General features: G+C 63.3%; 55 protein-coding genes (1 of these 55 running past the window's edge). 24 read left to right on the forward strand and 31 right to left on the reverse strand.

Going from position 1 to position 55,397, the window contains the following annotated elements; translation table 11 throughout:
• Together NKI67_RS00005 and NKI67_RS00010 are read left to right on the forward strand one after the other, a co-directional pair.
• Positions 1-368: TOBE domain-containing protein (locus NKI67_RS00005; RefSeq protein ID WP_352644063.1), on the forward strand; the 368-nt coding region annotated here is incomplete at its 5' end.
• 246 nt (positions 369-614) lie between these two features.
• Positions 615-896, forward strand: a complete 282-nt coding sequence (locus NKI67_RS00010; protein WP_352448400.1) for a hypothetical protein — start codon at positions 615-617, stop codon at positions 894-896.
• A 12-nt stretch (positions 897-908) separates the two neighbouring features.
• Here NKI67_RS00010 and NKI67_RS00015 read toward each other — a convergent pair whose 3' ends face one another.
• The gene (locus NKI67_RS00015) at positions 909-1,889 is read right to left on the reverse strand and encodes an AraC family transcriptional regulator (protein ID WP_023675183.1); all 981 of its coding nucleotides are present in this window, start codon (positions 1,887-1,889) and stop codon (positions 909-911) included.
• Positions 1,890-1,983: 94 nt separating this feature from the next.
• On the opposite strand from NKI67_RS00015, the gene NKI67_RS00020 reads away from it, so the two are divergent.
• On the forward strand, positions 1,984-3,207 hold the full coding sequence (locus NKI67_RS00020) for an MFS transporter (RefSeq protein ID WP_352568287.1): 1,224 nt from the start codon (positions 1,984-1,986) through the stop codon (positions 3,205-3,207).
• Here NKI67_RS00020 and NKI67_RS00025 read toward each other — a convergent pair.
• Entirely contained in the window at positions 3,204-3,551 is a 348-nt protein-coding gene (locus NKI67_RS00025) for a GFA family protein (protein ID WP_352568286.1), read from the reverse strand. The genes NKI67_RS00020 and NKI67_RS00025 overlap by 4 nt on opposite strands.
• 120 nt (positions 3,552-3,671) lie before the next feature.
• Between NKI67_RS00025 and NKI67_RS00030 the strand changes: the two genes are divergently transcribed.
• Positions 3,672-4,967, forward strand: coding sequence for an amidase (locus tag NKI67_RS00030; RefSeq protein ID WP_352448397.1), 1,296 nt, complete (start codon positions 3,672-3,674; stop codon positions 4,965-4,967).
• Positions 4,968-4,981: 14 nt separating this feature from the next.
• Here NKI67_RS00030 and NKI67_RS00035 read toward each other — a convergent pair whose 3' ends face one another.
• Genes NKI67_RS00035 through NKI67_RS00055 form a run of 5 tightly spaced genes read right to left on the reverse strand, consistent with a single transcriptional unit; the run spans position 4,982 to position 9,219 of the window.
• The gene (locus NKI67_RS00035; RefSeq protein WP_023675186.1) at positions 4,982-5,365 is read right to left on the reverse strand and encodes a DUF6748 domain-containing protein; all 384 of its coding nucleotides are present in this window, start codon (positions 5,363-5,365) and stop codon (positions 4,982-4,984) included.
• Positions 5,366-5,407: 42 nt separating this feature from the next.
• Positions 5,408-6,388 (reverse strand): hydroxyacid dehydrogenase, encoded by a 981-nt coding sequence (locus NKI67_RS00040; protein ID WP_352644064.1) that lies wholly within the window; start codon positions 6,386-6,388, stop codon positions 5,408-5,410.
• Between the two features lies 1 nt (position 6,389).
• A complete protein-coding gene (locus tag NKI67_RS00045) occupies positions 6,390-7,106 on the reverse strand; it encodes a FadR/GntR family transcriptional regulator (RefSeq protein WP_023675188.1) in 717 nt (238 codons plus the stop codon).
• Position 7,107: 1 nt separating this feature from the next.
• Entirely contained in the window at positions 7,108-8,277 is a 1,170-nt protein-coding gene (locus NKI67_RS00050; protein WP_352644065.1) for a mandelate racemase/muconate lactonizing enzyme family protein, read from the reverse strand.
• A 54-nt stretch (positions 8,278-8,331) separates the two neighbouring features.
• A complete protein-coding gene (locus NKI67_RS00055) occupies positions 8,332-9,219 on the reverse strand; it encodes a sugar phosphate isomerase/epimerase family protein (protein WP_023675190.1) in 888 nt (295 codons plus the stop codon).
• A 392-nt stretch (positions 9,220-9,611) separates the two neighbouring features.
• Between NKI67_RS00055 and NKI67_RS00060 the strand changes: the two genes are divergently transcribed.
• From NKI67_RS00060 to NKI67_RS00070, 3 genes are all read left to right on the forward strand, one after another.
• Entirely contained in the window at positions 9,612-10,667 is a 1,056-nt protein-coding gene (locus NKI67_RS00060) for a sugar phosphate isomerase/epimerase family protein (RefSeq protein ID WP_352644066.1), read from the forward strand.
• Between the two features lie 154 nt (positions 10,668-10,821).
• Complete coding sequence (locus tag NKI67_RS00065) at positions 10,822-12,009, forward strand: Gfo/Idh/MocA family protein (protein WP_023675192.1); 1,188 nt, start codon at positions 10,822-10,824, stop codon at positions 12,007-12,009.
• A 175-nt stretch (positions 12,010-12,184) separates the two neighbouring features.
• Positions 12,185-13,036 carry a sugar phosphate isomerase/epimerase family protein gene (locus tag NKI67_RS00070; protein WP_352644067.1) on the forward strand — a complete coding sequence of 284 codons (852 nt, stop codon included), beginning with the start codon at positions 12,185-12,187 and terminating at the stop codon, positions 13,034-13,036.
• A 24-nt stretch (positions 13,037-13,060) separates the two neighbouring features.
• Here the strand turns inward: NKI67_RS00070 and phnE (NKI67_RS00075) are convergent, their stop codons facing one another.
• The 11 genes from phnE (NKI67_RS00075) to phnG form a co-directional block, all read right to left on the reverse strand.
• Positions 13,061-14,428, reverse strand: a complete 1,368-nt coding sequence (gene phnE / locus NKI67_RS00075) for a phosphonate ABC transporter, permease protein PhnE (RefSeq protein WP_352644068.1) — start codon at positions 14,426-14,428, stop codon at positions 13,061-13,063.
• Positions 14,429-14,495: 67 nt separating this feature from the next.
• Entirely contained in the window at positions 14,496-15,452 is a 957-nt protein-coding gene (gene phnE, locus NKI67_RS00080; RefSeq protein ID WP_352620196.1) for a phosphonate ABC transporter, permease protein PhnE, read from the reverse strand.
• Positions 15,453-15,518: 66 nt separating this feature from the next.
• Positions 15,519-16,427 carry a phosphonate ABC transporter substrate-binding protein gene (phnD, locus tag NKI67_RS00085; RefSeq protein WP_352644069.1) on the reverse strand — a complete coding sequence of 303 codons (909 nt, stop codon included), beginning with the start codon at positions 16,425-16,427 and terminating at the stop codon, positions 15,519-15,521.
• A 90-nt stretch (positions 16,428-16,517) separates the two neighbouring features.
• Entirely contained in the window at positions 16,518-17,366 is an 849-nt protein-coding gene (phnC, locus tag NKI67_RS00090) for a phosphonate ABC transporter ATP-binding protein (protein WP_352644070.1), read from the reverse strand.
• A gap of 235 nt (positions 17,367-17,601) precedes the next feature.
• A complete protein-coding gene (locus NKI67_RS00095) occupies positions 17,602-18,219 on the reverse strand; it encodes a DapH/DapD/GlmU-related protein (protein ID WP_352644071.1) in 618 nt (205 codons plus the stop codon).
• Complete coding sequence (gene phnL, locus NKI67_RS00100) at positions 18,216-18,923, reverse strand: phosphonate C-P lyase system protein PhnL (RefSeq protein WP_352633814.1); 708 nt, start codon at positions 18,921-18,923, stop codon at positions 18,216-18,218. Before phnL ends, NKI67_RS00095 begins: the two co-directional genes overlap by 4 nt.
• A gap of 226 nt (positions 18,924-19,149) precedes the next feature.
• A complete protein-coding gene (gene phnK / locus NKI67_RS00105) occupies positions 19,150-19,926 on the reverse strand; it encodes a phosphonate C-P lyase system protein PhnK (RefSeq protein WP_140536281.1) in 777 nt (258 codons plus the stop codon).
• Positions 19,923-20,822: an alpha-D-ribose 1-methylphosphonate 5-phosphate C-P-lyase PhnJ gene (locus NKI67_RS00110; RefSeq protein ID WP_352644072.1), complete on the reverse strand. Its 900-nt coding sequence runs from the start codon at positions 20,820-20,822 to the stop codon at positions 19,923-19,925. Before NKI67_RS00110 ends, phnK begins: the two co-directional genes overlap by 4 nt.
• 265 nt (positions 20,823-21,087) lie before the next feature.
• Entirely contained in the window at positions 21,088-22,200 is a 1,113-nt protein-coding gene (locus NKI67_RS00115) for a carbon-phosphorus lyase complex subunit (protein ID WP_352644073.1), read from the reverse strand.
• A gap of 1 nt (position 22,201) precedes the next feature.
• Complete coding sequence (phnH, locus tag NKI67_RS00120) at positions 22,202-22,810, reverse strand: phosphonate C-P lyase system protein PhnH (protein WP_352644074.1); 609 nt, start codon at positions 22,808-22,810, stop codon at positions 22,202-22,204.
• On the reverse strand, positions 22,810-23,271 hold the full coding sequence (phnG, locus tag NKI67_RS00125; protein ID WP_023675204.1) for a phosphonate C-P lyase system protein PhnG: 462 nt from the start codon (positions 23,269-23,271) through the stop codon (positions 22,810-22,812). The genes phnH and phnG overlap by 1 nt, the downstream gene beginning before the upstream one ends.
• A gap of 135 nt (positions 23,272-23,406) precedes the next feature.
• Between phnG and phnF the strand changes: the two genes are divergently transcribed.
• Complete coding sequence (phnF, locus tag NKI67_RS00130; protein WP_023675205.1) at positions 23,407-24,150, forward strand: phosphonate metabolism transcriptional regulator PhnF; 744 nt, start codon at positions 23,407-23,409, stop codon at positions 24,148-24,150.
• A gap of 18 nt (positions 24,151-24,168) precedes the next feature.
• Here the strand turns inward: phnF and NKI67_RS00135 are convergent, their stop codons facing one another.
• From NKI67_RS00135 to NKI67_RS00155, 5 genes are all read right to left on the reverse strand, one after another.
• A complete protein-coding gene (locus tag NKI67_RS00135; protein WP_352568274.1) occupies positions 24,169-25,185 on the reverse strand; it encodes a zinc-binding alcohol dehydrogenase family protein in 1,017 nt (338 codons plus the stop codon).
• A gap of 70 nt (positions 25,186-25,255) precedes the next feature.
• Positions 25,256-26,221: an ABC transporter permease gene (locus NKI67_RS00140; RefSeq protein ID WP_352448376.1), complete on the reverse strand. Its 966-nt coding sequence runs from the start codon at positions 26,219-26,221 to the stop codon at positions 25,256-25,258.
• Positions 26,218-27,771 (reverse strand): sugar ABC transporter ATP-binding protein, encoded by a 1,554-nt coding sequence (locus NKI67_RS00145; protein ID WP_023675207.1) that lies wholly within the window; start codon positions 27,769-27,771, stop codon positions 26,218-26,220. The genes NKI67_RS00140 and NKI67_RS00145 overlap by 4 nt, the downstream gene beginning before the upstream one ends.
• A gap of 103 nt (positions 27,772-27,874) precedes the next feature.
• Positions 27,875-28,870 (reverse strand): ABC transporter substrate-binding protein, encoded by a 996-nt coding sequence (locus NKI67_RS00150; protein ID WP_023675208.1) that lies wholly within the window; start codon positions 28,868-28,870, stop codon positions 27,875-27,877.
• 329 nt (positions 28,871-29,199) lie between these two features.
• On the reverse strand, positions 29,200-30,705 hold the full coding sequence (locus NKI67_RS00155; RefSeq protein WP_352568273.1) for a UxaA family hydrolase: 1,506 nt from the start codon (positions 30,703-30,705) through the stop codon (positions 29,200-29,202).
• A gap of 256 nt (positions 30,706-30,961) precedes the next feature.
• Between NKI67_RS00155 and NKI67_RS00160 the strand changes: the two genes are divergently transcribed.
• The 6 genes from NKI67_RS00160 to gnd all read left to right on the forward strand — a co-directional run bounded on the left by NKI67_RS00160 (position 30,962) and on the right by gnd (position 36,765).
• Entirely contained in the window at positions 30,962-31,864 is a 903-nt protein-coding gene (locus NKI67_RS00160) for a GntR family transcriptional regulator (RefSeq protein WP_352448373.1), read from the forward strand.
• Between the two features lie 118 nt (positions 31,865-31,982).
• Positions 31,983-32,339 carry a DUF2946 family protein gene (locus NKI67_RS00165; protein ID WP_352644075.1) on the forward strand — a complete coding sequence of 119 codons (357 nt, stop codon included), beginning with the start codon at positions 31,983-31,985 and terminating at the stop codon, positions 32,337-32,339.
• A gap of 98 nt (positions 32,340-32,437) precedes the next feature.
• Positions 32,438-32,974 carry a copper chaperone PCu(A)C gene (locus NKI67_RS00170; protein ID WP_352644076.1) on the forward strand — a complete coding sequence of 179 codons (537 nt, stop codon included), beginning with the start codon at positions 32,438-32,440 and terminating at the stop codon, positions 32,972-32,974.
• 25 nt (positions 32,975-32,999) lie between these two features.
• On the forward strand, positions 33,000-33,518 hold the full coding sequence (locus tag NKI67_RS00175; protein WP_352644077.1) for a YcnI family copper-binding membrane protein: 519 nt from the start codon (positions 33,000-33,002) through the stop codon (positions 33,516-33,518).
• A 56-nt stretch (positions 33,519-33,574) separates the two neighbouring features.
• Complete coding sequence (locus tag NKI67_RS00180) at positions 33,575-35,200, forward strand: copper resistance CopC/CopD family protein (protein WP_352644078.1); 1,626 nt, start codon at positions 33,575-33,577, stop codon at positions 35,198-35,200.
• A 140-nt stretch (positions 35,201-35,340) separates the two neighbouring features.
• The gene (gene gnd, locus NKI67_RS00185) at positions 35,341-36,765 is read left to right on the forward strand and encodes an NADP-dependent phosphogluconate dehydrogenase (protein WP_352644079.1); all 1,425 of its coding nucleotides are present in this window, start codon (positions 35,341-35,343) and stop codon (positions 36,763-36,765) included.
• Positions 36,766-36,994: 229 nt separating this feature from the next.
• On the opposite strand, the gene NKI67_RS00190 is transcribed toward gnd, so the two are convergent.
• The 3 genes from NKI67_RS00190 to NKI67_RS00200 form a co-directional block, all read right to left on the reverse strand.
• On the reverse strand, positions 36,995-38,458 hold the full coding sequence (locus tag NKI67_RS00190; protein ID WP_352644080.1) for a Shedu immune nuclease family protein: 1,464 nt from the start codon (positions 38,456-38,458) through the stop codon (positions 36,995-36,997).
• Positions 38,455-39,360 (reverse strand): abortive infection family protein, encoded by a 906-nt coding sequence (locus NKI67_RS00195; protein ID WP_352644081.1) that lies wholly within the window; start codon positions 39,358-39,360, stop codon positions 38,455-38,457. The genes NKI67_RS00190 and NKI67_RS00195 overlap by 4 nt, the downstream gene beginning before the upstream one ends.
• 245 nt (positions 39,361-39,605) lie before the next feature.
• Entirely contained in the window at positions 39,606-40,655 is a 1,050-nt protein-coding gene (locus NKI67_RS00200) for a LacI family transcriptional regulator (RefSeq protein ID WP_352644082.1), read from the reverse strand.
• 393 nt (positions 40,656-41,048) lie between these two features.
• Between NKI67_RS00200 and NKI67_RS00205 the strand changes: the two genes are divergently transcribed.
• From NKI67_RS00205 to NKI67_RS00240, 8 genes are all read left to right on the forward strand, one after another.
• The gene (locus NKI67_RS00205) at positions 41,049-42,287 is read left to right on the forward strand and encodes an ABC transporter substrate-binding protein (protein WP_352506635.1); all 1,239 of its coding nucleotides are present in this window, start codon (positions 41,049-41,051) and stop codon (positions 42,285-42,287) included.
• 107 nt (positions 42,288-42,394) lie between these two features.
• Complete coding sequence (locus tag NKI67_RS00210) at positions 42,395-43,288, forward strand: carbohydrate ABC transporter permease (RefSeq protein ID WP_352644083.1); 894 nt, start codon at positions 42,395-42,397, stop codon at positions 43,286-43,288.
• Complete coding sequence (locus NKI67_RS00215) at positions 43,281-44,216, forward strand: carbohydrate ABC transporter permease (protein WP_352644084.1); 936 nt, start codon at positions 43,281-43,283, stop codon at positions 44,214-44,216. The genes NKI67_RS00210 and NKI67_RS00215 overlap by 8 nt, the downstream gene beginning before the upstream one ends.
• Positions 44,217-44,221: 5 nt before the next feature.
• On the forward strand, positions 44,222-45,334 hold the full coding sequence (locus NKI67_RS00220; protein WP_352448362.1) for an ABC transporter ATP-binding protein: 1,113 nt from the start codon (positions 44,222-44,224) through the stop codon (positions 45,332-45,334).
• 104 nt (positions 45,335-45,438) lie between these two features.
• Positions 45,439-46,185: a sugar phosphate isomerase/epimerase family protein gene (locus tag NKI67_RS00225; protein WP_352644085.1), complete on the forward strand. Its 747-nt coding sequence runs from the start codon at positions 45,439-45,441 to the stop codon at positions 46,183-46,185.
• Positions 46,186-46,197: 12 nt separating this feature from the next.
• On the forward strand, positions 46,198-47,346 hold the full coding sequence (locus tag NKI67_RS00230) for a Gfo/Idh/MocA family protein (protein WP_352633787.1): 1,149 nt from the start codon (positions 46,198-46,200) through the stop codon (positions 47,344-47,346).
• A 138-nt stretch (positions 47,347-47,484) separates the two neighbouring features.
• Positions 47,485-48,531, forward strand: a complete 1,047-nt coding sequence (mgrA, locus tag NKI67_RS00235; protein ID WP_352644086.1) for an L-glyceraldehyde 3-phosphate reductase — start codon at positions 47,485-47,487, stop codon at positions 48,529-48,531.
• Positions 48,532-48,613: 82 nt separating this feature from the next.
• A complete protein-coding gene (locus NKI67_RS00240; protein ID WP_352568257.1) occupies positions 48,614-49,306 on the forward strand; it encodes a molybdate ABC transporter substrate-binding protein in 693 nt (230 codons plus the stop codon).
• A 47-nt stretch (positions 49,307-49,353) separates the two neighbouring features.
• Here the strand turns inward: NKI67_RS00240 and NKI67_RS00245 are convergent, their stop codons facing one another.
• Positions 49,354-49,683 carry a DUF2934 domain-containing protein gene (locus NKI67_RS00245; protein WP_352577436.1) on the reverse strand — a complete coding sequence of 110 codons (330 nt, stop codon included), beginning with the start codon at positions 49,681-49,683 and terminating at the stop codon, positions 49,354-49,356.
• A 190-nt stretch (positions 49,684-49,873) separates the two neighbouring features.
• Here NKI67_RS00245 and NKI67_RS00250 point away from each other — a divergent pair, with 190 nt between their 5' ends.
• Positions 49,874-50,224, forward strand: coding sequence for a hypothetical protein (locus tag NKI67_RS00250; protein ID WP_023675228.1), 351 nt, complete (start codon positions 49,874-49,876; stop codon positions 50,222-50,224).
• A gap of 67 nt (positions 50,225-50,291) precedes the next feature.
• Here the strand turns inward: NKI67_RS00250 and NKI67_RS00255 are convergent, their stop codons facing one another.
• Positions 50,292-51,380 carry a S1 family serine peptidase gene (locus NKI67_RS00255; protein WP_352568255.1) on the reverse strand — a complete coding sequence of 363 codons (1,089 nt, stop codon included), beginning with the start codon at positions 51,378-51,380 and terminating at the stop codon, positions 50,292-50,294.
• Positions 51,381-51,771: 391 nt separating this feature from the next.
• On the opposite strand from NKI67_RS00255, the gene NKI67_RS00260 reads away from it, so the two are divergent.
• Positions 51,772-52,854, forward strand: a complete 1,083-nt coding sequence (locus NKI67_RS00260; protein WP_352568254.1) for a trypsin-like serine peptidase — start codon at positions 51,772-51,774, stop codon at positions 52,852-52,854.
• Positions 52,855-52,938: 84 nt separating this feature from the next.
• Here NKI67_RS00260 and NKI67_RS00265 read toward each other — a convergent pair whose 3' ends face one another.
• The 3 genes from NKI67_RS00265 to NKI67_RS00275 form a co-directional block, all read right to left on the reverse strand.
• Positions 52,939-53,643: a DUF4760 domain-containing protein gene (locus NKI67_RS00265; RefSeq protein WP_352644087.1), complete on the reverse strand. Its 705-nt coding sequence runs from the start codon at positions 53,641-53,643 to the stop codon at positions 52,939-52,941.
• Entirely contained in the window at positions 53,640-54,020 is a 381-nt protein-coding gene (locus NKI67_RS00270) for a hypothetical protein (RefSeq protein ID WP_352644088.1), read from the reverse strand. Before NKI67_RS00270 ends, NKI67_RS00265 begins: the two co-directional genes overlap by 4 nt.
• 102 nt (positions 54,021-54,122) lie before the next feature.
• Positions 54,123-55,397: the 3' portion of a caspase family protein gene (locus NKI67_RS00275; RefSeq protein WP_352644089.1), read on the reverse strand. Its footprint extends 927 nt past the window's final position; only the last 1,275 of its 2,202 coding nucleotides appear in the window; the start codon falls outside the window, past its right edge — the gene reads right to left on this strand; it ends in the stop codon at positions 54,123-54,125.

Genomic DNA, 55,397 nt, shown 5'->3' on the forward strand with positions numbered 1-55,397 from the left:
CCCCCCCCCCCCCCCCCCCCCCCCCCCCCCCCCCCCCCCCCCCCCCCCCCCCCCCCCCCCCCCCCCCCCCGACTTCCGGGCCGCTAAAGACGGGCGCGGCGACCGACGGTCGCCCGCTCGTCTTCGGTATTCGTCCCGAGGACGTCTATCTCGAGACCGGCGCGCCGGTCGAGGCGCGGGTCCATGACGTCGAGAACCATGGCGTCGAGAAGATCCTGACGCTGCGGGTCGGCGACGCCATGCTGCGCGCCACCGTGCCTGCCAGGACCGACGTCCAGATAGAGCAGCCGGTGCGCTTTGCCTGGAACCCGGACAAGGTGGTGCTGTTCGACAAGGGCAGCGGAATAAGCCTGCGTCACGCCGGCTAAGTACAAGCGTCTTTACTGCGCTAGAGCGGGATGCGTTCAAAGTGAACCGTGCATCCCGCTCTATCCATGTGTTTTAGCCGCATTTGTGCGACGCCACTTGATTCCACTTGGCTGCGAAATGCTCGAGTCTTCCCGTCATCCCCCGTACGGGGGATGCGGATGCTCCGATTTGTCGAATAGGCTGATCCTTTGGTCCCAAACGGGCTTTGCAAGCCCAATTTGGAGGCCCAAAACGGAGGGTTGGCTATGGGAAATCTGTTCCGCAGTTTTGCGACGATCCTGCTCGTCGCCGGTATGGGATTGTCGGCGGCGCATCTGGGCGAGGCGCAGGCAGCCAAGAAAGTTGTCGCCGGCGCGAAGGTCGACGCCAAGAAGATCAAGGACCTCAACGGCACGGTCAATCTGTCCACCAGCGACTGCAAGCTGTTGTTGAGCGGCACCGTCGTGGAAGTCTCGGATGGCAGGTGCGGGGCCTCCGGCAAATATTGCAAGAGCAGCGCCGGCTCGGCCTGCATCACCGAGCAATAAGCCGGCCAACGTTTAGCCGGCCTGGCGGATCTCCGCCTGTTCCTCGGCCCGGAAATGGCTGGGCGGCGATCCGATGACCCGTTTGAAGGCGCGGCTGAAGGAGGCGTCGGATTCGTAGCCGAGGCGCGCCGCGACGACGGAAATCTTGAGCCGGTCGCGGACCAGCCATTGCCTCGCCTGGTGCATCCGCACCTGCGTGACGTACTTTGCCGGTGTTTCGCCGACAATGGTTGCGAAGCGCTCGGCGAAACCTGATCGCGAGGCACCCATCATCTTCGCCAGAGCCTCCACCGTCCAGTCGCGGTTCGGTTCCAGATGGATCGCGGCCAGCACCCGGCCGATCTCGCGGTCCCTGACCGCCGCAATCCAACCGGAAGAGTCGCCGCAGCCGCGCTCGACCCATGAGCGGATGACGGTCGCGGCGAGCACATCGGCCAGCCGCGCCAGGATGCCGCCGGAGCCGACGCGCTCCATCGTCACCTCGCGGGCCATCGCTTCCAGCAAATGCGGGATACCTGGCTCATAGGCCTCCAACTCATGTGCGCGCATCACGTCCGGCATCATGCCGAGCAAGGGGTGCAAGCCATCGAGATTGAAATACATGCTGCCGAAAAACAGCAAGGTCCCCGGACGGCAGCCGGGCATGCCGTCATTCGACATGCAATAGACACCCTTGCAGATTTCCTCGACCTCATAGCCGTGGATCGGCGCCGCCTCGATACCCGGCTCGCTCGCCAGCGTGTGGGCTGAGCCGCGCGGCAACAATACCGCGTCGCCCGCCTTGAGCTCGACCCATTCACCGGACGGCTGCAGCAACCAGCAGCCTTTGCGGCCGATGAAATGAAACCGTGCCGCCGCCTGAGCCGGAAAATGGATGCCCCAGGGTTCCTTCATCTCGCAACGGCCGTAATCGACGCCTTCGAGACGCAATCCGCGCAATATGTCTGTCAGCGGATCGCCGGTGATTGGAATTTTGGACGAACGGTCAAACATAATGGTGTTTCTAGCATGGAAACTCCAGCTAGTCACTCCCTATGTTGCTTGCATTGCCGCCAAATGCTGCGCTGCAACAGACCGGAGATCCCTCATGACCGAACCCGCGACAGGCGTCATGGACGCCGTTCTCGACCCATCGGAAACCGGCGAACGATCCGAGCCCGCATGGGGGGCGGTGGTCTCCCTGGCGCTCGGAGTCTTTGGCCTGGTGACCGCGGAATTTCTGCCTGCCAGCCTGCTGACGCCGCTTGCGCAGGATCTCGGCATCACCGAAGGCGCCGCCGGGCAGGCGGTAACGGCCACCGCCGTCATTGGCGCGATTGCGGCGCCGACCATGGCTATTGTCACCAAGCGGCTGGACCGCAGGCTGGTCATGTGGGCGCTGACGGTGCTGCTTGTGCTGTCAAACCTGGTGGCCGCGTTTGCGTCCTCGCTTCCCGTTCTTCTGATTGCCCGCATCATGCTCGGGATCAGTCTTGGCGGCTTCTGGTCGATGTCGGCAGCCATGGCGATGCGGCTCGTTCCGATGCGGTTGATGTCGCGCGCCATGTCGATCATTCTCACCGGCGTTTCGGTGGCGACGGTCTGCGCGGCTCCGGTCGGCGCCTATGTCGGCGACATCTGGGGCTGGCGGACGGCGTTCATGATCGCCGCCGTGGTCGGTGCGCTGGCGCTGCTGGTGCAGGTGGCTACCATTCCGAAGCTGCCGCCTGCAGGTACGGCAGGTTTTCGCACGCTGCTGGAGGTGATGAAGCGGCCGATGATCAGGGTGGCACTGCTGGTGGTGCTGCTGGTCGCCTCGGGACATTTTGCCGGCTTCACCTATGTCCGCCCGTTTCTCGAGAAGGTGCCCGCGCTGGACATCGAGACGATCTCGCTTGTGCTGCTCGCCTACGGCATTGGTGGCTTCTTCGGCAATTTTGCCGGCGGCTTCATTGCCGAACGCAGCCTCAAGGCAGCCGTCAGCCTGGCGCCCCTGCTGATCGCGTTTTCGGCGCTCCTGCTGCTGGTGGTCGGAGGTTCACCCGTCGTGGCTGCAATAGCAGTGGCCAGCTGGGGCTTTGCCTTCGGCGCCGTCCCAGTCGGGCTGCAGACCTGGCTGGTGCGGGCCGCCCCCGATCAGGCGGAAAGCGCCGGTGGGCTCATGGTTATGACGTTCCAGGTCGCCATCGCGTTGGGCGCCGTCTTCGGCGGCCTGCTGGTCGACAATACCGGCGTTGCCACCGCCTTCGCCTATTGCGCGGCGGCGACGTTGCTTGCGGCACTGGCGGCGTTCTTCCTTGGCCCCAAGCCGATCGACGACCCCAAGGCCTAAACGGAACGGCCGTCGAAGTCGAAGACCGGCACGGCGGCGACGTCCAACGCCTCGATGCAATTGATATTGATATAGGCACTTCGCCCGCTCCCTTCGCCGACATCCTCGGCGAAGGGGTGAATGCCGCAGCTGCGGCAGAAGCGGTGGGCGATGACATGGTTGCCGAAGCTGTAGCGGCCGAGATCATCGCCCCAGGCAAGCACCCGTATGCTCTCATGCGGAACTGCCCATAACAGTGCACCCTTGCGCGAGCAGATCGAGCAATTGCACCGAACGGCTCCGGTCAGCTCGCCTTCGACCTCGAACGCGACCTTGCCGCAGTGGCAGCTGCCTTGGTAGAGCATCGGGCCTTCCTCCTTCGGTTCGACAGGTGCAAATCCGACCGTGCCGGGCTATGTCTCCTGCGGCCAGTTTCTGGCTGCTACCTTAAGACGTTGCAAGCGCGCGGAGTCCGACACCGAAAAATGCAATCAGCCCGCGATCACCTCGAAGCAATTCTTTCGCCTCTTGCCGCTCGCGTCGACGATGAGAGGGTTTTCGTAAAGCTCTACCCGGAAGCCGCACGGGCGGCGGCGGACGCCACCGATGCGCGGCGAAAAGCCGGCGTCACGCTCGGGCCGCTCGATGGGGCGATCGTCTCGATCAAGGATCTGTTCGATGTCGCCGGCGAGCCGACCACGGCTGGCTCTCTGCTGCTCGCCAACGCAGCGCCGGCGCTGCGGGATGCCATTGTCGTGCAACAGTTGCGCCAGGCCGGTGCAATCATCCTCGGCAAGACCAACATGACCGAGTTCGCCTTTACTGCGATCGGCGTCAATCCACATTATGGCACGCCCGGCAATGCTAGCGATGCCAGCCGTATTCCGGGCGGCTCCTCCTCAGGCGCCGGCGTTTCGGTGGGCGAAGGCACCAGCGAAATCTCCATCGGTTCCGATACCGGTGGTTCGGTGCGCATTCCGGCATCGCTGAATGGCGTCGTCGGTTTCAAGCCGACTGCGCGGCGCGTGCCGCTTGCGGGTGCGTTTCCGCTATCAGCCACGCTGGACTCGATCGGTCCGCTGGCCCGCACCGTCGCCGAATGTGCGGCGGCCGATGCAGTGATGTCGGGCGAAAACCTGGCGGCACTGTTGCCGCTGCCGCTGGACGGCCTGCGCATCGGTATTGCGCGCGGCGTGCTGTTCGATGATACGCAGGAAGAGGTCGCGACGACGTTCGACCGGTGTCTGCGCAAGATAGAGCTTAGCGGCGCACGGCTTGTGGAGCTGTCGATCGACGACCTGCTTGCCGATCTGCGCGTGGCAACCCAACGCGCGTCGATCGCGGCGATGGAAGGGGCGGAGATCCATGCCGACTGGCTGGCGACGGGAGCGACGAGGCCGGTCGACCCGCGGGTAAGCGGGCCATTGTCGCGCGCCGCCGCCATTCCGGCCACGGTCTATATCAGGGCAATGCGCCGCCGCACGGCGCTGGCCGCCGCGATGGATGACCGGCTGGCGTCGGTCGACGTGCTGGCCCTGCCGACCACACCGGTGACGGCGCCGACGATCGTGTCGATGACCAGCGACGAGGCTCTGTGCAACAGGACGGAAGGCCTTCTGCTGCGCAACACGCAGGTCGCCAACCAGTTCGATCTATCAGCCATCTCGCTGCCGATGCCGGGAATGACGCGTCCGGCCGGGCTGATGCTGGTGGCGCGCAATGGCCATGACCACCACCTGCTGCGCATCGCAGCGGGCGTGGAGGGGCTGCTTGCAAATTGATCGGATAGCGCGTGTCAGCGCGACGAGCAGTGGCCGCGTTCGCTGTCCTTGGCGGCGCGTTCGATGCTGGTGGCGACCAGCCAAGGCAGGGTGTACCGCTTGCCGTTGAAGGTCCGGGTGCGGTTCTCGATCGAGCCGACAACAACGACCTTGCCGGCATAGAGCTTGTCTGAAAGATCGAGCGCCTTGTCTTGCTGCGGCAGGCGATCGATGTCGATTGAAACGCCTTTGATGAGCTTCCCAGCAGCGAGGTCGAGTGCGCTGTTCGATGGACAGGGTGCCGCCACGCAGCGTATGCCGTTGTCGCAGAACACGTAGCTACCCTGTCCGTTGGCGAAGGCTTGCGCCGTCGCCACACAGAAGCCGGCGGTCAGCAGGAATTTTGTGACGCTTGCCATGCCGGCACCATCGCCGGCGAATTCGGGAAAATTAGGGCGCTTTCAGAAATCGGCAGGGAACCGCCGCCGGTAGTGCTCGACCACTTCGGGGTTGCGCAGATTGACCGGCAATCTGTTGGCCAGCACCAGCAAGGCTTCGCCAGCCGCGCCGACGCCCATGCGCATCATCGACTGCTCGGTAATCCCAGCCATGTGCGGGGTGACGATGACGTTGTCGAAGCCGAAATAAGGATGGTTGGGCGGTAGCGGTTGTGTAGCAAAAACATCGAGCGCAGCGCCGCCGATGCGGCCCTTCTGCAAGGCCTCGATCAGCGCGTTGTCATCGATCACCGGCCCGCGCGAAACATTGATCAGCAGCGCATCCGGCTTCATCCGCTCAATGCGCTCGCGGCTGATCAGCCCCCGTGTTTCGGGCGTCAGCGGGCAGCACAGAACGATGATGTCGCTCTGCTCGATGAGTGCATCGATCGACAGGAAGCCGACCCTGTCCGGCGCCGGCCGCATGCTGCGCGTCGTCGCCACCACATTCAGATCGAACCCATGGGCGGCGATGTGGCCAACCGCCTGACCGATCGCGCCGAGGCCGACAATGCCGATCGTCTTGCCCGCTAGCTCGCTGGCCACCACCGTGTGTTCGCGGCCCGCCAGCCAGCCCTTCGCACGCAAGTCGCGGTCCAACACACGGAAGCGCCTAAGCAGCGCCAGCGCCGCGAACATCACATATTCGGCGACAGATCGCGCGTTCACCCCCGGCACGTTCGCCACCAGCACGCCGGCCGCATTGGCCGCTTCCATCGGTACCATGTCCAGCCCGGCGCCGTGGCGGATCGCGGCCCTGAGCTTCTTCGCGCCTTCGAAAAGCGCCGCAGGCAAGGGAGCGCGAACGATGATGACATCGGCGTTCCTCGCCTCGGCGGCCAGCGTGGCCGCATCGAGGGCGGAAGCAACGACGAGTTCGCCGGCCCCGGTCAGCATGGAAGCGGCACGAGGGTGCAGTCTGTGTGTTGACAGGATCTTGGGCATTTCAGGCCTTTTCGAGCGCAGGGCTTTCCGGTTCCGTCCCACGCCCCTCGATCAGCCCCTTCCAGTAGCTTTCCGCGCCTTGCAGGTGGGCGCTCATCAGCGCCTGGGCGAGATTGCCATCGCGGCGCAGCAGCGCCTCGTAGATCTGGATATGCTCGGCATGGGAGCGCACGCTGCGTTCGGGATCGTTGAAATAGATCGGCAGGCGCAGTTCACCCATCATGTAGTAGACGCTGCAGATATTGTGGAAGACGCTGTTCTTGGTCGCCCGCACGATCTCGAGGTGGAACTCGCGGTCTTCCCGGGCAAGCCCTTCACCGGCGGCGATGCGATCCTCGGAGGCCTTCAGGATCTCGCGCAGCCGCTCGAAATTCTCCTCGGTGGCGCGTGAACAGGCAAGTTCGGCGGCCTTGATCTCGTGGATCTTGCGCAACTCGACCGTCTCGTAGATCTGGACGGGATCGAGCGGCAGGCCGGCGCGGGCGAACAGCGCCATCGCCTCGACGCTCGCCTGCTTCGTATCGATGTAGATGCCGGATTTCGCCCGTCGCTCGACGATGCGCATGGCCTCGAGAATGGCCAGCGCCTCGCGGATCTGGCCGCGGCTGACGCTGAAATGCTCTGCCAGTTCGCGCTCCGACGGCGTGCGGCCCGTCTCCTTGTCCGAATGGGAGAACAGATAGGCGGCGAGTTCCGCGAGAAGGTTCTTTTCTTTCATGTCAGCCGTGTTGCGCGTGCGCCTCCAGGAACCGCTCCGAAATGGTGAATCCCAGCCCGGGTCTATCAGGGATCGCTACCATACCGTCCTTTGCTTCGACAGTCTCTTCGATCAGATCGTGGATCATCGGGTTGGCGCCGAGCGAATATTCGACGGTGAAGCTCGCCGGCGAAGCAGCGCAGACATGCAGCCCGGCAAAGAAGCAGGGTGCGCCGGCCCAAAGATGCGGCGCAAAGCGCAGATTGAAGGCGCTGGCGATGGTGCCGATCTTCATCGCCTCGCTGATGCCACCGCAAAAGGCCGGATCCGGCTGGAAGATATCGGCGGATTTGAGCACGGCGAGGTCGCGGAAGGCATAGCGCGTCGCCTCGCTTTCGCCGGTGGCGATCGGGATCGAACCGCAGGCGCGCACCTCGGCCATGCCGGGCTTGTCGTCGGCGATCACCGGCTCCTCGAACCAGGCGAGATCGAGGTCGCCGGCGAGATGGATAAAGCGCTTGGCTTCGGCCACCGTGTAGGTGCCGTGCGCGTCGACCATCAGGTCGATATCGAGACCGAGCGCCTGTCTGGCGGCACGGACGCGAGCGGCCGAGATATGTGGGGCGCCGTCCATGGCGCCGACGCGCATCTTCAGCGCCTTGAAACCGCCCTTGGTGATGTAGGACTGCAGCTGGTCGCCGATGGCTTCCGCAGTGGCCCAGCCGCCGGAAGCATAGGCCGGCATGCGGTCCAGCTTGCGGCCGCCGAGCAGCCGCCAGACCGGAACGCCGAGCGATTTGCCAAGAATGTCCCACAATGCGATATCGACGGCGCTGATAGCGGCGATGCTCATGCCGCGTCGCGCCAATTGCGGCATGGCGTGGCCGGCGCGAGCGGCGCTGTCGTGGCGCGTGCCATTATAGAGCATCTCCCATATGACGCCGATGTCAGCCGGGTCGCGGCCGACCAGCTGCGGGCCGACCTCGTAGTTCAGCAAATGGACAAGGGCGCCGTAGCTGCCGGCGCTGCCGGCGGCATTCTTGCCCTCGCCCCAGCCGACCAGCCCGTCGTCGGTCTCGATGCGCAGGATGGCGGCGTCGAACGTCGCCACCTGACCGAAGTCGCTGCGGTGCTGCTTCGCGGCTTCGATCGGTATGCGGACCCACCAGGCTTGGACCGTCTTGATGCGCATGTTCATCCTCGGCCCGGCCGCGGTGAGGCGGAAGGGCTTTTCCAAACGGCTCGGCTACTTGATCAGCGGCAGCAGCGTTTCCGCGTTGATGCGCATCTGGTCGGTGTAGAATTTCTCCGTGAGCACGCTGGAGCCGTGGTCCTGAATGAATTTCAGCTGCTCCGGCGAGATGTCGACGGGGTTGCGTTCGACCATGTCGGGATAGGGGGCAGCCGGCGTGCGGTCGACGGGGGCGACGAATTCATTGGTCAGCGCGCCGTCATAGCCGATCTCCTTCAGCGTGCCGACGATCTTCGGCCAGTCGATCTGCCCGAGGCCGGCGGCGAAGCGGTTGTTGTCGGCGACATGGAAATCGTACAGGCGCTTGCCGACCTGCCGGATGGCGTCATAGACGTTAAATTCTTCCATGTGGATGTGGTAGGCGTCGAGGCAGACGCCGCATTCGGGACTGACCGCATCGGCCAGCGCCAGTGCCTGGGCGCCGCGGTTGAACAGATAGGTCTCGAAGCGGTTGAGCGGCTCGACCGCGATCTTGACGCCGACCTTCTTGGCGTGGGTGAAGCATTCCCGGGTGGCGTCGACCACCCATTTCCACTCCTCTTCCTCGGTGCCGTCCGGCACCACCTTGCCGACGGTGGCCGGAACCAGCGTGATGATCTCGCCATCAAGTTCGCTGACCATGGTCAGCACGTCCTTGACATACTGCACCGAGCGCTCGCGCTGGCCCTGGTCCTTGGCGGCGAGATTGCGCTCGCCCAGCATCAGCGTCACCGCTCCCCAGCAGCGAATGCCGTACTCGTTCAACAGTGCGCGCGTCTCCTTGGGCTTGTACTGTTCGGGTTCGCCGGAGATCTCGATCGACTCGTAGCCGAATTTCTTGATGCGCTTGAGCGTCGTTTCCAGCGGCTCCGCCCGCATCCAATTGTGCGTCGAAAGATGCATGGTCTATCCTTCCCAGAATCGCCTGTACCAGTTCGCCTGCGGCGCACTCTGCCGAAGCGTGCCGCATGATTCCTCCCCAAGGCGTCCCAGCATTTTTTGCAAACTGGTTCGACCAATTGGGCTTGAAGGGAGGTCTACAGTAATTTCATCTGGACGGCAAGAACTGCTGCCATCAAGCGTTGGCTCCTGTCTATGCTATTGATTATACTTAAACATGTGGCTTAACTCGGCATGGTTGCAGGACCGTCGCAGCGCGTCAAATGGCTTGACCAGATTTCGGCATTTGGTAATACCAGAATAGCAGCGCTGAGCGCGCTGTGCAAAGAGACCAAAGACGCTGGCCCTGTTTTCAATCGGCGCTATGCTTGGTCGTGAAACATAGGGAGATGCCGATGCCGACGACGATGAAGGGGCCTGGTCTGTTCCTGGCGCAGTTTGCGGGCGACGCCGCGCCGTTCAATTCGCTGGCCTCGATCACCAAATGGGCGGCTGGTCTGGGCTACAAGGGCGTGCAGATCCCGACATGGGACGCTCGACTGTTCGATCTCGAGAAGGCAGCCTCCTCCAAGGCCTATTGCGACGAGGTGAAGGGCATCTGCGCCGATGCCGGCGTCGAAATCACCGAACTGTCGACGCATCTGCAGGGGCAACTGGTGGCGGTGCATCCCGCCTATGACGCGCAGTTCGACGGCTTTGCGCCGGCTGCGGTGCACAACAATCCAAAAGCCAGGCAGCAATGGGCGGTCGAACAGATGAAGTTCGCCGCCAAGGCGTCGAAGAATCTCGGGCTCAAGGCGTCGGTGTCGTTTTGCGGCGCGTTGGCCTTCCCATACCTCTACCCATGGCCGCAGCGGCCGGCGGGACTGATCGAGGAAGCATTTGCCGAACTCGGCAAGCGCTGGAAGCCGATCCTCGACGTCTATGACGAGAACGGCGTCGATGTCGGCTACGAAATCCATCCGGGCGAGGACGTGTTCGACGGCGCGACATTCGAGATGTTCCTCGATGCGGTCGGCGGCCACAAGCGCTGCAACATCAACTACGACCCGTCGCACTTCCTGCTGCAGCAGCTCGATTATCTCGAATTCATCGACATCTACCACGAGCGGATCAAGGCGTTCCACGTCAAGGACGCCGAATTCAATCCGACCGGGCGGCAAGGCGTCTATTCCGGCTACCAGAGCTGGACCAACCGCGCCGGGCGTTTCCGCTCGCTCGGCGACGGGCAGGTGGATTTCGGCGGCATCTTCTCCAAGTTCACCCAATACAATTACGATTCATGGGCGGTGCTGGAATGGGAATGCTGCCTGAAGCACCCGGAGGATGGTGCTGCCGAAGGCGCCCCCTTCATCCAGCACCACATCATCAGGGTGACGGAAAAAGCATTCGACGATTTCGCCGGCGGCACGACCGATAAAAAGGTGCTGCGCGGCATGATGGGGATCTAGCACAGATATCCCTCCCCCTCGAGGGGAGGGTCGATCCGCGCAGCGGATCGGGGTGGGGTCGCTGGGCGTAGAGCTCGGCATGAATCGACCCCACCCGGCCCTGCGGGCCACCTTCCCCTCAAGGGAGGGTATTTCAGTGACGAGGGAGAAAATCATGGTTGGCGCATCGAAGACGGAAACGGGAGGCGGTCCGATCCGCTACGGCATGGTTGGCGGCGGACAAGGCGCCTTTATCGGCGCGGTGCACCGCATCGCGGCGCGCATTGATAACGAGTTCGTGCTGGTTGCCGGCGCCTTGTCGTCGAATCCGGAGCGCGCCAAGGCCTCGGCGGCCGAGCTTGGGCTCGATCCGGCACGCAGCTACGGCTCCTATGCCGAGATGGCCCAGGCCGAGGCCAAGCGGCCGGACGGCATCGAGGTGGTGGCCATCGTCACGCCGAACAATGTGCACGTGCCGGCCGCCAAGGCTTTTCTCGAGGCCGGCATCCACGTCATCTGCGACAAGCCGCTGGCGACGACGCTGGCCGAGGCAAAGAAGCTGGCGGCGCTGGTCGAAAAGACCGGCAAGGTGTTTGTGCTGACGCATAACTACACCGCCTATCCGATGGTGCGGCAGGCACGCGAGATGGTGGCCAAAGGACAGCTCGGCGATATCCGCATCGTGCAGTCGGAATATCCGCAGGACTGGCTGACCGAAGATCTGGCCGCCACCGGCCAGAAGCAGGCTGCGTGGCGCTCAGACCCCAAGCAGGCCGGTGCCGGCGGTGCGCTGGGCGATATCGGCACGCACGCCTACAACCTCGCCCGTTTCGTCTCCGGGCTGGAGCTCGATTCGTTGTCGGCCGATCTCGATGCCTTCGTACCGGGGCGGCTGCTCGACGACAACATCAATGTGCTGCTGCGCTTCAAGCCGGTCGGCGGGTCGCACTCCGCCAAGGGCATGATCTGGGCAAGCCAGGTGGCGCCCGGCCACGAGAACGGCCTGAAATTGCGCATCTACGGCTCGAAGGGCGGGCTCGAATGGGTGCAGGCCGATCCGAACTATCTCTGGTACACGCCGTTCGGCCAGCCGAAGCAGTTGATCACCCGAAACGGCGCGGGAGCGTTGCCCGTCGCCGGGCGCGTCAGCCGCGTTCCGCCAGGCCATCCGGAAGGCTATCTCGAAGGTTTCGCCAACATCTACCAGGAAGCCGCGCGGGCCATTCGTGCGGCACGCCGGAAGGGCGGCAAGCCGGCTAAGGATGTCGTTTTCCCAACTGTGCAAGACGGCGTCGAAGGCATGGCCTTCATCGAGGCCTGCGTGAAATCGGCGAAGAAGAATGGAGCGTGGACGAAGCTCTGAAGGGTGGTGATATTCAGGTGAGACCGGCCTGCAAATGGCAGTTTCCTGCGCTTCCGGTGCTCATGTACCAAAAGTACGCTCCGCTCCGGTTCTCGGAACCCACCATTTTCGGCTCGGCCTGACCTGAATCTCACCACCCCTCCGGCGATCGAGCGAATGAAGGGGAGGGGCGTCGATGAAAATCGGCATGTGCATGTTGTTGTGGACGACCAGTGTCACGAAAAAACACGAGCCGTTGTTGAGGGATATCAAGGCGACCGGCTTCGACGGCGTCGAGATACCGGTCTTCTCCGGCACGCCGGACGACTACAAGAAGCTCGGTGAGCTGCTCGACCGCATCGGGCTGCAACGTACCGCCGTCTCGGCGATGGGCGATCCGGCGATGAACCTGATCTCGGCCGACGCCTCGACGCGCAAGGCCGGTATCGACTACATGAAATCGGCGATCGACTGCGCTCAGGCGCTTGGCGCGAACACGTTGAGCGGCCCACTGCATTCCACACTCGGAGCCTTCTCCGGCAGCGGGCCGACGGCGGCCGAGAAAAAACGTTCGATCGCTTCGCAGCGCGCCATCGGTGACCATGCCGGCAACAAGGGTGTCACCATCGGGCTGGAGGCGCTCAACCGCTTCGAATGCTATCTGCTCAACACGATGGACGATTTGTCGGCGCATATCGACGCGATCGACCGGCTGCACATCAAGGCGATGTACGACACGTTCCATGCCAACATCGAAGAGGCCGACCCGATCGGCGCCTATACGCGCAACCGCAAGAACATCGTCCATATCCATATTTCGGAGAACGATCGCGGCGTGCCGGGCCGCGGCCACGTCCCCTGGAAGGAGACTTTCTCCGCCATTCGCAAGAGCGGCTACGACGATTGGCTGACGATCGAGGCGTTCGGGCGTTCGCTGAAGGATTTAGCCGCGGCCACCAAGGTGTGGCGCGACTTTTCCGAAGGCCCGGAAGCTGTTTACCGCGACGGCTACAGGCATATCAGGAATGGATGGAGGAAGGCGCCCTAACCGCACGTCTGCGTAACGCCCCCGTCAGCCCTGGCCGGCCTGGATCCGGTTGTAGTCGTGGATCGTCCTGCTCAAGCGGCGGCGCAGGAAATTGGAAATGCTGTCGAAGATGAAAACGACGAGCAGGACCAAGAGCACCATGTAGAAGACATTGGCCCAGTTGGAATTGGTGCGCATCGCCTCCCAGAGCTTCAGGCCGATGCCACCGGCACCGACGGCGCCGATGATCGTCGCGCCCCTGGTGTTGGATTCCCACTGATAGAGTGTCTGGCTGATGAAGACCGGGATCACTTCCGGCAGCACGCCATAGCGCTGCACCAGCAAGCCATTGGCGCCGGTCGACTGGATGCCCTCGCGTGGCTTGTCGTCGATGTTCTCGAGGCCTTCCGAATAGACTTTGCCGAGCGTGCCGATCTCGGTGAAGAAAATCGCGGCGCTGCCGGCAAGCGGGCCCGGGCCGAAGGCGCGGGTGAAGAACAGCGCCCAGATCAGCATGTCGACCGAACGCATGAAATCGAAGAACCGCTTTAGCACCTGGCTAAGCAGGCCGCTCGGGGTGATGTTGCGGGCGGCGAAGAAGGCGAGCGGGAAGGCAACGATGCCGCCGAGCAAGGTGCCGAGAAACGCCATGACGATGGTCTGGAACAGCTTCGTCCAGACGTCGCCATGCTGCCATTGGGCGTTGTTCCAGATATTGTCGGCGGCCAGCGCAATGTTTGATGTGCCCGGCTTGAGCTGGGGTCCGGACATCAGCAACGAGACCACCTCGCCGGGCGACTTGCCGAAGAAGGGCGAGCGTGTGTCGAAGACGAAATTCGCCCAGCCGAGAAAGCGTTTGCGGACCTTGACGCGATCGACGGTTATACGGACCTCGCCGGCAAAGCCCATTCTCGCGACGATCTCATCGTCATGCACGGTGATCCACTCCGGCACCGGGCCGGATATTACCGGTTTGCCGTTGGTCAACGACACCGGCACCGCCTGGCCATTGGCGACAAGCGTCGCTTCGGCCTTGTCGAAGGTGACGGATTTGGCTCGGCCGTCGATCAGGATGGTGTAGGAGCCGTTGGCGTTGGTGATGACCCAATCGGGATGCGGGTCTTCGCCGAGCGCCGAAAAACGCGGATATCTGGGTGTGATCTGAGGCTGGTCGAGACGGAATTCCGGCTGCAGATCGTAGCTGATCCATTGCGTCAGGAAGAGCGGCAGGCGCTCCCAGTGCGATTCCCTCAGCACTTGCGGCAGGCTGAAGAACCACAAGGCGTAGAGGAGATAGAGCAGGATGCCGGTGAACAGGACCAGCGGGCCGAAGCGTTTGTACAAGGGCCGCCGGAACACTTGGGGAAAGCGCTCCTCGATCGACCGCATCTCATCGGCGGTCATTGCGGCCATGGGCAGTCTTCTTGTTGATTTGCCATGATCTTTTCCAAAAACCGGAATCCACTTTTTGGGATCATGGTCAGGCACCCATCATGAATGCCTGCTCGCCGACGAGCTTGCGGCGTAGCCAGGCGGAAAACTGGTCGACGAGGAAGATCGTCGTGAACAGCAGCAGCACCAATGCCAGCGTCTTGGCGCCGAAGCCGCGCGAGATGGAGAGCTTCAGTTCCTCGCCGATGCCGCCACCGCCGACCGCGCCGATAATGGTCGAGATACGCACATTGATCTCGATCCTGAGCAGCGTGTAGGACATGAAATTGGGCAGCACTTGCGGCAGGCCGGCAAAGCGCACGCGCTCGAACCAGTTGGCGCCGACCGCGCGCAGGCCTTCTTCGGCACGCATGTCGATGTTTTCGTTGATCTCGTAGAAGAGCTTGCCGAGGGCGCCGATGGAATGCAGGCCGATGGCGATGATGGCTGCGACCGGGCCGGTCGAGAGGATGGCTGCGAACAGGCCGGCAATGACGATCTCGGGGAAGGCGCGAAGCAGTTCCATGAAGCGCTTGACGACGAGCCTGAGCATCGGACTGGGCGTCAAGTTGCGCGCGGCGATGAAGGAAAAGGGCACCGCAAAGACAAAGCCGATGAAAGTGGAAACCAGCGCCACGTTAAGCGTGGTGAGCATCAGCTCGAAATATTCGGGTAGATAAAAGCCGCCCCAGAGATAGACGCGGCCAAGCGGGAAGTTGAACTCTTGGCTGCCCTTGTCGTGCGGCGATGCGATGTCGAACAGCGCCCGCCAGACGTCGTTCCAGTCCTTGGGAACAAGCCAACCAAGGAAATCCAGTATGTGCGGCAGCCGATCGAAGAAATGTCCGGCATTGGCCTCGTCGGCGAACCACATGGCTGTGCACATGGCGACAAGCAGTGAGCCGATGCCGAGCGCCGTATAGAACCGGCGCAAGGACGTCTGCCGTCGCCAGGCGTCTGCTGCCTGCCGGACCGCGTCTGAACGAATTGTAGCGGCGAAGGTCATACGGGGTCACGAGCGGACACGCAAAAAGGGCGGCGCTGGAGGACGCCGCCCTTTCCGCAATTGTCGTCAGCCGCCGATCGCGGCTTTGCGGGCTTCGACGATGACGCTGTAGAAGTCCGGCTTCACCGGAACGTAGCCGGTGAAATCGCCGCCTTCGATAGCCTCGAAGCAAGGCTTGTCCTTGGCCGGCAGGCTGGTGAAGAAGTTGGCGAGCTTGGCGCTCATACCGCCGCCGAGCGCGGTGCGCACGACCAGCGGGCCGTTCGGGATCAAGCCGGAGCGCCAGACTTCGACGAAATCGTTGGGGTCCACGGCGCCCTTGGCGACTTCCTTGTGGAAGGTGCCGGAGGTGTAGCCGTTCTTGAAGTCGCCGATGCCCGAGGAATCGTCAACCGCAACATCGACCTTGCCGTCGCGAACCGCGAGAAGGTTGTTCTCGTGGCCGCCATTGAACTGGGTCGAGGCGAAGAAGGTTTCGTTCGAAGCGCCGGTGTCCTTCGGGATCTGGGTCAGTGGGATCAGGTAGCCGGAGGTCGAATCCGGGTCGGCATAGCCGAGCTTCTTGCCCTTGGCCGACTTGATGTCGGTGATGCCGGACGACTTCAGCGCAAGGCCGATCGAATAATAGCCGGTCGCGCCGTCGGTCTGCTGGGTGGTGAGGATAGGGGTCACGGCGTTCGGATCCTTGAGGTAGACGCTGGCATAGCCCGACGCGCCAAGCTCTGCGAAATCGAGCGTGCCGCCGAGCAGGCCCTGGATAACGCCGTCATAGTCGGCGGCCGGGAACAGCGAGACCTTCTCGAAGCCGAATTCGGACTTCAGGTGATCGGCGAGGCACTGAAAGTTGCGCAGCCGGTCCGCTTCGTTTTCACCGCCAAGGATGCCGATGCGGAATTCCTTTATATCCTGGGCGTGAGCGGCGCTTGCCGCGATGGCGAGCAATGAAACGGCGCCAAAAACCATCTTCCTGAACATTATCTCTCTCCTGTTGGTCCCGGCCTCGCGCCGGCAGCGTTCGAATTTTTTGACAGGTGCCTTTGACGCGGGCGGGCGATCAGGCCGTTCTCAATATCCCGGGAATGCGGGCTCGAGCGGTCCGGCGGATGCAGCGATTTTCTGTTTGATGGCGACACTGGTGGAGGTGATGGCCTCGGAGATTTCGCCGCCATTGCTGTCGGCGCCGTAGACCATGCGCACGGCCTCGCGGTTGAGGGCTTCGGGCGGGCCGTCGAAGACGACCTTGCCGGCGGCCATGCCGATGATGCGGTTGCAGTACGTGCGGGCCGTATCCAGCGTATGCAGATTTGTGATGACGGTGATGCCCTCGCGCAAATTGATGTCCTGCAGCGAATCCATCACCACCTTGGCGTTGAGCGGATCGAGCGAGGCAATCGGCTCATCCGCCAGCAACACCTTCGGCTGCTGCATCATGGCGCGCGCAATCGCAACGCGCTGCTGCTGGCCGCCGGAAAGCGTGCCGGCCGGCTGCAGGGCGGTGCGGGCGATGTCGAGGCGCTCGAGGGCTGCAACCGCCTCGGCGCATTCACCGCGGGAGAACATGCCAAATAGGTTGGACAGCGTCGAGCGGTGGTTGAGCCGGCCGAGCAGCACATTGGTCAGCACATCGAGGCGCGGCACGAGATTGAACTGCTGGAAGATCATGGCGCAGTCGCGCTGCCATCGCCGGAGCGGCGAGCCGCGCAACCCGGAGACCTCGACGCCGTCGAACAGGATGGATCCCTGGCTGGGATCGATGAGGCGGTTGATCATGCGCAGAAGCGTCGATTTGCCGGCGCCTGAACGGCCGATGATGCCGACCATCTGGCCCTGCGGAATCGCGATGTGAACATTGCTGACGGCGGTGTTCTTGCCGAACCGGCGGGTGACGCCGCGGATTTCGAGCGTAGCTGACATGGTGCAGGCTCCAGTCCAATCGCAATTGAAGGTCTGTTTACCCTGGCTAGCGCAGCCGCATGAACCTGCGGTGTCGGAACGATGTCAGTTTTGTTACTGCCCACAGCCTGGAGCGGGGCGGGATCAACTCGGCGCGAGAAGCTCGAATGGTGAATGGTGATAAGAACGGCTTCCCTGAGCCTCGAAACCTGTCCGCTGCCCCCATTCACATTCACCATTCACCATTTCACGACCCTCAGCCGCCATATTTCTCCAGAAACGCCTCCGCCGACAATTCCCGAAAATCGTCGAGCGCGGCGCGCAGCCTTGCATGGTCCCAGTCCCACCAGGCGAGCGCCTGGTAGCGCTCCGCCGTGCGGCGGTCGAAGCGTTCGCGGATCGGCTTGGCCGGTACGCCGGCGACGATGGTGTAGGGCGCGACGTCCTTCGACACCACCGCGCCGGCACCGACCGCCGCGCCATCGCCGACGGTGACGCCCGGCAGGATGGTCGAGCCGTGGCCGAGCCAGGTGTCGTGGCCGATGGTGACGCGTTTGGCGCGGCGCTTGGCGAAGAATTCGCTCTCGTGCTCGGCGTCGTCCCAATAATCCGAGGCGCGATAGGTGAAATGGTGCAGCGTCGGCCGCCAGGTCGGATGGTTGGTAGCGTTGATGCGCACGCTTGCGGCGATGTTGGCGAATTTGCCGATCGTTGCGCACCAGACGCCGCAGTCCTGCATCATATAGGAATAGTCGCCGAGCGTGCTTTCGGAAACCCGGCAGCGCTCGGCGATCTCGGTCCAGCGGCCAAGCCTCGAGTTCTCGACTTCCGCCGTCTCGTGGATCAGCGGCGCCTCCGACAGTTTCCTGGTCATGCGGCGATTTTCCCGGCGGCGAAGGCGGTCACGTCGATGACGCGGTCGGCGACCGCCTCACGCACGTCGTGATCGTGGAAGATGCCGAGCAAAGCGACGCCCGCTGCCTTCTTGGCGGCGATCAGGGAAATCACCACATCGCGGTTCCTGGCGTCGAGCGAAGCGGTCGGCTCGTCGAGCAGCAGGATCGGGTGCTCGGTGATGAAGCCGCGCGCGATGTTGACGCGCTGCTGTTCACCGCCGGAGAACGTCGCCGGCGGCAGCGCCCAGAGCTTCTCCGGCAGGTTGAGCTGCGCCAGCAAGGCGCGTGCCTTGCCGTGCGCGACCTCGCGCTCCTCGCCGCGCTCGACCAGCGGTTCGGCCACGACGTCGAGCGCAGAGACACGCGGCACGGTGCGCAGGAACTGGCTGACATAGCCGATGGTAAGCCGGCGCACGGCAAGCACGGTGCGCGGGCTGGCCGAGGCGAGATCGATGAGCCCGCCCTCGTGCTGGACGATGATCTGGCCTTCATCGGCGGCATAATTTCCGTAGAGCATTTTCAGGATCGAGCTCTTGCCGGCGCCGGACGGGCCGCCGAGCACGGCGCATTCGCCGGCCCTGATTGCGAACGAGACACCGGCGACCACCGGCAGTTTGATGCCGTCGCGCAGATGCATGGTGAAGCTCTTCGCGACATCGGAGACAACGAGCGGGGTTGCCATCAGAGGGTTCTCCAATCGTCATTCGTCTGCGGGCCAACACCCCCCTCTGGCCTGCCCTCTTTGCCAAAACTTGCCATCTCCCCCTCAAGGGGGGAGATTGGCAGTCGCATTCGGTTTCGCCATTCTCCTGTGTCGCAGAACGGGCGGGCCATAAAAGCTGCTGATCTCCCCCCTTGAGGGGGAGATGGCCGGCAGGCCAGAGGGGGGTACGCCGGAGCAATCATCGTCACACCTGCAGAATCGAGGAGACAAGCAACTGGGTATAAGGCGCGCGCGGATCGTCGAGGACGCGGTCGGTGAGGCCGCTTTCGACGACGCGGCCGTCCTTCATCACCATCATGCGCTGCGACAACAGCCGCGCCACGGCGAGATCGTGGGTGACGACGATGGCGGCCAGGCCGAGATCGGTGACCAGGCCGCGCAACAGATCGAGCAGGCGCGCCTGCACCGAGACGTCGAGGCCGCCGGTTGGCTCGTCCATGAACACCAGCCGCGGCCCGGTGACGAGGTTGCGGGCGATCTGCAGGCGCTGGCGCATGCCTCCGGAAAAGGCGCGCGGCTCGTCGTCGATGCGGTCTTCGTCGATCTCGACACGAGACAACCAGTCGACCGCCGTTGCGCGGATCCTGCCATAGTGACGGTCGCCGACCGCCATCAGCCGCTCGCCGACATTGGCGCCGGCCGACACCGTCATGCGCAGCCCGTCGGCCGGGTTCTGATGGACAAAACCCCAATCGGTGCGCATCAGGAAGCGGCGCTCGGCCTCGCTCATGCGGTAGAGTTCGCGAAACTGGCCGTCGCGCATCCGGTAGCTGGCGGTGCCGGAGCTGGGCAGCAGTCGAGTTGACAGGCAGTTGAGCAAAGTCGTCTTGCCGGAACCGGATTCGCCGACCACCGCCAGCACTTCGCCCGGCCACAGGTCAAAAGTGACGTTCTCGCAGCCGACGCGCGAGCCGTAGAATTTGGACAGCGCCGAAACGCGCAGCAGCGGTTCGTCTGTCATTGCGCCGGCTCCGTTTTTCCTGGGGCAAGATGGGTCTCGGGCGCGAGATGGCCGCGGTGGCCTTCCGCGCGCCGCTTCTCGCAATGATCGGTGTCGGAGCAGACGAACATGTGGCCGCCATGGTCGTCGAGGATGACCTCGTCGAGATAGACGTTCTCGGCCGCGCACAGTGCGCAGGGCTGGTCGAAGGTCTGCACCTCGAACGGATGGTCCTCGAAATCGAGGCTGACCACATCGGTGAACGGCGGCAGCGCGTAGATGCGCTTTTCGCGGCCGGCGCCGAACAATTGCAAAGCCGGCGAACGGTGCATCTTGGGATTGTCGAATTTCGGCGTCGGCGAGGGATCCATCACATAGCGGCCCTCAACCTTGACCGGGTAGGCGTAAGTGGTGGCGATGCGGCCGTGCCTGGCGATGTCCTCGTAGAGCTTCACATGCATAAGGCCGTATTCCTCCAGCGCATGCATTTTGCGCGTCTCCGTTTCCCGCGGCTCGAGGAAGCGCAGCGGCTCGGGGATGGGCACCTGGTAGACCAGCACCTGACCGGCACTCAGCGGATATTCAGGGATGCGGTGGCGCGTCTGGATGATGGTCGCCTTCGCCGTCTCGGTGGTGACCGCGACATTGGCGACCTTCTTGAAGAAGGCGCGGATCGAGACGGCATTGGTGGTGTCGTCGGCGCCCTGGTCAATGACCTTGAGCACATCGTCCGGGCCAATGATCGAAGCGGTGACCTGGACGCCGCCGGTGCCCCAACCATAGGGCATCGGCATTTCGCGCGAGGCGAACGGCACCTGATAGCCAGGAATGGCGATGCCCTTGAGGATCGCCCGACGGATCATCCGCTTGGTCTGTTCGTCAAGATAGGCGAAGTTGTAGGTGGCGATGTCGGTCATGGCGATCGCTTCCGCTCTGTGCTACCGAATTGAGTTCCAAGACACGGAAAAGGGGCTGGGCTCCGATGACCCCGACCGGATGGATGCGCCTCGGAATCCTGTTGCTGGTGTTCGTCGGGGTGGTTGCCTTTGTGCTTCGAAGAATGGTTCTTCCTGAGCCGAGGGAAGGCGCGCAAGGCGAGACCATTGGCGGCAGTAGCGGTTACGGCGGATACGGAGGCCATTCCCCAGACGGGGGAGGTCACGGTGGTGGAGCTAACTGAAGTCATTCCGCTGCCTGCCTCTTCTCTTCGCCCTTGCCGGCATTTTCGCGGGCGTCGTGCTCGGTGCGCATGCGGCGCACGAGGTCGAGCTCGGCCTGGAAGTCGACATAATGCGGCAGCTTCAGATGCTCGACGAAGCCGGTCGCCTGGACATTGTCGGAATGCGAGATGACGAACTCCTCGTCCTGCGCGGCGGCGATGACATCCTCACCCAACTCCGAGGCGCGCAGCGCGCGGTCGCACAGCGCCATGGCCATCGCCTTGCGCTCGCTCTGGCCGAAGACGAGGCCGTAGCCGCGGGTGAATTGCGGCGGCGCCTTGGCCGAGCCCTTGAACTGGTTGACCATCTGGCATTCGGTGACGCGGATGCTGCCGAGCGGCACGGCAAAGGGCAGTTCCGGCACGTCCAGTTCCAGTTCGACCTCGCCGATGCGAACCTCGCCGACGAAGGGATGGTTGCGCGCGTAGCCGCGCTGGGTGGAATAGCCGAGCGCCAGCAGAAACCCCTCGTCGCCGCGCGACAGCGCCTGCAGGCGGATGTCGCGCGCCATCGGGAATTCGAGCGGCTCGCGGGTGATGTCGCCGGGGACATGATCCCCAGGCATGTCGCCGTCGGGCTCGATCAGGCCTTCGCGGGCGAGGATGGCCGAGACGCGCGGCATGGCTTCCGCCTCGCCTGCACGCTGCTCCGGCTCGGCGACATCGCCGCCGGCGGCAAGTTCGGGATCGAGCAGCCGGTGGGTGTAGTCGAAAGTCGGGCCGAGCAACTGGCCGCCGGGCAGGTCCTTGTAGGTGGCCGACACCCGCCGCTCGACCAGCATCGTGCCGGTGTCGATCGCCCTGGTGTAGCCGAAACGCGGCAGCGTCGTGCGATAGGCGCGAACCAGGAAGATCGCCTCGATCATGTCGCCGCGCGCCTGGACGATGGCGAGTGCCGCCAATTCCCTGTCGTAGAGCGAACCTTCGCTCATCACCCGGTCGACGCCGAGCGCCAGCTGCTCGACGATCTGGTCGAGGCGAAGTGCGGGCACCGAACGATCGCCGCGCCGGCGGTCGGCGAGCAGTTTGTGGGCGTTGCGAATGGCCGCTTCGCCACCCTTTACCGCAACATACATGCTACGCCTCCATCATCTTGATGCGCGTCGTGCGCGGCAGGCAGGCAACGCTGTCAGGGGTGGCGAGGACGATGTCGACACCGCGGGGAAAGCGCTGGTTGTTCTGCTTCCATTGCTCGACGAAATGGCGCGGCATTTGCGCCGGCGCGATCGTCGCCGTCTTCTCGATGCCCGGGCCTTCGAGCACCAGCGCAGCGCCGGAGATGAGATCGCCGACCTCGAGGATCAGCGTCGTCGAGCGATCGGGATAATCCTGGGTGCCTTGCGAAAACCCGTCGAGCGCCATCATCTCGGCCGGCGTGGCGATCAGCGCGAAATGCGCGTCGGCCGGGGTGTTGGCCAGCGGCGCGCCGGTATGGAAGCCAAGCCAGGATTTCACCGCCGACACCTGCAAAGCCGGGTCGAGCCAGAGCGGCGTGTCGTTGTCGCACAGCGCCAGCGCAACGGCGCCGGCGGTGGCCGACAGCGGCGCCGGTGGGTGGGCAAGGGCCGGCAAGGGCTGGACGCTGCCCGGCCGCGCCATCGCGTCCATCACGGCACGGAATACGGTCTGGGCATTGAATACCGGATCGGCGAAGCCGCCTTCAATGGATTGAGCGGCGATATCCATCAGTCTTCTCCGCGCACCATGGTGAAGAAATCGACCTTGGTCGCCGCCGTCTCGGCGCGGCGCTGTTCACGCGCCTTGGCCAGTGCCGCCTGCAATGGCGCAACGATCCTGATCTCGACCTCATTGCGGTGGGCCGGGTCCTGCCACAGCGCATCGGCGATTGCCGCCAGCCTTGCCTTCTGCTTGTCGCGGCCGAGCGCGTAGCAGTGGCCGACATGGCCGGACGCAAGCCGCACCGTGGCACGGGTGACCGTCGCCTCGCCGACATTGAAAGGGGCACCACCGCCGCCGATGCGGCCGCGTACCGTAACCAGGCCGGTTTCGGGGCCACGCAGAAGTTCCGCTTCGCAAGGCAGGCCGGCTTCGTCCCAGAGGCGGACGATGTCGTCGCCGGCCGATTGCGCCAGCGTCGCCATCACGGCCTTGCGCTCGGCCTGCTCTCGCGCTTCCCGTCCTCGCATGGCGGTGCTCCTCGTCTGCGTTCATTTTGTCTATTGATATAGACAACTATACAAATTATATCCATTATCTAGCGCGTGTCCATGACGGGCACGTGACACGGGCCAAAAGATCGGCGCGAGGAATTGGGGCGGGAGATGATCGGACAAGCCAACAGCATCGAGCGGCGCAGCGGTGTCGCGCTGTGGCGGCAGATCGCCGATCAGATCCTGCATTCGATTGCCGTCGGCGATTTTCCCGAAAATGCGGCGCTGCCGCCGGAGATCGCGTTGGCCGGACGCTATGGCGTCAACCGCCACACGGTGCGCAGCGCTATCGCAGCGCTGGTGCAGGAGGGCGTGCTCAGGGCGGAGCAAGGGCGCGGCACCTTCGTGCTGTCGCGCAAGCGGCTGTCTTATCCGATCGGCGCCCGCACCCGCTTTTCCGAGGGATTGCAAGGACAGGCGTCCGAGCGGCATATCACCTTGCTCGCGTCATCGATCGAGCCGGCCAACCGTCGTGTCGCAGAGGGCTTAGGCCTTGCGACGGGGGCCGATGTGATACGCCTGGAAACGCGCGGCGAAGCCGATGGAATGCCGGTGTCTCGTGCGGCCGGCTGGTTCGATGCCAGGCGCTTTGCCGGCATCGATGCCGCCATGGCGGAAACCGGTTCGATCACCGCATCGCTGGCACGTTTCGGCATCGACGACTATCTCAGGCAATCGACTGTGCTGTCGGCGCGCCATGCCGATGCCGCCGACCTTGCGGACCTCGAGCTGCAGCCCGGCGCCATCGTGCTGGTGACGGTCGCCGTCAACGTCACGCCCGACGGTCAGCCGATACAGTTTTCGGAGTCGCGCTTCCCGGCCGAGCGGATCGAGCTCAAATTGTCGGCGCTCTGAGATGCGGCAGCCCTGGCATCATCCGACTTGAATGACGGCCTTGATCAGGCCGGACTTCTCATGCGCCCAGCGGGCGAGGTCGTGCGGCGTCTCGCCAAGCGTGGTGCGGTGGGTGACCAGCTTTGTCAGCGGCAGCGCGCCGTTGCGGATCGAGGCGGCGACATGGTCGAAATCGGCACGCAGGGCGTTGCGGCTGCCGATCAGCATCATCTCGCGCTTGTGGAATTCGGGATCGGAAAAGGCGATGTCGTCCTTGACGACGCTAACCAGGACCAGCGCCCCGCCGTGCGCGACATGGGCGAAGGCCGACTGCACCGACCGGGTGTTGCCGGTGGCATCGAAAACCACGTCGAAGCCGTCGCCGCCGGTTGCTTCCCGCACCAGGTCGGCAGCAGCGCCCCGCGAGCCGTCGAGGGTCGCGAAGCCGAGTTCGCTTTCGGCGAAACCCAACCTCTCCGCACTCATGTCGAGCAGCGTCACGTCGAGCCCGGCGATGCGGGCGAACAGCGCCGTGCCGAGCCCGATCGGGCCGGCACCAATGACCAGTGTGCGCGCACCTGGATCAGCGAGCGAGCGCCGCACGGCATGGGCGCCGATCGCCAGGAATTCGACGGCGGCGGCATCGGCCAGCGACAGGCCGTTTGCCGGATAAAGATTTTGCGCCGGCACCAGGATCTGCTCGCACATGGCGCCGTCGCGGTGGACGCCGAGCACCTCGATCCTGACGCAGCAATTCGGCTTGCCTTGCCGGCAGGCGATGCATTTGCCGCAGGCGAGATAGGGATTGACGATCACCGCTTCGCCGACGGCGAGATCGACGTCCTCACTAACCTCGGTCACGGTGCCGGAAACCTCGTGGCCCATGATGCGGGGATAGGCGAGGAACGGGTGCTTGCCTTCGAAGATGTGATAGTCGGTGCCGCAGATGCCGACATGGCTGACGGCGACCAGCGCCCAGCCGGCGGGGGGCGCGCCAGGCGCCGGACGGTCTTCGAGGACAAGTTCGCCGGGCGAGCGGCAGACGACGGCTTTCATGCTTCAATCCAGTCGGTTCATGGCACCGCCGGCCCTGCTGTCGCGAGGCCGGCGGTTATTGGGAGGCAGTCTATTTGCCGCGGCGGCGCAGCCCGTCGAAATAGACGATGACGATGATCAGCACGCCGGTGATGATGCGCTGCCAGAAGGCGTTGACGTTGAGCAGATTGGCGCCGTTGTTGATGGTGGCAAGGATGAAGGCGCCGAGCAGCGGTCCGTGCACGGAGCCGACAGCGCCGAACAGCGAGGTGCCGCCGATCACCGAGGAGGCGATCGCCTGCAATTCCCAGCCCTCGGCCTGTGTCGGATTGCCGATGCCGATGCGCGAGGCAAGCAGCACGCCGACGAAGGCCGCACACAGGCCCGACAGCGTGTAGGCCATGTAGATGGTGCGCTGGACGTTGACGCCTGACAGGCGCGACGCCTCGGCGTTGGAGCCGACCGAGAACAGATAGCGGCCCCAGCGGCTGTGGTGCAGGAAGATGTAGGCTGGGATGCCGACCAGGATCACCATCCAGAACAGATTGGGGACGCCGGCGAAGGAACTGCGCGAGAACGTCTGGAAGGCGTCGTTGTTGATCGAGATCGAGTTGCCATTGGTCATCAACAGACCGATGCCGCGCAGCGAGGTCAGCGTTGCCAGGGTGATGATGAAGGGCGGCAGGCCCATCTTGACGATGCCGAACCCATGGAACATGCCGATGGCGACGCCGACCAGCAAGGTGATCAGGATGGCGAGGAAAACCGGTGTGCCGGCGTTGATCAGCATCGCGACGATGACGGTGGCGAAGCCGACCACGGCGCCGACGGAAAGGTCGATGCCGCCGGTGATGATGACGAAGGTCTGGCCGACCGCCAGGATGGCGATCATCGACCCTTGCCGTAACAGGTTGGAGATGTTGTTGGCGGAGGCGAAGCTCGGCGTGGCCACCGACAGGATGATCCATAAAAGAACCAGCAGCGCCAGCAGTGTCAGCCCGAACAGGGCGTTGTAGTTGCGTTTCGGCCTTTCGGCAGCGATCGCCTCGGTGCTCATATCTTCCCTCCCGGTCTTTCTTGTTTCTCGGCCAGCGCCTGGGTGAGGATCTCCTCGTGATCAGCGGTACGAAACCCATGCGTGGCCACCAGCTTGCCGCGCCGGAACACGTGCAGCGTGTCGGCGAGCTCATAGACCTCGGGCAGGTAGGACGAGATCAGGATGATGCCGGCTCCCTTGGACAACAGCGCGCCGAACAGGCGGTAGATCTCGGCCTTGGTGCCGACATCGACGCCGACAGTCGGCTCATCGAAGATGAATAGCTTGGCGCCGTGGGCGAGCCATTTGCCGATGACGATCTTCTGCTGGTTGCCGCCGGACAGGCTGGAGGCCAGCGCGCCGCGCGTCGGCGTCTTGATGCGCAGGTCGGCGATCTGGCGATCGGCTTGCGCCTTTTCCTGCGCGCGGGAGATCAGCAGATTGCTCGAGATGCGCTTGTAGATCGGCAGATTGAGGTTGAGTCCGACCGGCAGGTTGAGGCAGAGGCCCTGGTCGCGGCGGCTTTCCGGGGCCAGCGCCATGCCGAGCCTGATCGCGTCATGTTCGGAATTGACCTTGACCTCCTTGCCCTCCCACAGGATCTGGCCGGCCGATTTGCGGTGCCGGCCATAGAGCGTGGTGACGAACTCGCTGCGCCCGGCGCCGATCAGGCCATAGAGGCCGACGATCTCGCCGGCACGGACGGACATCGAGACATTTTCGAAACCCTTGCCGGACAGGTTCCTGGTTTCGACGATGGTCGCGCCGGGGGTGAAATGCTCCTTGTGGTAGACCTGCTCGATCGAGCGGTTGATCATCATCTTGACCAGCTCGGCGTCATTGGTCTCGGCAATGTTCCTGGTGCCGACCAGCGTGCCGTCGCGCAGCACCGAGACGCGGTCGGCGAGCTCGAACACTTCTTCCATGCGATGGCTGATGTAGATGATGGTGACGCCTTCGCCCTTCAGCCGGCGGATCAGCGTGAACAGCTGGTCGGCCTCCTTGCGGGTAAGATAGGCGGTCGGCTCGTCGAAGATCAGGAATTTGGTGCCGCGCACGGTGGCGCGGGCGGCGGCGATCAACTGCTGCTGGCCGATGGTCAGGTCACCCAGCATGACATGCGCCGGCAGGTCGAAGCCGAGATCGTCGATGATCTTCTGCGCCTGCCTGATCATCGCCCGCTGCTGCAGGATGCCGAAGCGGGAATCCTCTTCGCCGAGGAACATGTTGGCGGCGACGGTGAGATGGCGGCACAGGACGACTTCCTGATGCACGGCATTGATGCCGAGCGCCATCGCCTCATGCGGCGTTGCCAATGCGGCAGGCTTGCCCTCCCAGATGACGTCGCCGGAGGTGCGCGGCATGACGCCGGTAAGAAGCTTGATCAGGGTGGATTTGCCGGCGCCGTTCTCGCCAACGATGGCGTGGATCTCGCCGGCCTTGAAGGCGAGATCGACCGGCTTCAGCGCATGGGTGCCGGGATAGCGCTTTTCCAGCCCGCGGAGTTCGAGGATGGTCCTGCCCGGTTCCAGCGTTGGGGCCGGATGGAGTTCCTGCGCCGTCGACATCATGACAATCCTCCCAGATTGGCCCCCAAAGATTGGCCTCGCGATTGGCACGAGTGGGATGTTTCCGGGGCGAAAGGCCCCGGAAACAGTTCACTTGCGGCTATGCTCAGTCGAGCTTCGGGTTGAGCAGCGCGTCGATCTTCGGATCCTTCATGTTGGCCTTGGTAACCAAATTGGCGCCGGTATCGACATTGGCCTCGACCTTCTCGCCCTTCGAGGCGGCGAGCGCCGTCTTGATGCCGTCATAGCCCATCCGGTACGGATCCTGAACGACGAGAGCCGAAATGACGCCGTCATTGAGGAACTTGATCAGCTTCTCGTCGCTGTCGAAACCGACCAGCCCGACCTTGCCGGCAAGACTGTTCTCGGCGATCGCCTGACCGACGCCCTGCGCCATGATCAGGTTGGAGGCGAAGATGCCCTTGAGGTTGGGGTTGGCGGTGATCAGGTCGGTGGCGATGTTGAGGCCGGTGGTGGCCTGGCCGTCGGCGTATTTGTCGGCGACCAGCTTGAGGCCGGGATATTTGGCGGCGAGCTGTTCCTTGAAACCCTGGGCGCGCTGTTCGAGCGAGCCGGCACCCGGAAGCGCGGTGATCAGGGCGACGTCGCCCTCGACCTTGCCGCCATTGGCTTCGCCGATGGCTGCGGCAAGGCCGTCAGCGGCGACGCGGCCGCCCTGGATGTTGTCGGTGGTCAGGAACGAGGTGAAGGCCTTGGAGTCGGCACCGGAGTCGATGCCGATGATCTTGACCTTGGTGGCGGCCTCGTCGATCGGCTTGCCGAGCGCCTTGGCTTCGGTCGGCGCAATGACGACGGCCGCCGGGTTGCCGGCGACGGCATTTTCGAGGATCGAGATCTGGCCGTTGACGTCGGTCTCGGCCTGGGCGCCGAGCTCCGGCACGTTGACGCCGAGATCCTTGCCGGCCTTGCGGGCGCCGGCCAGAACGATCTGCCAGTAGAAGGACGTGGTGTCCTTGACGATGATCGGAATGGTCGCGTCGGCCGCGGATGCCGGCGCCGAATGCATCACGCCGGCAAGCATCGAGGCGGCTGCGAGAGCCACGAAGGCGCGGCGATTGAGAATGCTGGTCACGAATTTCATTAGGAGTCCTCCCTAAGTCGCCCGGTGAATGTTACGGAAGCTCCATTCGGATGGCGCGGCCCAAACGGAACTTTATCAATAAAAAACATTTACCGCATTTTGATAGTGCATCACCTCGGTCGGCGCAAGCGATGTTTGATGGCCGCTCGAATGGCTGGGCGGGAAAGCTTGCTCCCTCGGAACTCCGCTGCCAATCTCCTCCAATATGTCGCATGGAATATTAATTCCATCATCCAGTCAATATGGAATGTTCATTCTTTTTCGGGAGCGTTGGAACTGTGACGCCTGGCGATCACGTCCGGTGTTCGCGACTATTGCGCATGTCCGGCTTAGAGCGTCGCTCCGAGATGCCAAGGCACGAACTCGTTGTCGCCGTAGCCGAACTCTTCGCTCTTGGTCTTGCGGCCCGAAGCCGTCTCGACGATCAGTTCGAAGATCTCGCGGCCCATGCCGGCGATGGTCTTTTCGCCCGAGGCGATGACGCCGCAATTCACGTCCATGTCCTCTTCCATCGTGTGATACATGGTCGAGTTGCTGGCGACCTTAATCGACGGCGTCGGCCGGCAGCCGAAGCAGGAGCCGCGGCCTGTGGTGAAGACGATGACGTTGGCGCCGCCCGCCACCTGGCCGGTGGCCGAGACCGGGTCGTAGCCGGGCGTGTCCATGAACACCAGCCCGTGCCCGATGACCTTTTCGGCATAGCCGAAGACGCCGTTGAGCGGCGTCTGGCCGCCCTTGGCGACCGCGCCGAGCGACTTTTCCAGGATGGTGGTCAGGCCGCCACGCTTATTGCCCGGCGATGGGTTGTTGTCGATGGAAGCGCCATGCTTGGCGACATGGTCTTCCCACCATTTCACGTAGCCGTCGAGCTTGGCGGCGATCTCGGGGGTGGCGGCGCGATAGGCAAGCAGGTGCTCGGCGCCGTAGATCTCCGTCGTCTCGGAGAGGATGCCGACACCGCCGACGCCGGCCAAAATGTCGACCGCGGCACCCAGCGCCGGATTGGCGGTGATGCCGGACATGCCGTCGGAGCCGCCGCATTGCAGGCCGACGACGATCTCGCTGACCGGGATCGGCTCACGCTGAAGCTTGCCGACCTCCTCGGCGATCTCGGCCAGCACGATCAGCGCCTTCTCGACCGATTTGCGCGAGCCGCCGGCTTCCTGGATGTTGAAATGGCGTTTTCCCGCGGCAACGCCCTTCTGGCCGTAGAGGGTGAGCTGGTTGACCTCGCAGCCGAGCCCGACCATCAGCACACCACCAAAATTCGGATGACGGGCGTAGCCGGCCAGCGTGCGGTGTAGCACCATCATGCCGTCGCCGGTGGCGCTCATGCCGCAGCCCTGGCCGTGGACGATCGGGACGAAGCCGTCGATGCCGGGATATTGCGGCAGAAGCGTGCGGTTCGCCGCGTCAGCGATGGCGTGGCAGACGGTGGCCGAGCAATTGACGCTGGCGAGAATGCCGATGAAGTTGCGCGTGCCGGCGCGGCCGTCGGCGCGGCGGTAGCCCATGAAGGTGCGGGCGCGGTCGGCCTCGGTCGCATGCACTGCCTCGCTCGGCGGCACCACCGGCAAACGCCCGCTTTCGAAGACCAGATTGTGCGAATGGACATGCTCGCCGGGCGCGATGTCTTGCGTGGCGCGGCCGATCGCCTGGGCGTATTTGACCACGGCTTCGCCGGCCGCAATCGGCTTGATCGCCACTTTGTGGCCCGGCTCGATCACTGCGGCGGCGACGGCGCCGCCCGGCAGCACGGTGCCGATCTCGATGCGGCCATTGGCGACCGCGACATTGTCGGCGGGAGACAGAAGAATGCTGTTTGCGGCGTTCACGGGAGCTTCCTGGGTGTGTTCCTGGGTGCGCGAGCGGATTGACACGCGGCTCTTAACATATAATGTCTTTTATCGTGAAAAAACATTTTTGCGTCAATTGTTTTTTCGCCAGAGCGCGACGCGTCTTTTGGATGCGAGAAGCAGGCTCTACAACCAAAACTAGCGTTGCGCATGATGTTTTCCGAAAAGGTACCGGTTTCATGCGCGAGAAACGCTTCACACTGGCCGCAAACGCCGATGCGCCACGGGGCAGGGGATGTCGAAGAGCAACAACGTTTACAAGGACGCCTATAATCGCGGTCTGAGGCTGCTCGACGAAACCAGGAGCCTGCCTTCGGAGCCGGAGCTGGGTACGCTGCTCGGCGTCAGCCGCACGACGGTCCGCACTATCCTTGCGCGCATGGAAGAAACCGGGCTGATCGACTGGAACAAGCGCAGCAAGACGGTCCTGCGCGAACCGCGACCGGACGATTTCTTCCCCGAGGAAGAAACCGACACGCTGGCCGAGATCATCGAGCGCTCCTTCATGCGGCGGCTGCTTGCCAGCGGTGCCGAAGCAGGCATGCAGATCAACGAGCTCGAACTGGCGCGCGAGATCGGCGTCGGCACCACCAGCGTGCGCGAATTCCTGATCCGCTTCTCGCGCTTCGGGCTGATCGAGAAGCGCCGCAACAGCCACTGGGTGCTGAAAGGCTTTACCCGCGCCTTCGCGCTGGAGCTGACCGAAATCCGCGAGATGTTCGAACTGCGCTCGGCCGCAGCCTTTGCCGCTCTGCCCGAGGACAGCCCGGTGTGGGCCGACCTCGACCGCCTGGAAGACGAGCATCACCGGCTGGAGCGCGAGATCGCCGTGCGCTTCAACGAATTCTCCGAGCTTGACGAGCGCTTTCACCGGCTGATCCATCGGGCGTCGCACAACCGCTTCATCGTCGATTTCTACGACGTCATCGCCATGATCTTCCACTACCACTACCAGTGGAACAAGGCGCAGGAGCGCGAGCGCAACGAAGTCGCGGTCCAGGAGCATCTCGCCTATATCGCCGCGCTCAAATCGCGCGATCTCGCCAAGGTCGACGCCGCCTGCCGCAAGCACCTGAAATCGGCCCGCCACACGCTGCTGACGTCCATTCCCGAGGGCAGGCAGCCGCAACGCGCGTGATTGTGTTGCGTTGCCGCAGCAACGTTTTGGGATTTTTCGGCCGCCGGCTCCGTGCTAGAGAGCTGACGTTGCTGCGTGAAGAGGCTGGTTCTTGACCATACGCCGGAGACGATGGAGCATGCCGGTCGCGTTCGCCGCGGCGTGGCTTTTCATGCTCCAGTCGATGTTCGGCGCGTTTGCGTCCGGCGTCGCGCCGAAAGCCTCGCAATTCGATGCTTTCGGCAACACGATCTGCACCCATGACGGTGCGGCGCAACTCCCCGCCGGCGATCCGCATCAGCAGCACATGCCGGCTTGCTGCATGCTTGGCTGCAACCTCGTTTCGGCGGTCTACGCGCCACCCGATGCGGCCGGGAGCCTGGCTCGCAGCCTTTCCGTCGAAACCATCGCCTTTATCCTGCCGGCCTTCCGGCATCGCGATTTCGCCCGCGCCCGCACTCCGTCCAATCCGCGCGCACCACCGGCGACGGCCTGATCCGTTCTGGTTCGCGCCGCGCAACGCTTTGCCGGCGCGTTTATCGACATCGTTCGCGACCGGCCATCGGCGCGATCCCCTAAGTCCACGGAGCAATCATGTCTCACTCTTTTCGCGCTGCCGCATCCAGCCGCAGGCGCTTCTCACTGGGTAGTTTCGAGCAGCGTCTCGGCGTCGCGCTTTGCGTTCTTACCCTCCTGTTCGCCAGCGCCCAGACGGTGTTGGCACACGAGTTCAAGCTTGGCGATCTCGAGATCGGGCACCCCTGGTCGCGCGCCACGCCAGCCGGCGCCAAGGTGGCCGGCGGCTACTTCACCATCACCAACACAGGCAGTGCGGCGGATCGCCTGCTGTCGATCACCTCCGACATTTCGGCCAAGGCCGAACTGCACGAGATGGGCGTCAGCAATGGCGTCATGACGATGCGGCCGGTCACCGGCGGCCTCGAAATCCCGGCTGGCGGCAAGGTCGCATTGGCGCCCAACGGCTATCATTTGATGTTCATGGATTTGAAGCGGCAGCCCAAGGATGGCGAAATGTTCTCCGCCACATTGACCTTCGAGAAAGCCGGGCCCGTGCAGATTGAATTCGCCGTGCAAGGCATCGGCAGCGCGGCGCCCCAGGACGACGACTGACTTGGCCGCTTCGAGAGGTAGCGTCATGAAGAAATCTCTTTTGCCCGGCTGCGTGCTTCTTGTCCTCGGGACCAGCGCGGCCTTTGCCCACATCACGCTCGAAACGCCGGAGGCGGCGGTGGGCTCGACCTACAAGGCGGTTCTTCGGGTGCCGCATGGCTGCGAGGGCAAGGCGACGACCGCGCTGCGCGTGCAGATCCCGGAAGGGGTGCTCTCGGTCAAACCGATGCCGAAGCCGGGTTGGACACTGCAGGTCAAGAACGGCAAATACGAAAAGTCCTACCAGCTCTACGGCCAAGCAGTGACCAGCGGCGTCAAGGAGATCGACTGGAGCGCCGGCAGCCTGCCGGACGAATTCTACGACGAATTCGTCTTTCGCGCGACACTGGCGGCGGATCTGCCGGCAGGCCAGATGCTGCATTTCCCGGTGGTGCAGGAATGTGACGGCATTGCAGATCGCTGGATCGAGATTCCGGCGGCCGGGCAGGCTGAGGACGCGCTGGAATTTCCGGCGCCCGGCCTCAAGCTGCTGCCGAAGACGTGATCCTTACGCGGCGCGCTCTATCCGAAAGAGCGCGCCGCTGTCTTTGTGGCGGTGACATGAGCGCGGCATCCATCGTGCGAACGGCCTGCACAACCGGCCGGCTTGCCATCGGCCTGCTGGCTGCGATTGTGCTGCTTGCCACCATTGTCGCGCCAAACGCAGCCTTCGCCCATGCGGCGCTGATCAAGGCCGAGCCGGCTGACGGTGCGGTGCTGGCGCAGAGCCCGTCGCAGATGTCGCTGACCTTCAGCGAGCCGGTTTCGCCGCTGGTGCTGACGCTGGTGCGGCCCGACGGCACGTCGATCCCGCTGACCTCCTTCCGGCTCAGCGGCCAGACCGTCGAGATCGACAATCCGCAGGCGCTGACGTCGGGCACGCATGTGCTGAGCTGGCGGGTAATCTCCGCCGACGGGCATCCGGTCGGCGGCTCGGTGCTGTTTTCGGTCGGTGCGCCGAGTGCTGCGCCGGCCGCCTCCGAAGCTGTCGACCGGGCGCTTCGAACGGCGATCTGGATCGGCAAGGTTTTTCTATACATCGGCCTGTTTTTCGGCGTCGGCGGTGCCTTTGCGCAGGCCTGGCTGGCGCAAGGCGGTCGATCCGGCCAGAACCTTGTCGTCGCCGCGATCCTGTGCGGGCTGGCCGCCGCACTCTTGTCGCTCGGTTTCCAGGGGCTGGATGCACTCGGCGCGCCGCTTGCCCGGCTGGCGCAGCCGGTCATCTGGCAGACCGGGCTTGGCACCAGCTTCGGCTGGACGGTGCTGATCGCGCTGATGGCGCTCGGCCTTGGCCTGCTATCGCTGCTCGTGCCGCCCGCCGACGCAAAGCCGCTGGCCTTGGCCGGACTGGTTGGCGTTGGCGCAGCACTTGCCGCCAGCGGGCATGCCAGTGCCGCCGAACGGCAATGGCTGACCCGGCCGATGGTGTTTCTGCACGCCACTGGTATCGCCGTCTGGGCCGGGGCGCTGGCGCCGCTCGGCCTTGCCTTGAAACGGCAGTCGGACAAAGCCGGGCCGTTGCTGCGCCGGTTTTCACGAGCGATCCTGTTCGTCGTGGCGGTGCTTGCGGCAGCCGGCATCGTGCTCGCCGTCATCCAGGTGCAAACGACGTCGGCGCTGGTCCATACCGCTTACGGCCGGCTGCTGCTGCTCAAGCTGGTGCTGCTCGTCTTTCTGTTCACGCTCGCCGCCGTCAATCGCTTCAAGCTTACGGCCCTGGCTGAGGCGGGCGAAACGGAAGTCCAGCGGCGGCTGGCCCGCTCGATCTTTATCGAGCTGCTGATCGTGCTGGCGATCTTCGGCGTTGCCGCCGGCTGGCGCTTCACGCCGCCGCCGCGGGCGCTGGCGATCGCCGCGGCACAGCCGGCATCGGTGCATATCCACACGCTGCAAGCGATGGCCGATGTCAGCATTGTGCCCGGGCACACCGGACCTGTTGCCGCTTCGATCTTCATCATGACCGGCGATTTCGGCCCGCTCGACGCCAAGCAGGTAACGCTGGTGCTGTCAAAGCCCGATTCCGGCATCGAGCCCATCAAACGCCCGGCGACGAATCCCGGCGACGGCACCTGGCGCGTCGACGATCTCGTCATTCCGGTCGCCGGCCGGTGGACGGCGCGGCTCGATATCCTGGTCTCGGATTTCGAGATGGTGAAGATAGAGGCGCCGATCGACATCAGGCCGTGAAGACGGTGCTGGTCCGCGCAACACAATTCGGCGAGGCGGTTGACGCGGCCGCGAACCCCCGTCAATCATCGCCATCAAGAATGGGCGTCCAACCCAATCGCGGGCTCAAACCAACAAGATCCGAAAGCAGGGAAGAAACGATGGAAAAAGCCGAAATAGGCCTGATCGGCCTTGGCACGATGGGCTCCAACCTGGCGCTCAATATCGCCGAGAAGGGGCACCGCATCGCCGTCTTCAATCGCACCGCGGCGCGCACCGATGCCTTTGTCGAAAATGCCGGCGCGCTTCGGGATAGGGTGGTGCCCTGCTACAGCCTCGAAGAACTGGCCGCCGCGATCCGGCCGCCGCGGCCGATCATCATCATGGTGCTGGCCGGCAAGCCGGTCGACGAGCAGATCGCGGCATTGCGCGGCGTGCTGTCGGCCAACGATATCGTCATCGACGCCGGCAATGCCAATTTCCGCGATACGATGCGGCGCTTCTCCGAGCTTACCGATTCGGGCCTGACCTTCATCGGCATGGGCGTGTCCGGCGGCGAGGAGGGCGCACGCCACGGTCCCTCTATCATGGTCGGCGGCACCGAAGAGTCCTGGAAGCGCGTCGAAAAGGTGCTGACCGCGATCTCGGCCAAGTTCAAGGGCGAGCCTTGCGCGGCGTGGCTTGGCACCGACGGCGCCGGCCATTTCGTCAAGACCATCCACAACGGCATCGAATATGCCGACATGCAGATGATCGCCGAGATCTACGGCATATTGCGCGACGGGCTCGGCATGGGGCCGAAAGAGATCGCTGAGGTGTTTTCCCAGTGGAACACGGGCAGGCTCAATTCGTACCTGATCGAGATCACCGCCAAGGTGCTGGCCGCCGACGATCCCAAGACCGGCAAACCGGTGGTCGACATCATCCTCGACCGCGCCGGCCAGAAAGGCACCGGCAAATGGTCGGTGATCGAGGCGCAGCAGCTAGGCATCCCCGCCACCGCGATCGAGGCGGCTGTGGCGGCACGCGTACTGTCGTCGATTAAGGACGAGCGGCTTGCCGCCGAAAAGGTCTATGGCGGCGGCGTGAGCAAGATTTCCGGAGACAGGGACGCCCTGCTCGCCGATCTCGAGCTGGCCCTGTTTGCCGGCAAGATCGCCGCCTACGCGCAAGGATTCGCGGTGATGAGCGGCGCGTCGAAGGAATTCAACTGGAACCTGCCGATGCCGGTCATCGCCAAGATCTGGCGGGCCGGCTGCATCATCCGCTCGCAATTGCTGGATACGATGGCGGAGGCTTTCGGCGGCGGCGGCGCAGCCACCAACCTGTTGATGGCGCCGGCTTTCGTCTCATTGATGCATGAGGCACAACCGTCGCTTCGCCGTGTCGTCGCAAGGGCGGCCGAAGCCGGCTCGCCGGTGCCGGCCCTGTCATCTGCACTTGCCTATTTCGACAGTTACCGGCAGGGCCGCGGCACTTCGAACCTGATCCAGGCGCAGCGCGATTTCTTCGGCGCGCACGGCTTCGAGCGCATCGATGGGCAGGGCGCTTTCCATGGCCCGTGGGGGAGTGGGGCGGCGGGTTAGCGCCTTATCCCGGCCGTTCGCGTGTGATACGCAAGCTACAGAAAGCGGCCAGTCTGCTTTTCGAAGAGGGCGTGTCAGCAACGGGATGGAAAGTGGTCGCTGAAAGTCAGTGGCCAACGGCTGCCAAGCCCAGTCGCGTGATAAGAACACCATGCTACCCGACGGTTGAGATCGCGATGCGGCCTCTCCCCTATAGTTAGTTAGTGCGCGGCAATATCGGACCGCGTCACTAGAACAGGTCATCGTCACTAGACTCGACCGGCTTTCGCCTCAGTGGCTCAGGCTTCATCGGCTCGGGCTTCTTAGCCAGAAATTCATGGAGCGCTTTCAGCTTGGCGAGCAGTTCGTCGAACGTGATGACAATCACGTCGCGCAGGTTATTGCGGTAAAGCTCGAGGCTCTTCTTCTCTTCGTCTGCGGCGGGCGACTGACCTGCGATCACGATGCAGGGCACCGCGTAGGTGAAGACGTCGTACGCCTTCGAGGCGATCTTCTTGCTGTTGATGTCGTTCTGCAACTGGTGCCGCTGGTCAAGCACTTGCGTAACCGCACCGCTCAGTTCCTCGGAAGGCGCGTATACGCCACCGCGGTAGGGACGTTTCACAAGCAAAGCAGTCTTGGGCGTCTTGATCTCGATCAGTGCAAGGTTGCCGAACAGTCCGAGCCTGATGGCGTAATCAGCCAGCTTGCCGCCGCTACCATCGAATTTCGTGCCACCGACCGCGACCTGGTCGCCGAAGGCCAGCGCTGGCAGGTTGAAAGCGAGCTGCAGAATAAAAGCGTTTGCGTTGAAGAACTCCTGCCAGTGACGCTCTTGCAGACCGGTCTGGCTGAGCTTCTTATCGAAAATCTCGATCAGCTCCTCGAGCGACACGAGCTCGATTTCACGACACAAATCGAGCAGCTCCCCCGGCTCTTTCTCTGCCAACGTCCTGACCGACTTCTTGACCGTGCGAGCTGCGGCCTTGGCTTCGGCCTCCGGCGATCGAGACTTGCCGATGAGCGTCTCAGCAAGGATGTCGGCGACTGGCCGACGGGTGCCGTCGCCGATCGGAAGCTCGAAGTCTGGATCAAGCATGATGTTGAGATTGGCGTCGAGGTACTCGCGCTTCGCCCTGTTTGCCAGGTCGATGGATCGCTTGTGCGTACGGTTGATATCGCGACGAAATTTGTCGAACATCGAGTACGACATCGTAAGCACGTCGCCCTTGCGGGATACCCCTTTGTCGTCCGAGATTCGCAGCGTGGTAACGCCGCTCTGGCGCTCTGCCGCCTCCGCGATGAATCGCATGTCGTAAGCCAAGCCGAAGCCGGCCAAGGGCTCCCTGATGATGCCTGCTGGCAACTCCTCAAAGTAGAGGTAGTCATCGTCCTTGATCGCGCCCAGTGAGTCGACGTCTTCGAGAATGATGGTCTCTAGATGGAGGTATTTGGGCTCGAGGAAATAGGCCCCGAAGGTTGTGCTGATCGGATATGTGGTGAGGGTGCGGGTCGAGGCCTTGTATCGGGCAAGAATGATCGGCTCTGTCGGCGCCTCGAAGTCGGGCTTGGCTTTCGCCGCCGCTTTCAGTGCTTCCGGTTTGAGTTGGAGCTCGATCTCATAGTCACCGACCTTTTTCGGATGATAGGCGACACGAAGGCCTTCGTCCGCGCGATCGGGCATCAACTTCAGGATTATCGGCTTCTCACTCATGACGCTTCTTTCGGCTTGTCGCGCAGTGGCAGCGCACGCCCAGGATGGCGCAGTTGCCACGTCTCGATGATGAAGAGCGCGATCGCGGACGCGGAATGGATAGCAAGCTTGGCTATGCGGGCATCGATACGTCGGAACCCTTTCTCTTTGCCATGGGCGCCGCCGACGTGAGTGCGGAGGGAGCCGATGCTCTGCACCGAAGTAACCAAACCGGAGAGCACCGCCTTCACGTCGTTGACGATCTCGGGCGCCAAACCTTCTTTCATCGGATCCAGACCAAGTGGATCGCGTACTGCGCGATAGAGCGAGCTGATGTCCTGTTTGGCAGGGAAGTCGAGCTCCAGCTCGACAAGGATAGAGCGGCAGACGCTCTCGACGGCTGCGCAAGCCGATGTAACTGCCAACTCGGGGTCTGCGGCGGCCGCTCGAAGCGCACGATCTAGGTCCCGGCTGACCGTATCGAAGTCGATGCCGACGGCCATTGCGGAAAGCTCATTGGTAACCGGGGCAGTTTCCACAATCTCGACCAGGCGCATTGTGCGCCCGGCGGGCTCTAACTTGAGTCCGTCGTAGAACAAGTGCTTGTTGAGGTACTCGACAACAGCGGTGTGTCGCTCAGGCTCCTTGATGAAGTCGCGCGGGTCTGCCGCGCTCTCGATGATCCGTTTGAGCAGTTCGCCGTTGCCTGTGTCGATGAACATTGCGCCATGGATGGCCGTCTTGGTGGCAGGTAAACGGCTCTCGCCTTTGATGTCGAAGGGTACCCCAAAGCCCTTGAACCAAGCCTCCAACCGCCACCCCTGCCGGTAAAGGCCAATTGACGGCTCGTAGCCGCCGGCCGAGCCGCCCGAGATAATCTCGGCTAAGGCATCGACCGACGGATCTGACAAATCGATTCGCATGCGCCAATGTTATAGTAGATTCATCAGCGTAACTTCCTGAGGATGGGTTTTCCAAGAGCTTGAGACTCGCCGGCAGGCGGCGGCTTTCTCCCTTGCGTTAACTGTTAGCTGCCGGACCGCTTCCGGCCCCAAGGTTGCCAGTCGGCAGCGCGCATTTTGCAGCCAAGTGGAACCACTTGGCGCCGCAGAAATGCGGCTATGACAATAGATGGAGCGGGTGCCAGTTCACTTTGAACATGTCCCGCTCACGCCGGGCGGCGATAGGCCTGGACTTCGCCCGGTTCGCTCAGGCTTTGCAGGGTGCCGGGTGCGGCGCCGCCGATCCAGCCCAGCACCGAGCGGGCGAGTTCGGCGCCGGCCAGTCGGAAGTTCTCGTTGACGACCAGCAATTCGCTGCGAAACAGATGCAGAAGCTCCGACGATTGTTTGGACACCACATCGACATCGCGGCCAAGCTTGAGGCCGGCGTCTTCGATGCCGGCGACGATGGCGAGCGTCGCGGCGGCGGCGCTGCTGATGAAACCGTCCGGGCGGCTTTCGCGGCGCATCAGCTGCGCGGTCCGCATTCTGATCTGCTCGATCGAATGATCGATCGAAACGGTGTTGAACGGAATCTCGCTGGCGCCGACCTCGCTCAGCGCATCGGCAAAGCCTGCGAGCGTGTGGCCGTGATAGGTCAGTTCGACCGGCGGCGCCAACAGAGCCAGGCGGCGGCGGCCGAGGCCGGCCAGATGGCGCACTGCCTCGGCTGCGAAAGCATAATTGTCGAAATCATGGTAGGGATGGATCAGCCCCATATCGGTGCGGCCATGCGTGGCAAAGGGGATGCCGCGCTCCAGCATATAACGGGCCCTCGGATCGTTCGGCTGCGTGCGCGAAATGATGACGCCGTCGGCTGAACCGGTTTCCACGAGGTAGCGGATCGGGTCGAGCGGATCCTGCGAGCGCGAGTAGGGTGTCACGATCAAATGGTAGGGCGTGTCGGCAATGACTTCGGAAACGCCGTAGATGATATCCGAGACAAAGCTCATGATCTCGTGCTCGGTGTTGAGCACCAGGCTGATGACATTGGTCTTGCCGGTGCGCAGGCGGACGCCGGCACGGTTGGGCCGATAACCGATCTGCTTGGCGACAAGCTGGACGCGCCGCCTGGTCTCGGCGCCGATCTCGGGCGCATCCTTCAGCGCGCGCGACACGGTGGTGACGCCCAGCCCGGTCATGAAGGCGAGCGTCTTCAGTGTCGGCCGGCCCTGGCCCGACGCTTCGTCGGCCTTCTCTTTTTGATGCCTGTTCATTCATCCCGCCCCGTCAGGCGCATAACAGTTGCCGGACAGGCCGGCAATCGGCCGGCCGCGCGTTCGCCGCGGGCCCTCACCGAATGAAACCGCTATATACTGAAACGTTACAGATTGTCACGACCATCGCCATATCACTGGTGACAGATGCAGAACGAGCGGTGCTGCAGTCGGTGCAAAACCGTGATTGGAACGGGCTTTTCCGATTTTTTGGCGTCGCAGCATTCCATTTTGCAGTGCAACCCCTCTTGTTGCGATGCGGTAGGCCGACGCGCCGTGCGATTTTATTCGCGCTTCGAAAAAACTTGATGCCACCTTCGCCTGAGGGGTTGCGCGCCTCAAGCAATTGCCGTATCGAAAATCTGTAACGTTTCAGATTCTGGGAGGAACGAAATGCGATACCAACTCATGACTGCTGCGCTGGCTGCGACGGTCGCGCTGCAATTTGCCGGCCCGGCGGCCGCGACGGATCTGGAAGTCACCCATTGGTGGACCTCCGGCGGCGAGGCGGCAGCGGTCGCCGAACTCGCCAAGGCTTTCGACGCAACGGGCAATCACTGGGTTGACGGCGCCATCGCCGGCTCCGGCGGCACGGCGCGGCCGATCATGATCAGCCGCATCACCGGCGGCGACCCGATGGGCGCGACCCAGTTCAATCACGGCCGGCAGGCGGAAGAATTGGTGCAGGCCGGGCTGATGCGCGACCTCACCGATCTCGCCACCAAGGAAAAGTGGACGGAAATCGTGCAGCCGAAGAGCCTGCTCGACGGCTGTACCCTCGACGGCAAGATCTATTGCGTGCCCGTCAATATCCACTCCTGGCAGTGGCTGTGGCTGTCGAATGCGGCCTTCAAAAAGGCCGGCGTGCCGGTGCCGAAGAACTGGAATGAATATGTCGCTGCGGCGCCCGCGCTTGAAAAAGCAGGCATCCAGCCGCTCGCGGTCGGCGGCCAGCCCTGGCAGGCCTCCGGCGCTTTCGACGTGCTGCTTGCGGCGGTCGGCGGCACCGACGCCTTCCTCAAGGTCTACAAGGACAAGGACGCGGAATTCGCCGCCGGGCCCGAGGTCGCCAAGGTCTTCAAGGCCGCGGACGATGCCCGCAAGATGGCCAAGAACACCAATGTGCAGGACTGGAACCAGGCCACCAATCTGGTCATCACCGGCAAGGCGGGCGGCCAGATCATGGGTGACTGGGCGCAGGGCGAGTTCCAGGTTGCCGGCCAGACCGCCGGCAAGGACTATACTTGCCTTCCGGGCCTCGGTCTCAACGAGGTCATCGCCACCGGCGGCGACGCTTTCTACTTCCCGCTGCTGAAGGATCCCGAAAAATCGAAGGCACAGGAAGTGCTGGCCCACACGCTGCTCGATCCCAAGACACAGGTCGCCTTCAATCTCAAGAAAGGTTCGCTGCCGGTGCGCGGCGACGTCGACCTCAAGGCGGCGAACGACTGCATGAAGAAGGGGCTCGAAATTCTCGCCAAGGGCAATGTCATGCCGTGGACCGACCAGCTGCTTTCGCAGGATACGCAGAAGCAGAAGGAGGATCTGTTCTCCGAGTTCTTCGCCAAGCAGGACATGACCGTGGAAGATGCGCAGAAGCGCTTCGCCGCCATTGTCGGTTCGGCCGATTGAGCGATCGACCGACCGCCTCACTCCCGCCCCTGCAAACGCAGGGTCGGGAGCTCGGGTCAAGGCCTCTTGACCCTCCGGCCCTTACCCGATCCAGCGCGGCTGTGCAGATGAGCAAGAGCGAACGCCCTAGCCAACTCTTTCGCAACCTCAATGCGAAAATCGCCTCGATCCCAATGATCCTCACCGCGCTGGTGATCTTTGTCGGCGGCAGCGCGTGGACGGTGCTTTATTCCTTCACCAGTTCGAAGCTCCTACCACGGCTGAATTTCGTCGGGCTCGACCAGTACTACCGGCTGTGGTCGGTGCCGCGCTGGCTGGTCTCGATCGAGAACCTGCTGATCTACGGCGTGCTGTCGCTGCTGTTCTCGCTGGTGATCGGCTTCCTGCTTGCCGCCCTGCTCGACCAGAAGATCCGGTTCGAGGACACGTTCCGGACCATCTTCCTCTATCCCTTCGCCCTCTCCTTCATCGTCACCGGCCTCGTCTGGCAGTGGTTGCTCAACCCCGAGTTCGGGATCCAAGGAGTGGTGCGCAGCCTCGGCTGGGCGAGCTTCAGCTTCAATCCGCTCTATGATTCCAGCATCGTCATCTACGGCATATTGATCGCCGCTCTCTGGCAAGGCACCGGGCTCATCATGTGCCTGATGCTGGCCGGCCTGCGCGGGATCGACGAGGATATCTGGAAGGCAGCGCGGGTCGACGGGATACCGACCTGGAAGACCTATCTGTTCATCATCATACCAATGATGCGGCCGGTCTTCATCACCACGCTCGTCATCATCGCTGCCGGTATCGTCAAGATCTATGACCTGGTTGTCGCCCAGACCAGCGGCGGGCCCGGCATCGCCTCCGAAGTCCCGGCCAAATATGTCTATGACTACATGTTCTTCGCCCAGAACCTCGGTCAGGGGTTCGCCGCCTCGACCATGATGCTGCTGTCGGTGATCATCGTCATCGTGCCGTGGGCCTATCTCGAGTTTGGAGGCAAGAAGCGTGTCTGACCAAGCCGTTTCATTGCCCGCCATTGCCGGCGCCGGCGGGCTCGAAGCCTACGGGCCGAGCGGGCCGAAGCCGCGCCACACATTCTCGCGCCGCAACATCTTCCTCTACGGCACGCTGATCGTGGTTGCGCTCTACTATCTTTTGCCGCTCTACGTGATGGTGGTGACATCGCTCAAAGGCATGCCCGAGATACGCCTCGGCAACATCTTCTCGCCGCCGATGGAGATCACCTTCGAGCCGTGGGTCAAGGCCTGGTCGAGCGCCTGCACCGGGCTCAACTGCGACGGGCTGTCGCGTGGCTTCTGGAATTCGGTGCGCATCACCATCCCGTCGGTGATCCTGTCGATCGCGCTCGCCTCGGTGAACGGCTATGCGCTTGCCAACTGGCGCTTCAAAGGTGCCGACACTTTCTTCATCATCCTGATCGTCGGCGCCTTCATCCCCTATCAGGTGATGATCTATCCGATCGTCATTATCCTGCGCGAAGTCGGCCTCTACGGCAGCCTCAGCGGGCTGGTGATCGTCCATTCCATCTTCGGCATGCCGATCCTCACACTGTTGTTCCGCAACTACTTTACCTCCATGCCGGAGGAGCTGTTCCGGGCAGCGCGTGTCGACGGCGCCGGCTTCTGGGGCATTTATTTCCGCATCATGCTGCCGATGTCGCTGCCGATCTTCGTCGTCGCCATCATCCTGCAGGTGACCGGCATCTGGAACGACTTCCTGTTCGGCGTCGTCTACACCCGCCCCGACACCTATCCGATGACGGTGCAGCTCAACAACATCGTCAACTCGGTGCAAGGCGTGAAGGAATACAACGTCAACATGGCAGCCACCATCCTGACCGGCCTGGTGCCGCTGATCGTCTATTTCCTGTCCGGAAAATTGTTTGTGCGCGGCATCGCCGCCGGCGCGGTGAAAGGATGATGGCGATGAACGCAAACGGCAGTATTGCGGCAAACGGCACCAGCGTCTCGATCCAGAACCTGTCGCTGAATTTCGGTGCGATATCGGTGCTGCAGACGCTCAACCTCGATGTTGCCGAAGGCGAATTCATCGTGCTGCTCGGCCCGTCCGGCTGCGGCAAGTCGACCTTGCTCAACTGCATTGCCGGGCTGCTCGACGTTTCCGAAGGCCGCATCTTCATCAAGGGCAAGAACGTCACCTGGGAAGAGCCCAAGGATCGCGGCATCGGCATGGTGTTCCAGTCCTACGCGCTCTATCCGCAGATGACGGTGGAGAAGAACCTGTCGTTCGGGCTGCGCGTTGCCGGCCTCGCCAAGGACGAGATCGCCAAGCGCATCGCCCGGGCCGCCGAGATCCTGCAGATCGAACCGCTTTTGCATCGCAAGCCGGCGGCGCTGTCCGGCGGCCAGCGCCAGCGCGTGGCGATCGGGCGCGCACTTGTGCGTGACGTCGATGTCTTTCTGTTCGACGAACCGCTCTCCAACCTCGACGCCAAGCTGCGCGCGGAATTGCGCGTCGAAATCAAGCTGCTGCATCGCAAGCTCGAGAACACCATGATCTACGTCACCCACGACCAGATCGAGGCGATGACGCTGGCCGACCGTATCGCGGTGATGAAGGGCGGCGTCATCCAGCAGCTCGATGCGCCGCAGACCATCTATAACCGGCCGGTCAACCGGTTTGTCGCCGGCTTCCTCGGCTCGCCGGCAATGAACTTCCTCGACGGCAGACTGGAGCAAGCGGCAGGCGACTGGCACTTCGTCGCCGAGGATGTGCGGATACCGCTTGCCACCTATGCTTTCGAGAAGGACCCGGTGCCAGGGCCGGCCGTGTTCGGCATCCGCCCCGAGCACGTGGCGTTCAACAGCGGCACGGGATGGCCGTTCGCAGCCACGGCAAATGTCGAGGTCGTCGAGCCCATGGGTTCCGACACGCTGGTCTGGCTGAAGCTCGCCGGCCAGAATTTCACGGTGCGGGTGACAGCCGAGCGCACGCCAAACAACGCCGAGGCGGTCGGCATCGGTTTCGACCCGATGCGCGCCTCGCTTTTCGACGCCGCCACAGGTAACCGCCTCTAGAGCATGATTTAGCCTCCCAAGACTCTTCCACTCCCAAGACTCTTCCACTCCCCCAAGACTCATCCCCCCAAAACTAACCATCCACAAGAAAACGGACAGAGACGATGAACTGGTCATTCCAACTTTACAGCGCCCGCAATTTCCAGCCCTGGGAGGGCGTGCTCAAGATGCTGGGGGAGCTTGGTTACAGCCAAGTCGAAGGGTTCGGCGGCGTCTATGACGGTCCCAAGGCGTTCCGTGCCGAGCTCGACAAGAACGGGCTCGCCATGCCGACCGGGCATTTCTCGATCGACGCGCTCGAGAAGGATTTCGACGGCGTGCGCAGGACGGCCGACGCGCTCGGCATCACGCTGCTCATCTGCCCGTTCCTGAACGCCGAGTTCAGGCCGGCCGACACAGCCGGCTGGCGCGGCTTCGGCGAACGCCTGGCCAAGGTCGGCGAGACGGCCAGGAAAGCCGGCTATGGCTTTGCCTGGCACAACCATGATTTCGAGTTCAAGGCGCTTGCCGACGGCTCGGTGCCGCAGGACCATATCCTGTCCTCCGCGCCCGACATCGGCTGGGAGATGGACGTCGCCTGGGTGGTGCGCGGCGGCGTCGATCCGCTGCCCTGGATCGAGAAGCACGGCAAGCGCATCGTCGCCGTCCATGTCAAGGACTTGGCCAAGCCGGGCGAGGGCCTCGACGAGGACGGCTGGTCCGACGTCGGCCACGGCACCATCGACTGGCCCGGCCTGATCAAGGCGCTACACGCCAAAAGCGCCGCAAAATACTACGTCATGGAACAGGACAATCCCAACGATATCGAGCGCTTCGCCCGCCGCTCGATCGCAGCCGCCAAGACCTATTAGGAGCACACCAGCATGGCAACAAAACTTGGCATCGGCGTCATCGGCTGCGGCAACATCTCGAAGGCGTATTTCTCGCTGGCGCCGCTGTTTCGCGGCATCGAGATGCGCGCCTGCGCCGACATCAACATGGAAGCGGCGAAAGCGCGGGCAAAAGAGTTCAAGCTGCGCGCCGAGACCGTCGAGGGGCTGCTCAAGGCCGACGATATCGACATCATCGTCAACCTGACCATTCCGGCGGTGCATTACGAGGTGTCGAAGCAGATCCTCGATGCCGGCAAGCACGTCTATTCGGAGAAGCCCTTCGTGCTGTCGGTCAAGGAAGGGCTCGACCTGAAAAAACGGGCGGAAAGCAAGGGGCTGCGCATCGGTTCGGCCCCCGACACCTTCCTCGGCGGCGCGCACCAGCTTGTCCGCGACCTCATCGACACCGGCAGGCTCGGCAAGGTCACCAGCGGCACATGTCATGTGATGAGCCATGGCATGGAGCATTGGCACCCCAATCCGGACTTCTTCTTTCAGCCGGGCGCCGGGCCGGTGCTCGATATCGGACCCTATTACATCACCAACCTGATCCAGCTGATCGGGCCGGTGAAGCGGGTCGCGGCCTTCGCTTCGATCCCGATGACGGAACGCATCATCAGCTCGAAGCCGCGCGCCGGCGAAAAGATCCCGGTCTCCACGCCGACGACGATCCACGGCGTGCTGGAGTTCGAGAACGGCGCCGTGGTGACGCTCAACACCAGCTGGGATGTCTGGAGCCACGGCCACGCGCCGATGGAACTCTATGGCGAGGCCGGCACGGTGTTCGTGCCGGATCCGAACTTCTTCGGCGGCGACGTGCGTTTCACCGAGGCCGCCAAGCCGGTCAAGAAGCTGCCGAAATGGCCGCATCCGTTCGGCGTGCCCAACGAGATGCATTCGCAAGGCATGATGGCCAACTACCGCACCGCCGGCCTTGCCGATATGGCGATAGCGATTACCGAAGGCAGGCCGCACCGCTGCTCGATGGAACTGGCGCTGCATGCCGTCGACGTCATGACCGGCCTGTTGCGCTCGGGCGAGACCGGAAAGTTCGTTGCCATGCAGACCAGCTGCGAGCGGCCCGCGGCACTCGGCGTCAAGGCGGCGAAGGAGCTGCTGGCGAAGAAGAAAACGAAGTAGGCGGCGCACCTCCCAAGGACCGCAACAGCCTCTCCCCGTTTGCGCGGGGAGAGGCTAAGGGTGAGGCTGGAGCCGACTTGCCCGTCATCGCGTCGGCAGCCGTCGGGCGCGTTTCGATATGAGATATGAGGATTTCCCATGCCCTATGTCCCCGCCGAGAACCGCTACAAAAAGATGATCTACAATCGCTGCGGGCGCTCCGGCTTGAAGCTGCCGGCGATCTCGCTTGGGCTGTGGCACAATTTCGGCGACGACACGCCGCATAGAACCAAGCAGGCGATTACGCGCAAGGCCTTCGACCTCGGCATCACGCATTTCGACCTCGCCAACAATTACGGCCCGCAGCCCGGCTCGGCGGAGCGGGCGTTCGGCGAGATCCTGCGGAAGGACTTTGCCGGCTATCGCGACGAGCTGATCATCTCGACCAAGGCCGGCTACGAAATGTGGGCAGGGCCTTATGGCGAATGGGGCGGCCGCAAATATGTGCTGGCCAGCCTCGACCAGAGCCTGAAGCGGATGGGGCTCGACTATGTCGACATCTTCTATTCGCACCGCTTCGACCCCGACACCCCGCTGGAGGAAACGATGGGCGCGCTCGATCACGCGGTGCGCTCGGGCAAGGCGCTCTATGCCGGCATTTCCTCCTATAATTCGCAGCGCACCCGCGAGGCCGCCGATATATTGAAGCAGCTCGGCACGCCTTGCGTGATCCATCAGCCGAGCTATTCGATGCTCAACCGCTGGGTCGAGGATGACGGCCTGCTCGATACGCTGGAGGGGCTTGGCGTCGGTTGCATCGTGTTCTCGCCGCTGGCGCAGGGCATGCTGACCGACAAATATCTCGGCGGCATCCCCGATGGCAGCCGCGCCAGCCAGGGCAAGTCGCTGCGCCCGGCATTCATCAACGACAAGTCCGTCGCCAATATCGAGGCGCTGAACGCCATCGCCCGTCGCCGCGGCCAGACGCTGGCGCAGATGGCGCTGGCCTGGGTGCTGCGCAGGGGCAGGGTGACGTCGGCGCTGATCGGCGCCAGCCGGCCGGAACAGGTCGAGGATTGCGTCGGCGCGCTTGAGGCGCTCGACTTCAGCGATGCAGAGCTCGCCGAGATCGACAGCTTTGCCCGCGAGTCGGACATCAATCTCTGGGCGGCATCGGCCGAGCGCAAGGGTCCGTCAAGGAAGTAGGCGACTTCGGCATCTGGTCGCCGAATGAAGGCTTAGATACGCATTCCAAGGAAGGTCGTTACGATCGATTCGGGGTTAGGCCATGAATCAGGAAATCCGGCTTTTTGGCGCCATTGCGGTCCGCCCCGCCGTCGTTGCGCTCATACCTCGGTTCGAAGCGGCCACGGGATTCACAGTTGCGGTCAAGTGGGAGCTCAATCCGACAGTAAAGAAGCAGATTGAGGCTGGGGAAGCTTTTGACCTCGTCATCACCAATCCGAACCTGGTTCAGGATCTGGCCGCCTTGGGAAAGGTCAAGGCGGGGAGCCAGGTAGCGTTCGGCCGGATAGCAATGGGGGTGGCGGCCAAGGCTGGCAGTCGACCGCTCGACATCGGGTCCGTGGAAGCATTCGAACAGGCGTTGAAGAGCGCCAGATCGATCGCCTACGCCAGTGAAGGAACCAGCGGTGGCTACTTCTCCGGTTTGCTGGAACGTTTGGGGATAGCGGATGAGGTGAAGCCCAAGCTGGTGGCCATACCAGGAGGGCAGACAGCGCCGGCCGTGGGACGTGGGGAAGCCGAGTTGGGGGTCGTTCCCGTGACTTCGATTCTCGCGGCCGCTCCCGAGGTCATGCTTGTCGGTCGGTTTCCGGAAGAACTCCAGAGTTACGTTGACTTCGCCATTGGCATCAGCGCCGATTCAACGGACGCAGAAGCTGCCAAGCAGCTGTCGGAATTTCTGATGTCGGCAGCCGTTGATGACATCCTGGCGGCAAAGGGTGTCGAGCGCCGCTAAAAGCGTGCTTGATAAGCAGCGCTGGGAATCCCCTTCTCAAACACGCTCTAACCTTCGGCTGCCTTGAGGTTCCGCGCGGCTTCCTCGAGCGTCGCTCTGTCGTTGCCAAGCCTGTCGATCAGCTCTTGCGCCTGATCACCGGTTATCCCGGTGCGCATCGCCAGTGCCTCGACCGTCAGAACGTCGGAACTGGCGATCGTTCCAGTGGGACCGTGCTCGGCCGCGCCATCATCTGCCGGCACCGTTGTCGCGTCGTCGAGGTCAAGCTCATGTTTCGCCTGCTGCCAATGACGCTCATGTGCGCCGTGCGGGCGGCCCTCGCGCACCCAGATTTCATAGGCTCGCTGCCGAATTTTTTCATGCCGATCGTCGTCCATGGCGGTTCCTCCCTTGTGGCGTTTTCACCAACGCGGGGAGCGCCGGAACGATCCGATGTTGATGCCGAATTCGCAGACATGCCGGACAAAAGCCGGTTTCTCACCGAACAAACACCGGACATACGCGTTTTGCGGAGGAACCTGCACAGTGGGCCGGCCGTTGAGCCGAGCCTGAGCAAAGGAGATTACAATGGCCGACGAACCGAACGAATCCGCAGCACCGAAGATGACTCAACGTGAAGCTCAGGAAGCCCTGGAGAAGCAGGTCGCGCAGCTGAGGCGCGAGATCAACAAGATCAACCGAACCTTGGCCGAACGCGCGGAAGAGGCGATTGAGGACGCCGGCGATTGGTATGGCAACGCTGCTGAGCGCGCCTCGCGGACGGCACAAGCCCTGCGCAACAGGGCGCAGACAGTGTCCGGGGTTGTCCAGGAGAATCCCGGCACAATATCGTCCGCCTTCATACTCGGAGCGGCCGTAGGGGCGCTACTGGGCCTCGCCTTGGCCGCCACAGACCAGCGCCGCGATCGCTGGTTCTAGTCCCAACCTAAGGTTCCGGGCAGAAACGGCGGGATTGCTCCCGCCGTCATTCAGCAAATGACACCGGTCAGGGCGTGGCGGGCTTCTGCGCCGTGCCGAGGGCTTTGGGCGCTGCCGGCGCTGCCGTCTTCATCTTCTCTTCGATCCAGCCGGTGTAATTGGCCAGCCGCGTGTAGATGCCGTAGGCGTTCTTGTGGCCGCAGGCGGTGCTGCCGTCGGCCGGACCTTCGCCCCAGCTGACGACGCCGACCTGCACCGGGCCATCGGCGCCGGTCATGAATAGCGGTCCGCCGCTGTCGCCGTTGCAGGCGTCGCGCTCGCCGCTTGCGGTGCCGGCGCAGATCATGTTGCCGGTCAGCGGATCGGCCATGTCAGCTGCAATCGCGTTGGCGGCCGCCTCGATGCCCCTTTCCGAGTAACGCATGCGGCGGGCGAGCTCGCCGAGCGCTGCCTTCAAATCATGCGCATAAATCGCCTTGATGCCGCTGTTGCAGGTTGCGTTCGGCTGGAGGTCCAGGTCGGCGACCATCAGCGCGGTGGGAAACGCTCCGTCCTGCATCTTGCCCCAACCGGTGACCGTCGTCTTACCGGTGTCCGGTGTCGGCTCACGGGCAATTTTGATGGTCGGAGCATCGGCCGGCTCGGCCAGCCGGATCAAGCCGAGATCGTTGTCCAGCGTCTGCTCGCTATAGCCCTCGTTGACGATGATCTCCGCCGCCTTGTAGCGCTTGCCCTCGCTGAGATCGGTGGCGCCGGTGAGCACGGTGACCATATCAGGCGAAATCGGCTCGCCGTCGTCATTGAGGCAGTGCGCCGCCGTCAGCACCCATTGCGGCGCGATCAGGCTGCCGCCGCAGAACTGCGCATTCGCCTGCGAGGCCGGGCTTTTGTCCAGTCTGTTGGTGGTCAACAATGCCACCTGGAACGGGTAAGCGCCCTTCTCGGCCTCTTTGCCGCCGTAGACGCGATCGGCGCCGTCGGGGTTCTCCGCCTTGGCCTTGGCCCTGGCCTCGGCCACGCGTTTCATCGGCGAGATCGCCGCCTCCGGCCGCGCGGCCGCGTCCGTGGCATGAACGGAATTGACGGCCGGCAAGGCCGCCGCGATGCCGAGCAGTGCGGCGGCGGCAATCGGTCTGAACCTATGGATGATCTTCACCTCGAACCCCCTGAGACGATGTTCCCGACAGGTCAGTCGCCGACGCATGATCCACTGAAATGGAACCGGCCGGTGAGATCATGCTCCACGGCGAAGCATGATCCGTCACAAAGCCGAGCACCATTTCTGCTAGTCGTGCTGTCGAGCCAAACCCGCCCAAAATCCTATAGCCCCCCACGGGCTATGTGGAAGCAATTTGTCGTTGCCAATGTTGGATTATTTTAGGCAGTATACCGTTGCAGGCATTTTTGGCGGGGACCTAAACTGGCTGCACTGAATAATGGCCCGGTAAAGGCACCGGTAACCAATTTCATTTTTCTGCGCCACCACGATCTCGACAATATTTCTGTATCTTGATCCAGTCCTTGCTGACTTTTGGGAGAGTCTCACCATGACAAAACTGACATATAGCATTATTGCGTCCGCGTTGCTTTCCACCGCAATGTGGGCGGTTCCTGCCTTGGCAGCCGATCCAGGTTCCGCCAATGCCGGCAACGGCGAAAGCATGCGGGATGTGACATCGGGCGATTACAAGCCCGGCCGGGCGAAACCGATCGCCCCGCCGAAACTGACCGAGGACGAGGCCAACCGCGCCGCGCCGCTCACCGACGAAGCAACGGCCGTCAAATCCTATGGCATCGTCGGCCGCTCCGCCGATGGCAAGGACATCAAGATCGATCCGAACGAGACGCTGAAGGACCTTGTCATCAAGGAAATGAACGCGCCCGCCGAGGGACAGAAGTCCGAGAATTCCGGGCTGAGCGGAGGCGAAGAGGCCGGCCGCCAGGTGTTCGGGACGGACGACCGGGAGCAGATCAAGAATACCAAAACCTACCCGTTCACCGCGATCGGCTACCTCGAAGGCAAATCGAAAAGCGGCAGCTATGGCAGCTGTTCGGCAACACTGATCGGCCCGCGCACGGTGCTCACCGCGGCGCACTGCCTCTACAGCCACGAGGACAAGGCCTGGCTCGACGACATCCTGTTCGTGCCGGCTCTCAACGGCAAGACTGCCGACGACGCACCGTTCGGCGCCTTCACCTATGAAAGCGCCTATATCATCCAGGGCTTCATCGACAATTACCAGGGCTTTTACGGCTCGGTCGTGCCATGGGATCTCGGCATCGTCACCTTGAAGCAGGATGTCGGCACCAACCTCGGCTGGCTGGGCTATGCCAATTATGTGGATCTCGGCGATTTCACCGCCAACATCGTCGGCTATCCCGGCGACAAGCCGATGGGCACGATGTGGAAGGCGACCTGCGAAGTGCTCGCCGAACACATCGCCACCGAGTATTTCCAGTACGACTGCGACACGTATCCAGGATCGAGCGGCAGCTCGGTCTATGCCTACGACAATGGCTCCAAGCAGCGCGTCATCACCGGCGTGAACGTGGCCGAGAGCCCGGATGCCAACACAGCCGTGCGTCTGAACGCCATCAACGTCCAGTGGATCAACAGCCTGTACAAATAGGCCTGCAGAGTTTCCGCCGCGATCGTCGCGGAAAACCGGCCGGCGGCGGAGCATTTCCGTCGCCGGCTTTCGCATTTTCGGGAATTATCTGGACTGGGCCGAGGGTGGCGCCTGGCGGACATAGTTCTCGATCGGCTGGGCGAAAGTCGGTGAACCGGCCTTGCGTTCCTTGTCGATATAGCCGGCAAAATAGCTCCAGAACGAAGCGGCATAGTCGCGGAAATAGGAGTCGGCGACCTCACGCGAGCACAGCCTGCCTTCGACGCAGAAGGAAAGGCGGTTGAGGAAATAGACGATGCGGTCGAAATTGTCGCTGAACTCGGCAAGCGGCATGACGCCGCCGGTTGCGCTCATCGCTTCGATGCCGATGCGCTGCCTGAACACCTGTTCCTCGGTCGGCGTCGGATTGGCACTGAGCAGATTGCCGTATTTGGCGTTGAGCGCCGCCAGGCGTTGCTTGAGGGCCCGTTGCGCCTGCTGGTAGTCCTTGCTTTCCCAGAGCTCGACCAGCGACATCGTCTGCTCGACGCGCTTCTGCTCCTGGTTCGCTAGGAACTGGTAGACCGAAAAGATCAAGGTGAAGATGATCGCCAGGCGCACCAGCAATCCGGACCAGGCATAGACGAGCATGCGCCAGTCGCGATCGGTGAACGGGTTCGCCTCCTTCTTGACCTCGTGATTGCTCACCCACGGCAGGCCTTCGACGGTTTCCGGCAGCGACACCGGCTTCTTTTGCGGTACCGGCGCCGTCACTACCTGCTGCGTTGCGTTGCCCCCCGCTTTCGTCATCCGCAGCTGTCCAGTTCTATGGTGGCGGACGGGTCGAGCACGATGCCCGGCGCCTCCAGCTTCTTCTTCAGGCAATCCAGCTGCGCCCGCGAAACGATGAACTGCACGTCAGGCGCCACCTGCGCCTTGCTCGGCGACGGCAATGGTTCGACCACGCCGCGTGAGGTGCAACTGCTGAGATCGACGACAACGGCGGCGTTGCCGGTTTTGGTGATCTGGTCGTACTGGTCGAGAAAGCAACTCGCCAGTTCGGAATTGATGACGACCTCCTTGGCGCAGAGGCCGCAAGCCTCGTCCGCCGAAGCATTCGCGGCCAGCAACAGCCCGGCGACAAGGCCGGCGGTTGTTGCGCGCCAAGAAAATACGATCCTGTTCACGAACGCCCTCATCCGTTCCGTTCGGCCGCCGACAGCGGCGGTCGAAGAATGTTCATTATCAGCCGATTAGGCAAGAGGCCCGGCCGGGCACCTGACCCCGCCTCAGGCGCGCGGCACCGTCTCCATCGGGAAGATCATCACGGCGCCCTTCGACCCCTTGTCGTCGGTCAGCCGCATGGCCGACCGCGTCGCCGGCGCCATGCCGATATCGGCCAGCATGTCGGCGAAGCTTGGCTGTCCCAGTCCGCGCGTTACCGAGACAACCCCCTCTTGCGCCAGGAAACTCAGATCCTGCTTCTCGCTCTGCGGCGGTGCTTCGGTCAAGACGGCGATCATCCGCTCCATGCCGAAGCTGGTGTCGGTGAATTTGAACAGGCCTTCCTCGAGCACGGCGCCTTCGGTCAGGCGCTCGGCAAGAAAATGCTGGATGGAATAGTCGGAGCCGACATAGAGCACGTTGATGTCGACCAGGTTGGTCGAACCGTTCCTGGCCAGCACGTGGACCTGATCGTCGGGCGAAACACGCGGCACCGTCGACGGTTCGATCGGCTGCAGCGTGTCGCTGTCAAAACGCTTGATCCGGAACTCGACGCTGACCTCTTCCGGCCGATAATCGGAAGCGGCGGCCAGCCTCGACAGTCCGATGGCGCGGAAGATTTTCGTCAGATTCCCTGCGGCGGCCTCGATCAATTTTTCGCGGCCGTCCGGATGAATGACGATCAACGGCGGCTTGCTGCCGCCCTTGAGCGTCATGTCGCCCGAAGCCGGCAGGAACCACAGCGCCGGCGCGTCGGTGGCATCTTCTGCGGCGCCGGCAATGGCGTTCTCGCGCAGCACTGCGAGACGCAGATCTGCGCTCCTGCCCGGCTCGACCAGCGCGATGTGGAACCCTGAGCTCTCCCTGGCCGCCAGTTCGTCGAGAACCGAGTTCGCCAGCGCGGCCTCTTTCTCGAGGCCTTTGGCCGCTGCCGGCCGCGCGACCACGAGCTTGTAGTCGACGGCGAGCTCGGCCAGCCGCGCATAGGCATTGGCGGGGATGTCGGCCAGCTTGAGCGCCGGCTTGCCGCCGAACTCGACCGGCTTGACCCGGCTTTCCAGGTTTTTCGCCGACTGCACCTGGAGATAGCCAAGCGCCTCGGACAGCGGCGACAGCGCCGACGGCAATATTGCGAGCCTGCTGCCCGGGGTGAGGCGATGCAGCAGTCCGGCGCCGATCGTGGCTTTGTCGTTCTCGATGACGATCGGCCATTGCATGACCGCGTCGGTCTTGTCGGTGCCGAAGACGCGGGCGTCGAGTTCCCCTTCGAACAGCGGCGTCGGCCGGGTGCGGCCGTCCGCCGAATATTGCTGCAGCACGGCCTGGCCGAGCTGGCGGTA

Source organism: Mesorhizobium sp. M0408 (assembly GCF_040321495.1).
Lineage (GTDB): Bacteria > Pseudomonadota > Alphaproteobacteria > Rhizobiales > Rhizobiaceae > Mesorhizobium.

What these genes read in the sequence shown, in the direction of transcription:
- NKI67_RS00010 (WP_352448400.1), top strand. Translation starts at nt 615, where the DNA reads ATGGGAAATCTGTTCCGCAGTTTTGCGACGATCCTGCTCGTCGCCGGT.
- NKI67_RS00015 (WP_023675183.1), bottom strand. Translation starts at nt 1,889, where the DNA reads ATGTTTGACCGTTCGTCCAAAATTCCAATCACCGGCGATCCGCTGACA.
- NKI67_RS00020 (WP_352568287.1), top strand. Translation starts at nt 1,984, where the DNA reads ATGACCGAACCCGCGACAGGCGTCATGGACGCCGTTCTCGACCCATCG.
- NKI67_RS00025 (WP_352568286.1), bottom strand. Translation starts at nt 3,551, where the DNA reads ATGCTCTACCAAGGCAGCTGCCACTGCGGCAAGGTCGCGTTCGAGGTC.
- NKI67_RS00030 (WP_352448397.1), top strand. Translation starts at nt 3,672, where the DNA reads ATGCAATCAGCCCGCGATCACCTCGAAGCAATTCTTTCGCCTCTTGCC.
- NKI67_RS00035 (WP_023675186.1), bottom strand. Translation starts at nt 5,365, where the DNA reads ATGGCAAGCGTCACAAAATTCCTGCTGACCGCCGGCTTCTGTGTGGCG.
- NKI67_RS00040 (WP_352644064.1), bottom strand. Translation starts at nt 6,388, where the DNA reads ATGCCCAAGATCCTGTCAACACACAGACTGCACCCTCGTGCCGCTTCC.
- NKI67_RS00045 (WP_023675188.1), bottom strand. Translation starts at nt 7,106, where the DNA reads ATGAAAGAAAAGAACCTTCTCGCGGAACTCGCCGCCTATCTGTTCTCC.
- NKI67_RS00050 (WP_352644065.1), bottom strand. Translation starts at nt 8,277, where the DNA reads ATGCGCATCAAGACGGTCCAAGCCTGGTGGGTCCGCATACCGATCGAA.
- NKI67_RS00055 (WP_023675190.1), bottom strand. Translation starts at nt 9,219, where the DNA reads ATGCATCTTTCGACGCACAATTGGATGCGGGCGGAGCCGCTGGAAACG.
- NKI67_RS00060 (WP_352644066.1), top strand. Translation starts at nt 9,612, where the DNA reads ATGCCGACGACGATGAAGGGGCCTGGTCTGTTCCTGGCGCAGTTTGCG.
- NKI67_RS00065 (WP_023675192.1), top strand. Translation starts at nt 10,822, where the DNA reads ATGGTTGGCGCATCGAAGACGGAAACGGGAGGCGGTCCGATCCGCTAC.
- NKI67_RS00070 (WP_352644067.1), top strand. Translation starts at nt 12,185, where the DNA reads ATGAAAATCGGCATGTGCATGTTGTTGTGGACGACCAGTGTCACGAAA.
- phnE (WP_352644068.1), bottom strand. Translation starts at nt 14,428, where the DNA reads ATGGCCGCAATGACCGCCGATGAGATGCGGTCGATCGAGGAGCGCTTT.
- phnE (WP_352620196.1), bottom strand. Translation starts at nt 15,452, where the DNA reads ATGACCTTCGCCGCTACAATTCGTTCAGACGCGGTCCGGCAGGCAGCA.
- phnD (WP_352644069.1), bottom strand. Translation starts at nt 16,427, where the DNA reads ATGTTCAGGAAGATGGTTTTTGGCGCCGTTTCATTGCTCGCCATCGCG.
- phnC (WP_352644070.1), bottom strand. Translation starts at nt 17,366, where the DNA reads ATGTCAGCTACGCTCGAAATCCGCGGCGTCACCCGCCGGTTCGGCAAG.
- NKI67_RS00095 (WP_352644071.1), bottom strand. Translation starts at nt 18,219, where the DNA reads ATGACCAGGAAACTGTCGGAGGCGCCGCTGATCCACGAGACGGCGGAA.
- phnL (WP_352633814.1), bottom strand. Translation starts at nt 18,923, where the DNA reads ATGGCAACCCCGCTCGTTGTCTCCGATGTCGCGAAGAGCTTCACCATG.
- phnK (WP_140536281.1), bottom strand. Translation starts at nt 19,926, where the DNA reads ATGACAGACGAACCGCTGCTGCGCGTTTCGGCGCTGTCCAAATTCTAC.
- NKI67_RS00110 (WP_352644072.1), bottom strand. Translation starts at nt 20,822, where the DNA reads ATGACCGACATCGCCACCTACAACTTCGCCTATCTTGACGAACAGACC.
- NKI67_RS00115 (WP_352644073.1), bottom strand. Translation starts at nt 22,200, where the DNA reads ATGTATGTTGCGGTAAAGGGTGGCGAAGCGGCCATTCGCAACGCCCAC.
- phnH (WP_352644074.1), bottom strand. Translation starts at nt 22,810, where the DNA reads ATGGATATCGCCGCTCAATCCATTGAAGGCGGCTTCGCCGATCCGGTA.
- phnG (WP_023675204.1), bottom strand. Translation starts at nt 23,271, where the DNA reads ATGCGAGGACGGGAAGCGCGAGAGCAGGCCGAGCGCAAGGCCGTGATG.
- phnF (WP_023675205.1), top strand. Translation starts at nt 23,407, where the DNA reads ATGATCGGACAAGCCAACAGCATCGAGCGGCGCAGCGGTGTCGCGCTG.
- NKI67_RS00135 (WP_352568274.1), bottom strand. Translation starts at nt 25,185, where the DNA reads ATGAAAGCCGTCGTCTGCCGCTCGCCCGGCGAACTTGTCCTCGAAGAC.
- NKI67_RS00140 (WP_352448376.1), bottom strand. Translation starts at nt 26,221, where the DNA reads ATGAGCACCGAGGCGATCGCTGCCGAAAGGCCGAAACGCAACTACAAC.
- NKI67_RS00145 (WP_023675207.1), bottom strand. Translation starts at nt 27,771, where the DNA reads ATGATGTCGACGGCGCAGGAACTCCATCCGGCCCCAACGCTGGAACCG.
- NKI67_RS00150 (WP_023675208.1), bottom strand. Translation starts at nt 28,870, where the DNA reads ATGAAATTCGTGACCAGCATTCTCAATCGCCGCGCCTTCGTGGCTCTC.
- NKI67_RS00160 (WP_352448373.1), top strand. Translation starts at nt 30,962, where the DNA reads ATGTCGAAGAGCAACAACGTTTACAAGGACGCCTATAATCGCGGTCTG.
- NKI67_RS00165 (WP_352644075.1), top strand. Translation starts at nt 31,983, where the DNA reads ATGCCGGTCGCGTTCGCCGCGGCGTGGCTTTTCATGCTCCAGTCGATG.
- NKI67_RS00170 (WP_352644076.1), top strand. Translation starts at nt 32,438, where the DNA reads ATGTCTCACTCTTTTCGCGCTGCCGCATCCAGCCGCAGGCGCTTCTCA.
- NKI67_RS00175 (WP_352644077.1), top strand. Translation starts at nt 33,000, where the DNA reads ATGAAGAAATCTCTTTTGCCCGGCTGCGTGCTTCTTGTCCTCGGGACC.
- NKI67_RS00180 (WP_352644078.1), top strand. Translation starts at nt 33,575, where the DNA reads ATGAGCGCGGCATCCATCGTGCGAACGGCCTGCACAACCGGCCGGCTT.
- gnd (WP_352644079.1), top strand. Translation starts at nt 35,341, where the DNA reads ATGGAAAAAGCCGAAATAGGCCTGATCGGCCTTGGCACGATGGGCTCC.
- NKI67_RS00190 (WP_352644080.1), bottom strand. Translation starts at nt 38,458, where the DNA reads ATGAGTGAGAAGCCGATAATCCTGAAGTTGATGCCCGATCGCGCGGAC.
- NKI67_RS00195 (WP_352644081.1), bottom strand. Translation starts at nt 39,360, where the DNA reads ATGCGAATCGATTTGTCAGATCCGTCGGTCGATGCCTTAGCCGAGATT.
- NKI67_RS00200 (WP_352644082.1), bottom strand. Translation starts at nt 40,655, where the DNA reads ATGAACAGGCATCAAAAAGAGAAGGCCGACGAAGCGTCGGGCCAGGGC.
- NKI67_RS00205 (WP_352506635.1), top strand. Translation starts at nt 41,049, where the DNA reads ATGCGATACCAACTCATGACTGCTGCGCTGGCTGCGACGGTCGCGCTG.
- NKI67_RS00210 (WP_352644083.1), top strand. Translation starts at nt 42,395, where the DNA reads ATGAGCAAGAGCGAACGCCCTAGCCAACTCTTTCGCAACCTCAATGCG.
- NKI67_RS00220 (WP_352448362.1), top strand. Translation starts at nt 44,222, where the DNA reads ATGAACGCAAACGGCAGTATTGCGGCAAACGGCACCAGCGTCTCGATC.
- NKI67_RS00225 (WP_352644085.1), top strand. Translation starts at nt 45,439, where the DNA reads ATGAACTGGTCATTCCAACTTTACAGCGCCCGCAATTTCCAGCCCTGG.
- NKI67_RS00230 (WP_352633787.1), top strand. Translation starts at nt 46,198, where the DNA reads ATGGCAACAAAACTTGGCATCGGCGTCATCGGCTGCGGCAACATCTCG.
- mgrA (WP_352644086.1), top strand. Translation starts at nt 47,485, where the DNA reads ATGCCCTATGTCCCCGCCGAGAACCGCTACAAAAAGATGATCTACAAT.
- NKI67_RS00240 (WP_352568257.1), top strand. Translation starts at nt 48,614, where the DNA reads ATGAATCAGGAAATCCGGCTTTTTGGCGCCATTGCGGTCCGCCCCGCC.
- NKI67_RS00245 (WP_352577436.1), bottom strand. Translation starts at nt 49,683, where the DNA reads ATGGACGACGATCGGCATGAAAAAATTCGGCAGCGAGCCTATGAAATC.
- NKI67_RS00250 (WP_023675228.1), top strand. Translation starts at nt 49,874, where the DNA reads ATGGCCGACGAACCGAACGAATCCGCAGCACCGAAGATGACTCAACGT.
- NKI67_RS00260 (WP_352568254.1), top strand. Translation starts at nt 51,772, where the DNA reads ATGACAAAACTGACATATAGCATTATTGCGTCCGCGTTGCTTTCCACC.
- NKI67_RS00265 (WP_352644087.1), bottom strand. Translation starts at nt 53,643, where the DNA reads ATGACGAAAGCGGGGGGCAACGCAACGCAGCAGGTAGTGACGGCGCCG.